The 57671-nt window shown below is 58.6% G+C and carries 46 protein-coding genes and 4 pseudogenes (2 of these 50 cut by a window edge); 24 read left to right on the top strand and 26 right to left on the bottom strand.

Annotation, left to right across the window (positions count from 1 at the left end):
- From HDC32_RS01390 to HDC32_RS01350, 9 genes are all read right to left on the bottom strand, one after another.
- Positions 1-904, bottom strand: the 5' portion of a protein-coding gene (locus HDC32_RS01390) for a helix-turn-helix domain-containing protein (RefSeq protein ID WP_065930131.1). Its footprint begins 38 nt before the window's first position; the window shows 904 of its 942 coding nt (coding positions 1-904); it begins with the start codon at positions 902-904; its stop codon lies beyond the left edge, outside the window.
- 50 nt (positions 905-954) lie between these two features.
- Positions 955-1761, bottom strand: a complete 807-nt coding sequence (locus HDC32_RS01385) for a 2-keto-4-pentenoate hydratase (protein ID WP_145338155.1) — start codon at positions 1759-1761, stop codon at positions 955-957.
- Positions 1758-3365: a bifunctional 3-(3-hydroxy-phenyl)propionate/3-hydroxycinnamic acid hydroxylase gene (locus tag HDC32_RS01380; protein ID WP_099491966.1), complete on the bottom strand. Its 1608-nt coding sequence runs from the start codon at positions 3363-3365 to the stop codon at positions 1758-1760. The genes HDC32_RS01385 and HDC32_RS01380 overlap by 4 nt, the downstream gene beginning before the upstream one ends.
- Positions 3366-3426: 61 nt before the next feature.
- On the bottom strand, positions 3427-4029 hold the full coding sequence (locus tag HDC32_RS01375) for an amino acid synthesis family protein (protein ID WP_065930134.1): 603 nt from the start codon (positions 4027-4029) through the stop codon (positions 3427-3429).
- Between the two features lie 15 nt (positions 4030-4044).
- Entirely contained in the window at positions 4045-4503 is a 459-nt protein-coding gene (locus tag HDC32_RS01370; RefSeq protein ID WP_065930135.1) for a VOC family protein, read from the bottom strand.
- An 11-nt stretch (positions 4504-4514) separates the two neighbouring features.
- A complete protein-coding gene (locus HDC32_RS01365) occupies positions 4515-5555 on the bottom strand; it encodes a VPS10 domain-containing protein (RefSeq protein ID WP_078833284.1) in 1041 nt (346 codons plus the stop codon).
- 12 nt (positions 5556-5567) lie between these two features.
- Complete coding sequence (locus HDC32_RS01360) at positions 5568-6362, bottom strand: SDR family NAD(P)-dependent oxidoreductase (RefSeq protein WP_053129953.1); 795 nt, start codon at positions 6360-6362, stop codon at positions 5568-5570.
- Positions 6363-6389: 27 nt separating this feature from the next.
- Complete coding sequence (locus HDC32_RS01355; RefSeq protein ID WP_184742163.1) at positions 6390-7880, bottom strand: aldehyde dehydrogenase; 1491 nt, start codon at positions 7878-7880, stop codon at positions 6390-6392.
- A gap of 11 nt (positions 7881-7891) precedes the next feature.
- Complete coding sequence (locus HDC32_RS01350; protein ID WP_099491964.1) at positions 7892-9433, bottom strand: acetolactate synthase large subunit; 1542 nt, start codon at positions 9431-9433, stop codon at positions 7892-7894.
- 288 nt (positions 9434-9721) lie between these two features.
- Here HDC32_RS01350 and HDC32_RS01345 point away from each other — a divergent pair, with 288 nt between their 5' ends.
- On the top strand, positions 9722-10480 hold the full coding sequence (locus tag HDC32_RS01345) for an IclR family transcriptional regulator (protein ID WP_065930139.1): 759 nt from the start codon (positions 9722-9724) through the stop codon (positions 10478-10480).
- 26 nt (positions 10481-10506) lie between these two features.
- Here the strand turns inward: HDC32_RS01345 and HDC32_RS01340 are convergent, their stop codons facing one another.
- The 3 genes from HDC32_RS01340 to HDC32_RS01330 form a co-directional block, all read right to left on the bottom strand.
- Positions 10507-11829, bottom strand: coding sequence for a hypothetical protein (locus HDC32_RS01340; RefSeq protein WP_178116791.1), 1323 nt, complete (start codon positions 11827-11829; stop codon positions 10507-10509).
- Positions 11830-11882: 53 nt separating this feature from the next.
- Positions 11883-13304, bottom strand: a complete 1422-nt coding sequence (locus HDC32_RS01335; protein WP_167655328.1) for an aldehyde dehydrogenase family protein — start codon at positions 13302-13304, stop codon at positions 11883-11885.
- An 81-nt stretch (positions 13305-13385) separates the two neighbouring features.
- A complete protein-coding gene (locus HDC32_RS01330; RefSeq protein ID WP_184742161.1) occupies positions 13386-14834 on the bottom strand; it encodes an APC family permease in 1449 nt (482 codons plus the stop codon).
- Between the two features lie 308 nt (positions 14835-15142).
- Between HDC32_RS01330 and HDC32_RS01325 the strand changes: the two genes are divergently transcribed.
- Positions 15143-16636, top strand: a complete 1494-nt coding sequence (locus HDC32_RS01325) for an MFS transporter (RefSeq protein WP_184742159.1) — start codon at positions 15143-15145, stop codon at positions 16634-16636.
- A 128-nt stretch (positions 16637-16764) separates the two neighbouring features.
- Positions 16765-18903, top strand: coding sequence for a methyl-accepting chemotaxis protein (locus HDC32_RS01320; protein WP_184742157.1), 2139 nt, complete (start codon positions 16765-16767; stop codon positions 18901-18903).
- Here the strand turns inward: HDC32_RS01320 and HDC32_RS01315 are convergent.
- Entirely contained in the window at positions 18851-19867 is a 1017-nt protein-coding gene (locus HDC32_RS01315) for a helix-turn-helix domain-containing protein (RefSeq protein ID WP_099491959.1), read from the bottom strand. The genes HDC32_RS01320 and HDC32_RS01315 overlap by 53 nt on opposite strands.
- 210 nt (positions 19868-20077) lie before the next feature.
- Between HDC32_RS01315 and HDC32_RS01310 the strand changes: the two genes are divergently transcribed.
- The 5 genes from HDC32_RS01310 (at position 20078) to HDC32_RS01290 (ending at position 26186) form a co-directional block, all read left to right on the top strand.
- On the top strand, positions 20078-21454 hold the full coding sequence (locus HDC32_RS01310) for an aspartate aminotransferase family protein (protein WP_145338163.1): 1377 nt from the start codon (positions 20078-20080) through the stop codon (positions 21452-21454).
- A gap of 27 nt (positions 21455-21481) precedes the next feature.
- Positions 21482-22936: an aldehyde dehydrogenase family protein gene (locus tag HDC32_RS01305; RefSeq protein WP_184742155.1), complete on the top strand. Its 1455-nt coding sequence runs from the start codon at positions 21482-21484 to the stop codon at positions 22934-22936.
- An 82-nt stretch (positions 22937-23018) separates the two neighbouring features.
- Positions 23019-23582 carry a cytochrome b gene (locus HDC32_RS01300; protein ID WP_126570222.1) on the top strand — a complete coding sequence of 188 codons (564 nt, stop codon included), beginning with the start codon at positions 23019-23021 and terminating at the stop codon, positions 23580-23582.
- Positions 23583-24384: 802 nt separating this feature from the next.
- On the top strand, positions 24385-25218 hold the full coding sequence (locus HDC32_RS01295) for an oxidoreductase (RefSeq protein WP_145338166.1): 834 nt from the start codon (positions 24385-24387) through the stop codon (positions 25216-25218).
- A gap of 26 nt (positions 25219-25244) precedes the next feature.
- On the top strand, positions 25245-26186 hold the full coding sequence (locus tag HDC32_RS01290) for an AraC family transcriptional regulator (RefSeq protein WP_184742153.1): 942 nt from the start codon (positions 25245-25247) through the stop codon (positions 26184-26186).
- 154 nt (positions 26187-26340) lie between these two features.
- Here HDC32_RS01290 and HDC32_RS01285 read toward each other — a convergent pair whose 3' ends face one another.
- The 4 genes from HDC32_RS01285 to HDC32_RS01270 all read right to left on the bottom strand — a co-directional run bounded on the left by HDC32_RS01285 (position 26341) and on the right by HDC32_RS01270 (position 29753).
- Entirely contained in the window at positions 26341-26733 is a 393-nt protein-coding gene (locus HDC32_RS01285) for a RidA family protein (RefSeq protein WP_184742152.1), read from the bottom strand.
- A 953-nt stretch (positions 26734-27686) separates the two neighbouring features.
- Entirely contained in the window at positions 27687-28454 is a 768-nt protein-coding gene (locus HDC32_RS01280) for a molybdopterin-dependent oxidoreductase (RefSeq protein WP_145338169.1), read from the bottom strand.
- Complete coding sequence (locus HDC32_RS01275) at positions 28447-29070, bottom strand: cytochrome b/b6 domain-containing protein (RefSeq protein WP_145338170.1); 624 nt, start codon at positions 29068-29070, stop codon at positions 28447-28449. The genes HDC32_RS01280 and HDC32_RS01275 overlap by 8 nt, the downstream gene beginning before the upstream one ends.
- 71 nt (positions 29071-29141) lie before the next feature.
- Complete coding sequence (locus HDC32_RS01270; RefSeq protein ID WP_184742150.1) at positions 29142-29753, bottom strand: hypothetical protein; 612 nt, start codon at positions 29751-29753, stop codon at positions 29142-29144.
- A 216-nt stretch (positions 29754-29969) separates the two neighbouring features.
- Between HDC32_RS01270 and HDC32_RS01265 the strand changes: the two genes are divergently transcribed.
- Positions 29970-30665, top strand: a complete 696-nt coding sequence (locus tag HDC32_RS01265; protein WP_092398187.1) for a heavy metal response regulator transcription factor — start codon at positions 29970-29972, stop codon at positions 30663-30665.
- Positions 30638-32032 (top strand): heavy metal sensor histidine kinase, encoded by a 1395-nt coding sequence (locus tag HDC32_RS01260; RefSeq protein WP_145338172.1) that lies wholly within the window; start codon positions 30638-30640, stop codon positions 32030-32032. The genes HDC32_RS01265 and HDC32_RS01260 overlap by 28 nt, the downstream gene beginning before the upstream one ends.
- A 59-nt stretch (positions 32033-32091) precedes the next feature.
- Here the strand turns inward: HDC32_RS01260 and HDC32_RS01255 are convergent, their stop codons facing one another.
- Complete coding sequence (locus tag HDC32_RS01255; protein WP_145338173.1) at positions 32092-32598, bottom strand: nuclear transport factor 2 family protein; 507 nt, start codon at positions 32596-32598, stop codon at positions 32092-32094.
- A 78-nt stretch (positions 32599-32676) separates the two neighbouring features.
- On the bottom strand, positions 32677-33534 hold the full coding sequence (locus HDC32_RS01250; protein WP_237683084.1) for an SDR family oxidoreductase: 858 nt from the start codon (positions 33532-33534) through the stop codon (positions 32677-32679).
- A 69-nt stretch (positions 33535-33603) separates the two neighbouring features.
- Between HDC32_RS01250 and HDC32_RS01245 the strand changes: the two genes are divergently transcribed.
- Positions 33604-35115, top strand: coding sequence for an MFS transporter (locus HDC32_RS01245; RefSeq protein ID WP_256663582.1), 1512 nt, complete (start codon positions 33604-33606; stop codon positions 35113-35115).
- Between the two features lies 1 nt (position 35116).
- Here HDC32_RS01245 and HDC32_RS01240 read toward each other — a convergent pair whose 3' ends face one another.
- On the bottom strand, positions 35117-35977 hold the full coding sequence (locus HDC32_RS01240) for a LysR family transcriptional regulator (RefSeq protein WP_184742147.1): 861 nt from the start codon (positions 35975-35977) through the stop codon (positions 35117-35119).
- 117 nt (positions 35978-36094) lie between these two features.
- On the opposite strand from HDC32_RS01240, the gene HDC32_RS31945 reads away from it, so the two are divergent.
- From HDC32_RS31945 to HDC32_RS01210, 5 genes and pseudogenes are all read left to right on the top strand, one after another.
- A complete protein-coding gene (locus tag HDC32_RS31945) occupies positions 36095-37957 on the top strand; it encodes an NAD(P)-binding domain-containing protein (protein ID WP_260403567.1) in 1863 nt (620 codons plus the stop codon).
- 88 nt (positions 37958-38045) lie between these two features.
- A complete protein-coding gene (locus HDC32_RS01225) occupies positions 38046-38393 on the top strand; it encodes a chorismate mutase (protein WP_145338175.1) in 348 nt (115 codons plus the stop codon).
- A 134-nt stretch (positions 38394-38527) separates the two neighbouring features.
- Entirely contained in the window at positions 38528-39181 is a 654-nt protein-coding gene (locus HDC32_RS01220; protein ID WP_184742145.1) for a hypothetical protein, read from the top strand.
- Between the two features lie 685 nt (positions 39182-39866).
- Positions 39867-40537, top strand: a pseudogene (locus HDC32_RS01215) (aldehyde dehydrogenase family protein); the annotation flags it as partial.
- A gap of 100 nt (positions 40538-40637) precedes the next feature.
- Positions 40638-40946 (top strand): annotated as a pseudogene (locus tag HDC32_RS01210) (MerR family transcriptional regulator); the annotation flags it as partial.
- Positions 40947-40959: 13 nt separating this feature from the next.
- Here HDC32_RS01210 and HDC32_RS01205 read toward each other — a convergent pair.
- Positions 40960-42003: an NAD-dependent epimerase/dehydratase family protein gene (locus HDC32_RS01205; RefSeq protein ID WP_131696394.1), complete on the bottom strand. Its 1044-nt coding sequence runs from the start codon at positions 42001-42003 to the stop codon at positions 40960-40962.
- A gap of 381 nt (positions 42004-42384) precedes the next feature.
- Here HDC32_RS01205 and HDC32_RS01200 point away from each other — a divergent pair, with 381 nt between their 5' ends.
- The 3 genes and pseudogenes from HDC32_RS01200 to HDC32_RS01190 form a co-directional block, all read left to right on the top strand.
- Positions 42385-42537, top strand: coding sequence for a hypothetical protein (locus HDC32_RS01200; protein ID WP_178116792.1), 153 nt, complete (start codon positions 42385-42387; stop codon positions 42535-42537).
- 113 nt (positions 42538-42650) lie between these two features.
- Positions 42651-45890 (top strand): ATP-binding protein, encoded by a 3240-nt coding sequence (locus HDC32_RS01195; protein WP_184742143.1) that lies wholly within the window; start codon positions 42651-42653, stop codon positions 45888-45890.
- 88 nt (positions 45891-45978) lie between these two features.
- Positions 45979-46545, top strand: a pseudogene (locus HDC32_RS01190) (transposase); the annotation flags it as partial.
- A 9-nt stretch (positions 46546-46554) separates the two neighbouring features.
- Here HDC32_RS01190 and HDC32_RS01185 read toward each other — a convergent pair.
- Complete coding sequence (locus HDC32_RS01185; protein WP_131696396.1) at positions 46555-47529, bottom strand: TerC family protein; 975 nt, start codon at positions 47527-47529, stop codon at positions 46555-46557.
- 250 nt (positions 47530-47779) lie between these two features.
- Between HDC32_RS01185 and HDC32_RS01180 the strand changes: the two are divergent.
- From HDC32_RS01180 to dctM, 4 genes and pseudogenes are all read left to right on the top strand, one after another.
- Positions 47780-48638: pseudogene (locus tag HDC32_RS01180) on the top strand (universal stress protein).
- A 434-nt stretch (positions 48639-49072) separates the two neighbouring features.
- Positions 49073-50068, top strand: coding sequence for a TRAP transporter substrate-binding protein (locus HDC32_RS01175; RefSeq protein ID WP_131696397.1), 996 nt, complete (start codon positions 49073-49075; stop codon positions 50066-50068).
- A 67-nt stretch (positions 50069-50135) separates the two neighbouring features.
- Entirely contained in the window at positions 50136-50768 is a 633-nt protein-coding gene (locus HDC32_RS01170; protein ID WP_145338180.1) for a TRAP transporter small permease, read from the top strand.
- Positions 50765-52048: a C4-dicarboxylate TRAP transporter large permease protein DctM gene (gene dctM, locus HDC32_RS01165; RefSeq protein WP_145338181.1), complete on the top strand. Its 1284-nt coding sequence runs from the start codon at positions 50765-50767 to the stop codon at positions 52046-52048. The genes HDC32_RS01170 and dctM overlap by 4 nt, the downstream gene beginning before the upstream one ends.
- Before the next feature lie 69 nt (positions 52049-52117).
- Here the strand turns inward: dctM and HDC32_RS01160 are convergent, their stop codons facing one another.
- The 4 genes from HDC32_RS01160 to nhaA form a co-directional block, all read right to left on the bottom strand.
- Positions 52118-52516 (bottom strand): DUF1850 domain-containing protein, encoded by a 399-nt coding sequence (locus HDC32_RS01160; protein ID WP_131696400.1) that lies wholly within the window; start codon positions 52514-52516, stop codon positions 52118-52120.
- Positions 52513-54540 carry a TRAP transporter permease gene (locus tag HDC32_RS01155; RefSeq protein WP_184742141.1) on the bottom strand — a complete coding sequence of 676 codons (2028 nt, stop codon included), beginning with the start codon at positions 54538-54540 and terminating at the stop codon, positions 52513-52515. The genes HDC32_RS01160 and HDC32_RS01155 overlap by 4 nt, the downstream gene beginning before the upstream one ends.
- A gap of 81 nt (positions 54541-54621) precedes the next feature.
- Positions 54622-55575 carry a TAXI family TRAP transporter solute-binding subunit gene (locus tag HDC32_RS01150; protein WP_131696402.1) on the bottom strand — a complete coding sequence of 318 codons (954 nt, stop codon included), beginning with the start codon at positions 55573-55575 and terminating at the stop codon, positions 54622-54624.
- 273 nt (positions 55576-55848) lie between these two features.
- Entirely contained in the window at positions 55849-57045 is a 1197-nt protein-coding gene (nhaA, locus tag HDC32_RS01145; protein ID WP_131696403.1) for a Na+/H+ antiporter NhaA, read from the bottom strand.
- 298 nt (positions 57046-57343) lie between these two features.
- Here nhaA and HDC32_RS01140 point away from each other — a divergent pair, with 298 nt between their 5' ends.
- Positions 57344-57671: the 5' end (the start) of an LTA synthase family protein gene (locus tag HDC32_RS01140; RefSeq protein ID WP_184742138.1), read on the top strand. It continues 1883 nt past the right edge of the window; the window shows 328 of its 2211 coding nt (coding positions 1-328); its start codon is at positions 57344-57346; its stop codon lies beyond the right edge, outside the window.

The raw sequence follows: 57671 nt of genomic DNA, 5'->3' as shown, positions 1-57671 counted from the left end.
CGAACAGCTCACGGTAATGCGTGGCGAAATGGCTCAGGTGAAAAAAACCCATGGCCACGGCGATCTCACCGATGTTTTTCTCGCTCGCAGGGGTTGCGATCAACTGTCGCCTGACGGCGTTGAGTCGCAAATTGCGCAGGTATTCGACCGGTCGCATATCGGTGACGGCCTGGAAACTATTTTGCAGGGTCCTGCGACTGACGTGCAGCTGTTCACACAGATCAAGAATGCTCAACGGCGTATCGCCGCTGGCAATGATCAATTCCTGGCTGCGCCTGACCAGGTAGGCACTGACGGCGAAATTGCCACGCCGGCAGCGCACCTCGTCGCTGGCATGGCTGAACAGATCGAGGAACGCGCCAAGCAATTCGTCTTCCAGCATCTTTTCCGAGGCCGGGCTTATAGCGCCTGCATGTTCCAAAAAGTGACGAAACAGCGGGTGGATGCGCTGGCGAATGCGCAACAGTAACGTTTCATCCACGCTGAGCGCAGACACGCTGGTCAGGCGTTTGAGCTGATCGTTGGATAGTTCGAAGGCGGCCAGTTTGGCAAAGCGCACGGCATCGACATTGAGTGCGAAAAAGTGCGTGCCTTGCGGCGCATGCAACACGAACTCTTCGCCGTCACGCAACAGCACCACGCTTTGCGCGCTCACCTGCTGGCCTTGAACCACCGGCGGGCTGCCCAGTGACATGGCCGCACACAAGCGCCCCTTGGGCGAGCGGCCATGCTGCACCACGCGCTTGTCCAGCACCTCCTGGAAGATCTGGAAACGATCGCCGGACAACTGCCACAGTTCGCTGGTCAGGCAACCACGACCGAGTTGGTCATACACCTGCTGCCAGCCCTGGATCGAGCCGGCGTGCTGTTGAGAGTCATTGAAGGTACGGACTTCGGCGAGCATATGCGTCATTCCTCGGCGGCCAGATTGTTGTTTTTGGCCTGAAGGCGGGCTCAGTCATCCATAACAGTCGCTGGCGATTGCGCAGGCACGAGGCCTGGGTGGAAATCCAAAGCCAGTTCCGTGCCAAGCATGCGCAAACGATAAGCGCCCGGTCGTATATCCAGCGGTGCCAGCAATGCACCGGACAACACGACCTGCCCGGCGTCCACGGGATAACCGTCCGCCAACAGACGCCGCACCAGCCAGCACAGGTTGAACAGAGGGTTGTCTTCGCGCGTCTGGGTATCACCGCTGCCGAGCAATGCGCCGTCATGCTCCAGGCGATACTCCACGCACGCATGCCGCACCGCATCGAACGACACGCGCGGCCCGACACAGTAAAGCCCTGCGGCGGCGTTATCGGCCAGGAACGTACCCAGCCCGAAAGCCCAGCCCTGCCAGCGGCAGTCGGCGATTTCGAAGGCCGGGGCCACCTCGGCAATTGCCGCCAGAATCTCCTCGTCAGGGTAATCGCCTGGCGCCAGGGGCCGCCCGAACACCAGCGCCAGTTCAACCTCAAGCTTGGGCTGGATCAGCCGCTCGAACGACACCGCGCTGCCCGGCTCGACCGCCATGGCCGACGTGAGCGCGCCATACACCGGTTCGTCGAGGCCAAAACGCGCCTGCGCCGCCCGGCCGGCAAAGGCCACCTTCCAACCACTCAGGCGCTCGCCACCTGCCAGACGCTGGGCCAAGCCCTGGCGCAACAGGGAGTAACCTTGCTGCTTGTCCAGTGCCTCGGGCGGCAACGGTGCGATGGCCCGGGCGCTATGCCCGGCCTCGTGCAGTTGGTCGAGCAACTCGTCAGCGCCACTCATGACAGTTGCTCCGCCAGCTTGCGCAGCACGCCGTCAAGCCGCTCAGGCGTGGTGATGGCGGCGACGAAGCGGTCCGGACGCACCACGACGATGCAGTCGCGCACCTTGGAGAACCATTCGCCCAGGCGGTTATCCACATCCTCCACACTCAAGGCATCATTGGCTTTCAACGGCTGGTTCCGCCCGACGCCGCTGCGCGAACGATTGACCTGGATGAAACGTGTATCCCAGCGCGTCCAATACTCGGCCATCGCCTCACTGAGATGCTCACGCGGGTTCACGCGATACCCCAGCACGGCATAACCATTGCCGAGCACCTCGTCCAGGCGCCGCCGCTGGCCCTGGTCGTCTTCGATGTTCGGCTGGATGAACAACTGCCCGACCAGATCGTCCTCTCGCAACTCGGCCCGCTCGTGATAAACCAAGCCCTTGGTGATGGTGGCCTTGGGTTTGAACTTGAATTCCAGCAAGTGCGAGCGCAGGTTATCCACGCTGTTCACCGCCTGGAACAGCCAGTCGCGCACGCCAGCCATCAGCGGGTTAGTCAAGCCGAGTACCGCCCCCATGTTGTCGGCCAGAGCCACGAGTTCGGTCGCGTGACCACGCCGCTCCTGGTCGTAGGTAGCGAGGATCGACGGCGCCGCGCGGCCCTGGATGATCGCTGCCAGTTTCCAGGCCACGTTGGCCACGTCGCGCAGGCCCGAGTTGAGACCCTGCCCGGCCCACGGCGGGGAGATATGCGCGGCGTCGCCCACCAGTGCCACACGCCCTTCGACAAAGCGCGCCGCGACCCGCGAGTGGTGGGTATAGGCACGAATACGGATGATGTTGAGGTTGTTCACGGCATCGCCGATATGCCCGTGGATCAGTTTGCGAATCGTCGCCTCTTCGCACATTTTCGCTTCGTCCTCGCCCTCCATCAGCATGAATTCCCAGCGTCGCTGCTGGTAAGGCAGGTAGATGCACACGAAGGGCCGCTGCGGGTCGGCATGCAGCGCTGTGTAGGGCGCATCAAGTGTGTCGTTGGCGGTGTCGACCACCACCCATTTGCGCGGATGGGTCAGCCCAAGCAGTTCGATGCCGAGCTTTTTGCGCACGGTGGAGCGTCCGCCGTCGGCACCGATCACATAGTCGGCCTGAAGCTGGTAGATCTCGCCTTCGGCATCGCGCACCTGCAGGGTCACACCCTCGGAATCCTGCTCGAGTTCCAGCAATTCGTGGCCCTGACGCAGCTCAACGCTGGCATGCTGGCCGAGGTGTTCACGCAGGGTACCTTCGAGCAACTGCTGCATGAAGATATTGCGCATCGGCCAGCCGTACTGCGCGGCACTCGGCTTGACCTCGGCGAAACACACACCGCGTGCGTTGTAATAGCGCAGCGGCACGTCACAGATCATGTCGCGCACCGCCAGCTCGGCGATGCCGATTCCCTGCAGCACACGCAACGCCTCATCGTCCATGCCCACTGCACGAGGATAAGGCAGGATGCCGTCGGCCAGCTCAAGGACGACGCAGTCGACACCGTACATTCCCATATAGTGCGCGGCCGTAATGCCGTTGGGGCCACCGCCCACAATGACAACTTGGGTCTTCTCCTGCTTCATCGCTATTCACCGCTTTTTTTGTTGTGGTTTGGGTCCAGCACCGCTTGATCCTGCGCGCTTATCAGTGCAGACCGTCAAGGCCCTTTACGTCTTCGGCTTTGAGCCCGCCCAACCGCGCATGCAGGCGTCCGCGCGTGGCGAAGGCCCAGATCACGACGATCTCATCCGGCGAAGGGCCGTCGCCGAAGGTCACCGAGAAACTGTCGTAGTGCGAGCGCACGTACAGGGCGTCCTTGTGCGCCAGCGGCACGTCGATGGTCGAGCCTGGGCCACCCCGCTTGCCGGTGGAGGGCACCCACGACTTGCCACCGCCCAGGGCGACGCGGATCGGATCGGCGGCCGGGTTGGTCAGGAACGCATTGCCGTGCTCGTACTCGCCTGCGCTGCCCACCAGGATGGCCTTGCCGTAACTTTCAATCTGACGCGAACCGGCCAGGGCCTGGATGCGCCGGCCGAACTCTTCACCCAGCAGCGGCGACGGCTCGATCAATTGCGAAAGGTCTTCACTGTAACGGCCGGCATACGGGTTGGCGATCACTGCAGCGACGGCGTATTTGAACACCGGCTCGCCATCGGCCAACTGGCCGGTTTCATTGGCCAGGGTCTCTTCAACGAAGCTGTACCATTTGCGGATGTGATAGCTGGCGAAATTTGCGGTTTTCATCGGGGCTGCCTCTGTTCAAAGGGGGTCGAGTGGGTCAAGCGTGATGTTGCGACTCGGCGCTCCGGCGGCCTTGAACCGGGCCTTACCGCACGCATCGTCATGCTCGGTTTCGAGAAAAAACTCCATGCGATTGCAATCGGGATCGTTGAAATACAGGCCGTTGCCGATTTCATGATCGGTAATTTTCACCACCTCCACTCCCTTCTTCAGCAACATGCCGTAGAGCTGGCGCAAGGTGGTCATGTCACCGGCGATTTCCAATCCGTAGTGCTGCAGCCCCAGCCCGCCCTGGTGGGCCCCGGGTTCTGCGCGAATCAACGCGATGTCGTGATGCTTGGTGCCAAACGCCATCATCACCCAGCTCTCGCCACGGGCACTTTCGTGCATGCCCAGAATGTCGGCATACCAGCGCGCCGACACATCAGGATCACTCACCCAGAGCGATAAGTGAGTTCGAAGGATTTCGACTTTCATCACTGTTTACCTCAGTTTTTCTTGACGATGGATTGATGCCCGGCCTTGATTTGCGCCACGGCAGGCGTCCATAGCACGTCGGCGATCTCGCTGAATTCGCGCCAGTGCTTCTGCCAGCCATCACCGCCGTTGTCGGATGTAAACAAGTGCCCATACTTGGTGCCCGCCACCATCTGGCGCGGGTTGGCCGGGTTGAAGGCAATGGCCCAGACGCAGGAATTGGGCTGCTGCGGTAACGGCAGCACGTTCCAGCTGAGGGCGGCATCATGGGAGACGAGGATCTTGCTGGTGGTGCCCGGCGTACCATCGGAAATGCTCAGGTACAGCTCGTCTTGAGTGCCCAGCGGCGCATTCATGGCACGCAGGTAGTACAGGCCGAAGGCTTCGCGACCGATAATGCCGGTCCAGGTCAGACCCTCGTCCAGGCTGCGGTAGACCGCATTCACGCAAACCACCACGATGACTTTCTTGCCGTGATTGGGCAGTACCACAATGTTGTGGATGTCCGAGTTGTAGTCCCACAGCAGTCGGTCATCGACGCGGGTCCAACTGTCGCCGCCATCGCGCGAATGGAACAGGCCACCCTCTTCCAGGCCAAACCACAGCTGATTGCGGTCGGTGGGGTCATAGGCGAAGGCCAGCAGGCGTGGGCGGCTGACACCGTCGCAGAACTCTGGAATCTCAACCGGGGCACGGTCCCAGCTCAGGCCGGCGTCGAGGGTGCGCCATAACACGGCGCGCGATGGCGCACCGGTGCCAACAAAAATCCGTTTGGCGTCCTGCGGGTCGACGGCGACTTTCCACACCGTCTCGCCGTTGAACGGCGAATCGACGCGCTGCCAATGGCCACCGGTGTCGCGGCTGATGCACAAGCCCACGTCCGTGCCGGCGTAGATCACTTCGGGTGCGTCGGGATGCACGCTCAGGGATCGGGTGATCGCATCGAACTCCAGGTCCTGCCCCAGGCCCAGGCGATGCCAGGTCTTGCCATCGTCGGCGCTGCGGATCACCGCTTGCCCGACGGTGGCGACCAGAAGGGTTCCATTACTCATCTGTGATACTCCTCAGATATAGATGCCACGGGTCAAACCGCCGTCGATGCCGATGGATTCACCGGTCACCGCAGCAGCTTTCGGCGACGCCAGGAAGCCAATCAGCCAGCCCATTTCAATCGGTGCGAGGGTGCGGCGAATCGGCGTCGCGTCGATGTAGGCCTGCTCGACCTGCTCGGCGGTCTTGCCCTGCTTGACTGCTTCGCGCTCGTACAACTCCTGGATATGCGGGGTATCGACGACGCCGGGGTGAATCAGGTTGACCGTGATGCCCGAAGGGCCGAGCTGGTCGGACAGGGTCTTGGTCATGTGGGCGATGGCCAGGTTGCGCATGCCCGAGAGCACTTTGCTGCTGCGCCCGGTGAGGCCGCCGATGTTGATGATGCGCCCGAAGCCGCCCGCCTTCATGTGCGGGGTCACGGCCTTGGCGCACCGGAAGTAGCCGATCACCTTGGTGTTGAGGTCCGACAGCAGTTCATCGTCGCCGGCGTGTTCGATGTCATTGCGCACCACACCCGACGGCGCTGCGGCACCGTTGACCAGGATGTCGATGCGGCCGAAATGCTTGTGCGCCGCCTCGACCATCTCCGACACGGCCTTCATGTCATTGGTGTCACAGAACAGCGGCAGTACTTCATTGCCGGTCTGTGCAGTGATCTCTTCGGCCGCCAGTTGCAGGAACGCCATGCGCCGCGCGCAGATCACCACCTTGCAGCCTTCCTCGGAGAGAAAACGTGCGACTTCCTTGCCGATGCCCATACCGCCACCGGTGACAATGGCCACGCGGCCTTTCAATTCCAGATCCATAGCAATTACCTCTTGTGATTATTCAGTTCAGGCCAGATCGACAAACACGCTTTTGGTCTCGGTGTAGGCATCGATCACGTTTTTACCCATCTCCCGGCCCCAGCCGGATTGTTTGTAGCCACCGAACGGTGAAGAGGGATCGACCACGTTCCAGCAGTTGATCCAGACCGAGCCAGCCTTGAGCTGTGCAGCCACGCGGTGCGCCGAGCGCAAGTCGCGGGTCCACAGGCCAGCAGCGAGGCCATACGGCGAATCGTTGGCGCGCAGCACCAGTTCATCGATTTCGGTCCAGCTCATGACGGTCAGTACCGGGCCGAAGATTTCTTCTCGGGCCACACAGGCGCGCTCGGCACGGTCGAGGAACACGCTCGGTTGAATGAAATGCCCATGCTCGAGGTGTTCGGGACGGCCGCCGCCGCAGATCAGTTCGGCGCCCTCCTCCTGGCCCCGCTGCAGGTAACCCTTGACGGTCTTCAACTGCCGCGCGGACACCAACGGCCCCATGCTGTTGGCCGGGTCCAGGCCATTGCCCAGGACATAGGCGGCAGCGTGGCGCTGCAGTTCTTCGAGCACCTGGTCGAGCACACTGGCGTGGACATACAGGCGCGAGCCCGCCGTGCATACCTGGCCCTGGTTGTAGAAAATCCCATCGGCGGCCCCCTTGGCGGCGCGCGCAATGTCGGCATCGGGCAGGATGATGTTCGGCGACTTGCCGCCCAGCTCCAGCGAGACCTTTTTCATGTTGCTGGTGGCCGCCTGGGCGATCAGCCGCCCGACTTGGGTCGAGCCGGTAAAGGCGATCTTGTCCACATCGGGGTGCTGTGCCAATGGTGCGCCAGTTTCGGCGCCCAGGCCTGTGATCAGGTTGACCACGCCGGCGGGGAAGCCTGCAGCCTCGATCAGTTGCACCAGGCGGATCGCGATCAGCGGCGTTTGTTCGGCGGGCTTAAGCACCGCCACGCAACCGGTGGCCAACGCGGGGCCGAGCTTCCAAACGCACATGGTCAACGGGAAGTTCCACGGCACGATCAGCGCGCAGACCCCCACCGGTTCGCGCAGCGTGTAGTTGAGCATCGGCGCGCCGCTGGCCGGCGATACGGGCAGCGTGCTGCCTTCGATCTTGGTGGGCCAGCCGGCAAAGTAGCGAATGATGTTCGCCGCGCTGGCCGCTTCACCGCGCGCGTTGGCGATAGGCTTGCCGTTCTCCAGCGTGATCAGTTGCGCGAGTTCCTCGCGGTGCTGGTCCAACAGATCGGCCAGGCGAAACAGCAACAGGCCGCGCTGCGCCGGTGACTGCAAGGCCCAGGTGCCGGTAAAGGCTGCGCGCGCGGCCGCAACGGCCGCATTCACATCACGCTCATCGCCTTGGGCGACTTCGGTCAGGGTCTGTTCGGTGGCCGGGTTTTCCACGGCAAAGCGACGACCGCTGGCGGCGTCCTGCCAGGTGCCGCCGATAAACAGGCGGCCTGGCTGGGCCAGGAACGCCTGGACGGCAGGTAATAATTCGGGCTGATACATAATCGACTCCTTCACAGCGCCATTTCGATCAGGCAAGGACCACGGTCGGCCTTGGCATTGGCCAGCGCGCGTTGCAGTTCGGCATTGGTCTGTACCGTGCAGGCCGGTACCCCGTAGCCTTTGGCCAAGGCCTTCCAGTCAATACGCGGGCTGTCGAGCACGGTCAGGCGCAGGGCTTGCGGGTCCATTTCGGTCATGCCGAAACGGCGCAGCTCGTTCTGCAAAATCGCGTAGCGATGGTTGGCGGCAATCAGGATCACCACCGGCAACTGCTCGCGGGCGATGCTCCACAGGGTTTGAATGGTGTACTGGGCGCTGCCGTCCGATTGCAGGCAGAACACGCTATTGCCGCGTTCCGCCAAGGCGGCACCGAACCCCACCGGAATCCCCTGGCCAATCGCGCCACCGGTATTGGTCAATACCCGATGCCGAGCGGCGCGGGCGGAGGCGGTAAAAAAGGGATAGCCGCAGGTGCCGCCCTCAACCGAGACGATGCTGTCTTCGGGCAGTGACGCGGCCAGCACTTGGCCGATGGATTGCGGCGTCAGCTCGGCATGGCCGGGCGGTAGTTCGATACCCTGCGGGGTCGGCACATAGGCCGGTGCATTCAGGGCATCGGCCAACGCCGCCAGCGCGCCGGCGACATCGTCACCGACTTCTGCCAGCGTCAGCAGACGTTCACGTTCTGCGAGGCGCGACGGGATGCCTTCGTAGCCAAAGTAGCTAATGGGCTCGGGCACGCCAGCACAAATGACCAGGTCGTACTGCTCAAGAATTTCAATCGCCACTTCCGGGAAATACGGCAGGCGATCCAGGTCCGGCAAGCCACCGCCACGGTAGCTCAGGCGCGGAAAGGTCTCGGCAAACAGGCGCACGCCGGGCAGTTGCGCCAGGCGCCCCGCTGCTTCCAGGCCCGCGACCGACAAGCCCTCATCGCCGACGATAAACACCAGCCGCTGACCATCACGCAGTGCCTGCGCCACGGTTTCTACCCGGTCACCGGCAAACCGGCGAACCGGCGCGCGCAACGGGGCGAATACACCGTTGTGCGTCACCGCGTGGGCTTGCAGGTCCATAGGCAGGATCAAACTGGCGATCTGGCCTTTGGCCTGCCACGCCGCACGCACGGCTTCCTGCAAGTCTTCACCGATACCCGCCGCCGTGCGCGAGGTACGCACCCAACCAGAAACGGTGCCGGCTAAGGCCTGGATGTCGCTGGCCAAGGGCGGATCGTAGTTGACATGCCAGGAGGCGTGATCGCCGATGACGTTGACGATCGGCGTATTGGCCCGACGCGCGTTATGCAGGTTGGCGATGCCATTGGCAAAGCCCGGGCCCAAGTGAGTCAGGGTCATTGCCGGCTTGCCGGCGATGCGGCCATAGCCGTCAGCGGCGCCGGTGCAGACCCCTTCGAACAGCGACAACACCGGCTTGAGAGCAGGTGCGCTGGCCATGGCCGCCACCAGCGGAATCTCGGTGGTGCCCGGGTTGGCAAAGCAGTACTCGATACCGCTTGCCGCTGCCGCATTCACTATCAGTTGCGCGCCATTCATTGTCAGCCCTCTCGCTTGAGCGTTTTATTTGTTGAGATTTATCACACAATATAGAGAGCCAGACAAGCATTTTATGAATTAAATCTCTTAATCTGAGATTTAAGTGAATTTATAATCTGAAAAGATTAGCCTGTCGACCTGCAGGGTCGGGTTTGCTCGAGAATGCGGTTTGTCAGTAACTTCCATCACTGGCCCACCGCTTTCACGAGCAAGACCGCTCCCACATTGGATCTGCGCTGTTTTCGCCTATAGTGCTTACCCGCATGCCATCCCTTCTCTAGGAACGAAATGAGCAGCCTGAGTAAATTGCTGAATGTCCTGGACCTGTTCGGTCCGGCGACGTTGAAGATCGACCCGGACACCATCGCCGAGCGCATGGGCCTGTCGCGCGCCACCGCGTATCGCTATGTCAAGGAATTGTGCGACGCCGGCCTGCTGACCCGCGTGGACGCCGGCCACTACGGCCTGGGGCCGCGCGTGATCGAGCTGGACTGGATGATGCGCCAGTACGACCCCATCCTTCTGGCGGGGCGCGAGCTGATGCACGAGCTGTCGGCGCAGACCGGCCTGGCGGTGTTCGCCAGCGTCTTCTACGACGGACGCATCATCAACACCTACATTGCCGAACCCACCGACACGTATCACTTCTCCTTCGGGCGCGGGCATCCGCTGCCCTTTTTTCGCGGCGCGCAGTCCAAGGTATTGATCGCTTTCCAGAAAGGTCGACGCCTGCAGCGTCTGTTCGAAGAGCATATGGCCAGCGACCCGGAAAGCCCGTACGACTGGGCCAGCTTTGCCAAGGCCACAAAGAAGATTCGCAAGGATGGGTACTGCATGACCCATGATGAACTCAACCTCGGCCTGACCGGCATCGCCGCGCCCATCATCCAGCCGGATATCGACGAGGTGATCGGCAGCCTGTCCGCCGTCGGCAGCACCCAGAGCTTCAAGCTGCTGCGCCAGGAAACCGTGATTGAAATGGTCATGGACACCACCCGCCGGATTGCCGAGAACCTGCGCAATCCGCCGGGCGCCGCCGCATCCTGAGGTTCAGGCGCGGCGGCTGCGGTGGGCTAGAACGGCACGGCGATGGTCAACTGGCTGTAAACGTTGGTGCCGTTGCCGGCGACCTGGTTGCCGCCCGTGGTGGCGTCCTGCTTGGGCTTGTAGAGGCCGATCAGCGGCGTGACGATCAGGTGCGGGTTGACGGCCCACTCGGCGTATACATCCAGCTCCCGAGCATTGAGGTTCAGCGCATTGCTCTTGCGCACGGTGTCGAAGTCGAAGTACAGCGCACCCAGGGTCAGGTTTTCCAGAGGCGTGGCCTTGAGGGCCACGTGCTGGATGCTGGTGTTGCTGTTGAACGGCCCGGCATAGTTGCCCGCGACTTCGCCCTGCAGCCAGGTGCCATAGCCAGTGCTCAAGCCGGTGAACAGCGAATCCCACTGCTGTGAGTAGCGGGTGTAGCGGTAGCTGACCTTTGGCGTCCAAGCGACATCGGCAAAGGTGTAGCCGGCTTCGCCGTACCAGGCTTTTTCGGGACCGGTGTCCTTGTCCTGCCAGGCATATTCGAACGCCAGGCTGACATTCGGCAGACCTGCGTCGCCTTCGCCGCGCACGCTGTAGACATTCATGCCCTTGCGCTGGCGCTGAAAATCACTGGCCCAGCGTTCGTTCACATCGATGCCGTGCACCCAGGTCAAGCCCAGTGTGCCCGGCTTGGTGGTGTAATCCAGGGTACCGGCGGCCACTTCGGTTTCAGCCTGGGCGCGGTTATCGGACTTGAGCCACAACAGGCTGCCGTGCAGACCATCCTTGCCGCCCAGCCGCAGGAACGCGGTTTGATCGAAGGCGTGCCGCGCGGCCAGGTAATACGCACCGCCACGATTCATCGTGCCATTGGCCGGCCCCTTGCCCAGGTTCGGACCGTCGTCGTTGATCAGGAAGCCACTGCCGAGCTTGACCACCTGGCGACCGCCGGAAATGTCCACGCCGTCCTTGCCCAAGGCCGGAAACAGGTCGCCGGAGCGCCAGCCCAGGTACGCATCTTCGATTTTGGTGGTGCGTTCGCTGCCCAGGGTATTGCCGGCCGGGTCGCCGTCACCCCAAGTCGCGGAACTGACCAGCGCGAAGGCGCCATAGGCGGTGCCATTGCCGGCCAGGGACTGGTCGCCGCTCAAGCCATACTTGATGAAACCTTCGCGCCAGGTCGAACCGCCCGGCGTGCCGTCATAGTTCTTGCGGCTGTTGAACATGCCGAACACGGCGGTCATGTCGGCATTCAGATGCCGGCTCTCATCGCTGTACAACTCATAGGCCTGGGCCTGGCTGATGGCGCAAAGCGTCAACGTACAGGCCAACGTACCGCTGAGAAATGACGTGGAGGGATACCGCATGATCGAAGCTCCTTGGGTGCGCCTTTTGAGAGGCTGTCTTAGTTGTTGAGGCGTTATTCGGCTGCGCGCTTGTTGACGAACAGCAACTGTTGGCCGGTAAATTCCAGCAACCCTTCCAGGCCGAACTCGACGCCGAAGCCGGACATCTTGCTGCCGCCGAACGGCGTGTTCGGCTGAATGCGCGCGTGGCAGTTGACCCAGGCCACGCCACTCTCCAGACGGCTGGCCAATGCCTGCGCCTGCTCAACGTCCGGGCCCCAGACAGAACCGCCCAGGCCCATGTCGCCGGCATTGGCGCGGCGCAGCACATCCTCGACATCCTGATAAGCGATCAGAGGCAATACCGGCCCGAACTGTTCCTCATCGACCAGACGCTGGCCATCGGTCACATCCGCCACCAGCGTGGGCGGGTAGAAGAACCCAGGGCGATCCAGGCGTGCGCCGCCACACAGCACCCGCGCACCGTGTGCCCGCGCGTCGGCAATCAGGGCGTCCACCAGTTGCAGTTGATCAAGGTTCTGCACCGGGCCGAAGTTGACGCCGGGCTCCAGGCCATCACCGACCACCTGGCGCTCGGCAATCCGCGTCAGGGCCTCGGCAAACGCCTGGTACTGGGATTCGTGAATGTACAAGCGCTTGAGTGCGGCGCAGGTCTGGCCCATGTTGAGGAAGGCGGCCTGGAAGATCTCTTCGGCCACCTCCTCCACCGACGTACCCGGCAATACAATCGCCGCGTCGTTGCCGCCCAGTTCCAGGGTAAGGCGCTTGAGGTTGGTGGCGGCCCCGCGCATCACGCTTTGGCCGGTGGCGGTGGAGCCGGTGAACACAATCTTCTGGATCCCCGGGTGCGACGTGATCGCGCTGCCGAAACCCTGCTCGCCGGTCACGCAGTTGATCACACCGTGTGGCACATGGCGCCCGATAATTTCGACCAGGCGCAACGTGCTAAGCGGCGTCAGGCTCGATGGCTTGCTGATCACGCAGTTACCCGCGCGCAGCGCCGGCATGATGTGCCACACGGCGATCATGAAAGGCCAGTTCCACGGCGTGATGGACGCCACCACCCCCAAGGGCTTGCGGTGCAGTTCGATGCGCTGGGTCGGGGTTTCTTCCACCAGTTCCACGGCGATCTCCTGCCCGGCGGCGTAGCGGGTCCAGGCGGCGGCGCCCATGACTTCGGAAAACGCCAGCTCAAGCGGTTTTCCTTGCTCCTGCACGATCAGCCGGGCCAGTGCATCAGCGTCCTTTTCGATCGCATCGGCAATCGCATTGAGGTGCTCACAGCGCTGCCCATGGGTACTGTGGCGCCAGGTCTTGAAAGCGGCCTGAGCGGCGGCCACCGCCTCGTCCAACTGGGACAGCGAGCCGGCCGGGCATTGGGCGAATGCGGCGCCGGTGGCCGGATTGATCACGTCAAACTGGCCGTTTTCACCGGCAACCGAAACGCCGTTGATGAGCATCTTGTAATGGTGCATATGCAATTTCCTTTAACGCAGACGAGCCCTGCCGCACAACGGCAGTGAACAATTCACAGGAGAGAGGTTTCGAACCAGGCCTTAGAGTTTGTGACTGCCCAGGGCCAGGAACCGCTGCGGCGACACCTTGCGCAGGCGCGCGGCGAGATACAGGCCGCCCAGCAGGGCTGCGGGAATCACCGCGCACAAGCTGTAGGACAAGAGCTGGCTGGCCCCCGTCAGCACATCGAAATGCGCCACCGCCAGTACGAGCACGCTCAGCAATGCCAGGCACGACACCACCGGCAGAATGCGCCCTCGCAGCAGGCCGACTTTGAGTTCGGGGTGCCGATGGAAATACACGCAGATTGCGATCGAGGTCATCGCCATCAGCAGGATCACGCACAGGGTTGCCAGGTTGGAGAACCAGGCGAACAGTTGCAGGATCGGGTCGGCGTCCATCGCGGCGAAGATCAATACCACCACGGCCGCGATCAGGCTCTGCAAAGCAGACCCCATGTGCGGGCTCTGGTGCACGCGGTGGGTGGTGCCCAGCACGCTGTGCAGCAAGCCGTCACGGCCGATGGCGTAGAAGTAGCGCGCTGCGGCGTTATGGAACGCCAACAGCCCGGCGTAGATGCTGACCATGAATAGCACGCGGATGACCAGGGTCAGGTGCGGGCCGACGAAGTGATCGGACATGCCGTAGATAAAGGTGGTGGGGTCTTGCATGGCTTGCAGCATCGGCACGATCTTGTCTGCGCCCACTCCCACGACCATCGACCATACCGACAGCGCATAGAACCCACCGATCAGCAACACCGAACTGTAGGTCGCGATTGGGATGGTGCGCTTCGGGTCTTTCGCTTCTTCACCGTAGATAGTGGTGGCCTCGAAGCCGATGAAGGCGGCGAAACAGAACAGCAGACCAATGGACGGAGTGCCGCTGAACACATGCTGACTGGTAAATGAGTCAAGATTGACTCCGCTGTCACCCCCGGTTTTCAGAATGGCAAAGTCGAGGATCAGGATCGCCAGGTATTCGGCGATCACCACCAACGACAATACCCGCGCCGAGAGGTCGATATTGCGATAGCCGAGAAATGCAATGCTGGCCATCGCCATCAGCGAATAGGACCACCAAGGCAATATCACGCCCGCCATGCTCTCCATGGTACCGGCGACCACACCACCGAACATGCCATACAGGGCGATCTGCAAGATGTTGTAGGCGAACATCGCCAGCACTGCCGCCGAGCCGCCGGCCAGGCCGCCCAGGCCACGGGAGGTGAAGGCGTAGAAACCGCCGGCGTTGGTGACGTGGCGGGACATGGTGGTGTAACCCACCGAGAATGCCAACAGCACCAGCAATGCCAGCAGCAGTAACGCTGGGGTGCCGGCACCGTTGCCCAGCATGATGCCGATCGGGAACCCACCGGCAATCACACTGAGCGGACTTGCCGCCGAAATCACAAAGAAGATGATGAAGCCGACACCCAGGGCGCCACGCTTGAGCTCTGTAGAGCTGTTGACCGGCATAGTTACACTCATGTTCTTGACCTTATTGTATGAGGCAGTCGCTGTGGGGTGGCCCCGATCCAGCCGCTATCGGTGCCGGGTAGCGCTTTTATTCTTGAGGTTGCACGCTGGATTCGATCCTATGCCCGCCCACGCAACCCTCGCTATCCCAAATCGGTAACATCGCGGTCAGCGCCCCAAAACAGGTCAGGGCCGACTTATTCCCCCGCCGATTTGGGATAACGGCGCGGGTGTGCGCTCGTGCATGCTAGGTTCACCCGTCCTATGCCTGGCTGACCTGAAGTTGCCGGCGTTGGCCATTCAATTATCGAGCCCACACTATGCCCTCCAAGCACCGCTGGCTGATCCTTGCCATTATTTCCAGCGCATTGCTGCTCATCGTCATTGATATGACCGTGCTGTACACCGCCTTGCCCACCCTGACCCGCGAGCTCGGCGCCACGGCCTCGCAAAAGCTCTGGATTATCAATATCTACGCGCTGATCGCCGCCGGCCTGCTGCTGGGCATGGGCACGCTCGGTGATCGCCTGGGGCACAAACGGCTGTTCCTCGGCGGGTTGAGTGTGTTCGGCCTGTTCTCGCTCATCGCTGCATTCTCGCCCTCGGCCAATGTATTGATCGGCGCCCGTGGTGGCCTGGCCGTCGGCGCGGCAATGATGATGCCCGCCACCCTGGCCCTGATCCGGCTGACGTTCAGCGACGAGCGCGAACAGGCCATGGCATTTGGTATCTGGGCGTCGGTGGCCTCCGGCGGTGCGGCGCTCGGTCCGGTCGTGGGCGGCTTGTTGCTGGAGCATTTCTGGTGGGGCTCGGTGTTTCTGATCAACGTTCCGATTGTGCTGGCGGCGCTGCTGTTCGGGGCGATGCTGATCCACGCTCATCCGGGCAATGCCCAGCGGCACTGGGATTGGCTGGGGTCGCTGCAGGTCATGATCGCGTTGATCAGCCTGGCCTATGCCGTCAAGGAACTCGGCAAACGGTCGCCCTCCTTCGCGGCCATACTGGTGGCGCTACTGCTGGGGGCGTTGTTCATGACACTGTTCATTCGACGTCAGCGCCGCGTCGCGCAGCCAATGCTGGAGTTGTCGCTGTTCGGCATGCCGCTGTTCAGAAATGCCGTGATTGCGGCGCTCGCCTCAGCCGCCGCGTTTATCGGCATGGAGCTAGTGTTCAGCCAGCGCCTGCAATTGGTGTTGGGGATGTCCCCCCTGCAGGCGGCCCTGTTTATCCTGCCGCTGCCACTGGGTTCCTTCGTTGGCGGGCCACTGGCCGGCTACTACCTGTCACGCCTGGGCAATCGACGCATGTTGTTCTGGACCCTGCTGCTCTCGGCCACCGGCATGCTGGCGTACGTGTTGCTGTGCAACGCGGCGGTACCGCTGCAGGTTGCCAGCCTTGCGCTACTGGGCATGGCCATGGGCGCGGCGCTGACGGCAGCTTCCAGCACCATCATGCTCAGCGTCCCCACCGATAAGGCCGGCATGGCCGCGTCTATCGAGGAGGTTTCCTTCGAGCTGGGCGGTGCCGCCGGGGTGACGCTGGCAGGCAGCCTGTTGTCGGCGATTTATGCCGGGTGTGTCAGCCTGACGATCCCGCCGCGGCTGGGCCTGAACCCCTTTACGTTCGAGAGCCTGGACGACGCGCTGCTGGTCTCTGCAACGTTATCGACCGATGACGCGGCGCTGCTGACGGGGCTGGCACGTTCGGCGTTCGATGCCGGCTTCGTGGCGGTGCTCGCGGTGCTGACAGCCCTGTTGTTGGTTGCGGCGCTGCTGGTCAAGTTCAGCGGGCAGACGGCCGTCATAGCGCGATAACGAGAGAATTACCGAACCGGCCTCCCTAACACCCGAGACCGGCCGATATACGACATACCCAATAAGAAGTCAGTGGCCCGGGCCAACTGATGGTCAACAAGCATGCTGTTCACCTGCGAGATACTCCGATGCTCGACGCCCTCTCCATCCGTTTGAAAATCATCCTGCTTTCCGGCCTGTGCCTTCTGGGCGTAATCGGTCTGATCGTCAGCCTGAACCTCTATCAGAGTAACCAGAACAACCGGTTGATCAGTACGTCCAGCAGCAAGATGCTCACCGAGAGCGGCGAGACCCTGCTGCTGGCCAAGGCCGCCGAGCAGACGGGTAACCTGCAGCGGATCTTCGGCAACAGCCTGCTGCTCATTACCGCCCTGTCCGACCAGGCAGCACATTTGCGTAACATGGCCGCGCAGCGCGGCTTGCCGGCCGCGACGTTGCGTGAGGAGCTGAACCAGAGTCTCAAGGCAACCTTCGAGCGCAATCCGCAGATACTCGGGCTGTGGCTGGTTTTCGAGCCGAATGCGCTGGAGGGTCAAGACAGCGCATTCGCCAACGACGCCGAGCGCGCCTCCAACGAAACCGGCCGCTTTGCCAGTGCCTGGAACCGGGGCGCTGGCGAGTCGGTGAACATACTGATTCCCGAAAGCGATTTGCAGAAGACCGAGCTCAGCATCAGCGGCACCCCCTACAACAGTTGGTACACCTGCCCGCGAGACACACGGCGCACCTGCCTGATGGCGCCCTATGCCGACACCCAGGCCGGGCAGGTACAACTGATGACCACGCTGTCGATACCGTTGATTGCCGATGGCAAGGTGATCGGCGCCCTCGGCGTGGATCTCGCACTCGGCGCCCTGCAAGCGGCCGCAAACGATGCCCAGCGCATGCTGTTCAACGGCTCGGGAAGCATGCTGATCGTGTCCGACAGCGGCGTGCTCGCGGCCTACAGTAAGGATGTCGCCCAGGTTGCCAAGCCGCTCAACGTCGCATTGGGCGAGGAAAGCAAGGCGATACTTGCGGCATTGACGCAAAAAAAACCGCTGGTACTGGCCCAGAATGATTTGATCCGCGCTGTCTACCCCGTCGCACCAATCCCCGACGCGCCAGCTTGGGGGGTGGTCATTGATTTGCCCAAACAAGTCTTGCTGGCCGACTCGGTAGCGCTTCAGACCGTGCTTGACCAGACCCAAACCCGCGACACGCTGGAGTCATTGCTGGTGGCCATCGGCTCCGGGCTGTTGGGCCTGCTGCTCATTTGGTTCACTGCCTCCGGGGTGACGCGCCCGATCAACAGTGTCGCGCAGATGCTCAAGGCAATTGCCAGTGGCGACGGCGACCTGACCCAACGCCTGCACTACCGCAAGAAAGATGAACTGGGCGAACTGGTGAACGGGTTCAACCGTTTCCTCGACAAACTGCAGCCGACTGTGGCGCAGATCAAGCAGAGCATTACCGATGCGCGCGGCACCGCCGACCAGTCTTCGGAAATTGCGCGGCTGACCAGTGAAGGGATGCAGGTGCAATTTCGCGAGATCGATCAACTGGCAACCGCCTCCAACGAAATGAGCGCCACCGCCCATGAAGTCGCCCGCAGCGCCTCGAATGCCGCCCAGGCAGCACGCGGTGCCGACCAGGCGTCCAGGGATGGCATCACCCTTATCGAGCGCAGCACCCAGGACATCAATGCGTTGGCCCGCGAGGTCAGCAAGGCCGTGACGGAAGTCGAAGCCCTGGCGGTCAACAGCGAGCAGATCGGTTCGGTGCTGGAAGTGATCCGCAGCATTGCCGAGCAAACCAACCTGCTGGCACTCAACGCTGCGATCGAAGCGGCGCGTGCCGGGGAAAGCGGCCGGGGTTTTGCGGTGGTGGCCGATGAAGTCCGCAACCTGGCCAAGCGCACCCAGGATTCCGTCGAGGAAATCCGCATGGTCATCGAACGCATCCAAACCGGCACGCGGGGCGTGGTGGCGACCATGCATTCCAGCCAGACGCTCGCCCAGGACAACGCCGGGCAGATTCATCAGGCCGTGCAGGCGCTTGGCAAGATCAGCGACGCGGTAACGGTGATCAGCGACATGAACCTGCAGATTGCAAGCGCGGCGGAGGAGCAAAGTGCGGTGGCCGAAGAGGTCAATCGCAACGTCTCGACCATCCGTGGCGTGACCGAGACCCTGACGGAACAGGCCGCCGAGTCGGCGCAGATCAGCAGTCAGCTCAACGCGCGGGCCAATCAACAGATGAAGCTGATGGATCAGTTCCGCGTGTAACACACGGCGGTATGGCGGCGCGTGATGTCTGGGACGGTAATTCGGCGAACAGCGCATGGTACTCAGCCGCAAAATGGCTGAGGTGGTAGAACCCCCACTGGGCCGCGGCATCGCCAATCGAGAGATGCGCGGCCTGGGTGGACATCAAGGTGCGGCGTACGCCATTGAGCCGCACACAGCGAAGGTAGTTCAGCGGCGTGGTCTCGGCCACGGCGCGAAAGCTGTTCTGCACCGTGCGCCGGCTGATCTGGAGGCGTTCGCACAGCTCGAACACACTGGGCACGTCGAACAGCCCGGTGGTCGCCATGCGGTGGCATTTCTCGACGATAAAACTGCGCGTGGAACTGCTCGTGCGCTGCTGCTTATCGCAGGCCGGATCGGTCATGAGCTGCATCAACTCGCTGAGCATGGCCTGCTCCAGCGCCTCGTCGTGTTGCCGCTCTTGTGCGCTGTCGTGAGCATCGCTGGCCATCGCCTGGGCGAACACCGCCAGCAAGCGCCGACGGGCATCGGCGAAACGTTGGCTGGAAACCCTGATCACCGGCTGACGCAGCAACAGGCTCACATCCTTGGCCGACGCGGTTTGCGCCAGCGCCTGCTCGAACAATTCACGCTCGAACGTGATGGACAGCAGCTGCATGCCCATCGGCATATGAAACATGAACTCCTCGCCACCGCGCAGAAAGAACAGGCTGCTGTCGTCCACCTCGCGCCCCTGCATTCGCATCGAGCCGGGCACGTTGATCGGCACCGCGAAGCACATCTTGCCCCGCGGCGCGACACCGTGCTGCACGACACGCTGGTTGATCTGCTCAAGGAAAACGTGGCAACCGCCGGTGGTCAACTGCATCAGCGAACTCTCGGTCGAACCGGCGGTTAACTGGCTGTAGTCCTGGTTCCACTGCTGCACGTTGGCCGCATGAACGTGAACATCCTTAAAATGACCGACGCTGTTATTTCTCATAATGAGCGATACCCTCGGATATTTTTTATTTTAAGGTCGATTTATTTATAGATATTCTCACATAGCGCAATTAATGCAAATTTCGTGAAAGCTTCAGTTCACGCCGCCTCACCTGCGTCGGCGCCCCACATGTGCCGATTCGGGCTACCAGCCTTACCCGCGTCGCGTAGATGATCAGGCCACATCAATCAACATCGCAGAGAATCCGTCATGAGTGAAGCCAAGCTTGCAGCCCTGCATTTCGCCGATGCACCGCACATCACCTCCAGCACGCTCCCCGGCCCCAAAACGTGCGAGGCCCTGGCGCTTTCGGCGCGTACCGAGTCGATGGCGCGCGGCGGTGGACGCATGCCGATCGCCATGGACAGAGCCTTCGGCGCAACCTTCAAGGACCCGGACGGCAACACCTACATCGACCTGTCCGCCGGCGTCGGTGTCAGCAGCGTAGGCCGCTGCCACCCCAAAGTGGTGCAGGCGATTCGCGAACAGTCCGAAGTGCTGATGCATGCCCTGGAAATCAACAGCACCCGGCGTACCGAGCTGGCCGCCAAGCTGTCCGAAATCGCGCCCGAGGGTTTGCGTGGCGACTGCATCACCTTCTTCACACAAAGCGGCAGTGATGCACTGGAAGCGGCGATCAAGTTTGCCAAGCGCATCACCGGGCGGCACCAGATCATCGCCTTTCACGGCGGATACCATGGCGTGTGGAACGCTTCGGGTTCGCTGACCACTGGCACGGCCTACCGCAAAGGTTTTGGCGCGCAAATGGGTGGCGTGATTCACGCCCCCTACCCTTACGCCTACCGTTTCCCTTTCGACACCACCCACAAAAGCGCCGAGCAGATCGCCGGCGAGTACATCGACTACCTGTTGAACACTCCCTACACCGCCGCCGATGACGTGGCAGCCGTGATCGTGGAACCGGTACAGGGCGAAGGCGGCTACGTGCCCCCATCGCCGGAATTCCTGCAATTGCTGCGCAAGGCCTGCGACCGCAGCGGCACACTGCTGATCGTCGATGAAGTGCAGTCCGGCGCGGGGCGCACCGGCAAAATGTGGGCGGTCGAACATTCCGGCGTGCAGCCCGACATGCTCACCTTCGGTAAGGGCATCGGCAGCGACCTGCCCATGGCCGGCCTGATCATGCGCTCGGACCTGGCAGCGAAAATCCCCGACGGTTCCATGCCCAACACGTTCGCCGCCAACTCGTTGTCGGCCGCCGTGGCTCTGACCAACATCAGTATCCTGCAGGATCCTGAACTCGACCTGCTCAACCGCGCCCACACGCTGGGGCTGGAGGCACAGGCGCATATTCGTGGCTTCAACAGCCCGTTGGTCGGTGAAGTGCGCGGGCGCGGCCTGATGATCGGCATCGAACTGGTCGAAGACCCGCTCACCAAGGCGCCCCTGGCGGGCGAGAAGATCGGCCAACTGATGGGCTATCTGCTCAACCACGGCGTGCTGATGATTCCCTGTGGCCGCTACAGCAACGTGATGCGTGTGATGCCGTCGCTGACGATATCCCGCGAACTGTTCTTCAAGGCACTGGACATCTTCGGCGACGCCCTGGCTTCCCTCAAAGCATGATCTTGTCCATTACTGGAGGACCGCAACATGACTGAGCACTTGAATCATTTCATCGAAGGTGCGTCGTGCGAAGCCTTCGACCGTCGTCGTATAAACCTGGTCAACCCCGTGACTGAACAGGTGTACTGCAGCTCCGCGCGTGGCACCAGTGAGGACGTGGACCGTGCCGTGTCGGCTGCGCGCCAGCAACTTGAAGACGGTGAGTGGAGCCAACTCGACGGTGCCCAACGTGGCCGACTGCTGTCGAAACTGGCCGACCTGGTGGAGCGCGACACCGAGCTGCTGGCCGATATGGATGCCGACGCCATTGGACGCTCGCCGATCGAACCGCGCCGGATGGACCTGCCCAACGCGATTGCCAACCTGCGCGCCGCCGCCGGCTGGGCCAACCAGCTTGAAGGTCGCACCATTCCCACCGGTGGCTACTTCGGCACCAAAACCCTGTCGTACACGGTACGCGAGCCCGTGGGCGTAGTCGGTGCCATCGTGCCCTGGAACTCGCCGCTGATGATCACGGTGTGGAAGCTCGCCGCATTACTGGCGGCAGGCTGTACCGTGGTGGTCAAGCCATCGGAAGAAACCCCGCAGTCGGCCCTGCACCTGGCGCTGCTGGCGCAGGAAGCGGGCTTCCCGGACGGCGTGATCAACGTGGTCACCGGCTACGGCAACGAGGTCGGTCGCGCCCTGTGCGAACACCCGGATGTCGCCAAGATCAGCTTCACCGGCAGCCCCGAGGCGGGCCGTGAGATCCAGCGCACGGCTGGCGTGCTATTCAAACGCGTGGCCTTGGAACTGGGCGGCAAGAGCCCGCAGATTGTGTTCGACGATGCCTCCTTCGAGGACGCCCTGCGCGGCTGTACGCTCGGTCTGTTCGCCAACCTGGGCCAGGTGTGTGCGGCCGGCTCGCGAATCCTGGTGCAGCGCAGCATCGCCGAACGCTTCGGCGCCGCGCTGGCCGAGGCCGCACAGGCGGTGACCGTGGGCGACCCTCGCGAGCCCGGCGTACAGATGGGCCCAGTGGCCAAGAAGGCGCAATTCGATCGCGTAAACCGCTACATACAGCTGGGTATCGACCAAGGCGCCACACTGCTCGCCGGCGGCGTCTCGGCGCCTAAGAAGGGCTGGTTCGTGCGTCCGACGATCTTCGCCAACGCTCGTAACGACATGGAAATCGCCCGGGACGAGATCTTCGGTCCCGTCGGCACCCTCATTACGTTCGACAGCGAAGACGAAGCGATCGCCCTGGCCAACGACAGCAGCTACGGCCTCGCGGCCACGGTCTGGACCAGCGACCTGGTCAAAGCGCACCGTGTCGCCGCGGCGGTGAAAGCCGGCGCCGTGGGCATCAACTGCTGGAGCCCATTGGACGCCAACCTACCCTGGGGCGGCGTCAAGACCAGCGGTATCGGGCGTGAAGGTGGGTTCAGCGGCGCACTGGCCTACACCGAGGAGAAAGTCATCACCGTGCTACTGCCGGCCTGAGTGCAGCGCCTACCCCGACCGAGCCACCCTCCAACGTTGAGGGTGGCCATTCAACCGTGCATCGCTCCGTGGAGAGCCTGATATGAACCCAATAGATCAACCGACAATCGATCGGTACCCGACCTCCCTGCGCGTGTTGCACTGGGTGCGTGCCGTGCTCGTCCTGGGCCTGCTGTGGGTCGGCTGGCACATGACCGGCATGAACGATGAAGTGGCGAGCAAATACGAGCTCTATTACCCGTGGCACAAGTCCTTTGGGGTGTTGACGTTCCTGGTGGTCCTGACTCAGCTCGCCGTGCGTTTTCGCACCCCCAAGCTGCCGCAGCCGCTGGAAACCCTGGCGGGGTATGAACGGTTCCTGTCACGCCTGACCCAGCGCGTGATGTACGTGCTGCTGGTGATCGTGCCGTTGATGGGCTACTCCATGTCGAGCACCTACACGATGAGCGATGGGGTGTTCTTTTTTGGGGTTAACCTGCCGGAGCTGTTGCCGAAGAATGACGATTGGTTCGCGGTGTTCCAATGGCTGCACAAAGTCCTCGCCTATACGTTGCTGGTCCTGATCGTGCTGCATGTGGCGGGCGCCCTCAAGCATCGCTTCTACGACCGCGACCCGCGCAACGACGTGTTGCGCCGCATGCTCTGACGGGATGAGGCGACCGGTGAGTTTGTTTACAACTTGGCGACCCGACCGCTCGCTGAACGGGTCGACTTGAGCAGCACAGAGCAAATCGGTATTGATGAGTTTGCGTTGACAGGACTGCCGCCGGTACCCAGTTTGGGCGTACACCGAAAGCCATCCAGAGCCATACTGGATTTCGTCAGGAATCGCCATTCGTGATCGCTTATGTACGGCGTCTGAGTGGGGGCAAAATTGGGGGCATATTAAGATTTTTTCAAACTGAAACTACCGAGTTAGAGCCCAGTCGAAATGTTTTTTGGCGATCCTGAGAGTCTTTAGGCGTTGTCGGGCAGGCTGTTTAGCTGAGCATTTCTGGCTTTTCATGGGCATGGAGATCCTTTATTTCCAAGTCCGCCAGTCCCGCTGCCTCACCGAAATCGCCATCAACTTATTTTGGCCCAGCAAATGCAAACGGGCCCCGTCAATAAATGGTTCCGACACCTGATGTTCGATCCGTTCAGCGATTAACTGCGCGCATAGCCTTTACTGCCAATGCGAAAACCTTGGAGCGCAGGTGCGACACCCTCGGCCAGACCGCATGCACATCAACGTTACCGAAAAACGACTTGCGACACGAAGCAGACATTAGTGCAGGTAAATAAGCCCGTCGCTTTTCTTCCTTTGGCCTCGTTTTTTTCCACTAGATTTGAGGTTGCTCGCCGAGCACTCCGATAGAATCAGGCAATACTAAAATCGAATCAGGCATAGTTCCCAACCACTCTGCGCCCTAGCATAGCCTGACCTTATATATTCAGGAGTGCGCCCCATGCGTGCAGAAAAAACCATTTTTATCACGGGCGTTAGTAGCGGCTTTGGCCAGGCCCTGGCTAAGGAAGCTCTCGCTCAGGGCCATCGAGTGATCGGCACTGTTCGCAGCGAATCCTCTCTGGCAACGTTCCAAACGCTCTTGCCTGAGAGAGCCCATGGCGTGGTGCTGGACGTTACCCACTTTAATGCCATCGACGCCGTCGTCGCCGCTGTTGAGGATCAGTATGGCCCGGTGGACGTGCTGGTTAACAACGCGGGTTATGGCCACGAAGGGGTTTTCGAGGAGTCGTCGTTGGAGGAAATGCGCCGTCAGTTCGACGTCAATGTATTCGGCGCGGTGGCGATGACCAAGGCGTTTGTGCCCTTTTTTCGCCAGCGACGGGCGGGGCATATCCTCAATATCACATCCATGGGTGGCTATATCACCATGCCAGGTATTGCTTACTACTGCGGCAGCAAATTTGCCCTGGAGGGCATCTCTGATACGTTGAACAAGGAGCTTGCACCCTTCAATATTTTTGTAACGGCCGTGGCGCCGGGGTCTTTCCGAACGGACTGGGCAGGTCGTTCGATGCAGCGTACGCCGCGCAGCATCAGTGACTACGATGCGACCTTCGACCCGGTGCGAAAAGCCCGTGAGGAAAAAAGCGGCCTTCAACTGGGCGACCCGCAGAAAGCCGCACGCGCCATGATGACTATTATCACCAGCCCTAACCCGCCGGCTCAACTGCTGCTGGGCAGCGACGCCCTGGCTCTGGTGCGTGACAAGTTGCACCGGACGGCGGAGAGTATTGAGCAATGGGAAGCGCTGAGTTGTTCCACGGACGGCTGAGCATAACAGTGGAGAACGTGCAATCGATGCCGAAGCCCAAGAACCCTAGCACTGCGCGTATGGTGCAGTTGATGGGCCAGCTTGCACCGCTGGAGGGTTACAACCTGAGTCCGCTGGATGATGTGCGTTTTCTGCGTTCCAACCGGCCGCTGACGCGCACGCCGGTTTTATATGAACCGGGCATCGTCATCCTCTGTCAGGGGCAGAAACGCGGCTATCTGGGTGATGAAGTTTACATCTATGACGCCCAGCATTATCTGGTGGTGTCAGTGCCAGTGCCTTTTACAATGGAGACCGACGCTAGCGAGGCGGAGCCAATGCTGGCGGTGTACATACGTCTGGATTTCAATCTGGCCGCCGAGCTGATTCAGCAGGTAGATGAGGTATGGAACATCGGCGTGGCTCAGCCTATGGGCATGTACGCTTCGCCCATGGACGAACCGCTGCGCCAGTCAACCCTGCGTTTTCTGGAAGTCATGGGCGACTGCACCGACGCGCAAATCCTCGGACCAGCGATGTTGCGCGAACTCTACTACCGCATCCTCACTGGCGAACAAGGCGGCACCCTACGCGCGGCTATCGCACAGCAGGGTCAGTTCGGCAAGGTGACGCGCGCCATTCACAAAATCCACCGCTGTTACCAAGAGCGTCTGGATGTAGAAATCCTCGCTCAGGAAGCGCAGATGAGCGTGCCTAACTTTCATCTACATTTTCGCAAGGTGACCGATTCCTCGCCTATGCAGTACCTCAAGTCGACGCGGTTGCATCAAGCGCGATTACTGATGCTGCGTAACGACCTGACAGCGGCCAAGTCGGCATTTCTGGTGGGTTATGAAAGTGCTTCGCAATTTAGCCGCGATTTCAAGCACCTCTTTGGACGCACGCCAATAGCGGAGGTGGCGTGGATGAAGCAGGCTTATGCGTTGCCGGCACCGACAACCCCTTCGCCCTTCGTGTCATCACACTGAGCTTCAAACAATCCTGCCTTGCCCGTCGCCAGTAGGCTTGGGAACGTGCGGATGGCGTGCCTGCCGACACAGCGGGCGAGTGAAGTTTCACATCTGCTGCCGCATAGATGAACACCCATCCAGGACTTGTATATTCAGGTGCCTATCAGAAAAGTTATCGCTCTACGGCGATGCATTTGATCTCCACGAGAAGGCCGGGGCGAGCCAGTTCACCGACACCTATGCATGTCCATGCACAAGTACTCCGAGGAAAGACTTTATCCTTCACGTGTCTAAAAATTGGCATGTGGCGGTGCATATCGACGTGATAAGTTGTCATTTCGACGACATCTTCAAATTCGCAGCCGCCGGCCTCCAAGACGAGCCGAAGATTGTCCCATGCTGCCAAAAACTGCTGCTCTGGGTCTTCGATAACTGATAATTCCGGCGTCCGGCCTACCTGGCCAGCGCAGTATAGAGTCTTTCCTACCTTTACAGCTGGTGCATAACCAGCATGTTCGCAGAGCAATCTCATGCCTTCTGGAACAATGAGCTGACGATCAGTCATGGTTGTGGAGCCCAAAATATAAACGGATACGAAAGCTAACTCACGTGCCAGAACAGCGCCCACTCGGGCCACGGGTCAACCCAGCCTCATAAAACCGCATTCGCCACTCTAGCAATCCGGGCCAGTAAGCGAACGACAGACCACTAATAAATAAAGGCGAGCATTGGCTTAGCTGCTGTATCCATAGAAATACTAGCCACGCGGCGAAAGAGCTATCGAGATCCGCCCGTTTAACGCCTTTACTCTGAAATTGACTTGTCGAGAAGGTGGCTGTCGACTGAAGAGGACTTGCGACGGCGGAAAATTCGTATGCCAGTCGACCGTAGCGGTGCTCTAACAATCTCAATCGGTAACCAGGTGAGGGTTATTGGGGAAAGAGCCACTGCGGTAGCGAACGCATTCAATCCCTCTTTGCAGATCACGTCAGAAGAGAATTCGCTTTCCTCGCCATTGAAAGTACACACGATTCGCTCATCAAAGGACTTTGAGTAGGGCCGTCTACCCTCCTCACTTCCGCAGATGTGTTTAATAACCTCACTGCTCTCCAGAACGTTTCGATCAGGGAAGTTGAAGTCCGCGATATCCAGGCCGCTGGCTCGCGTACATGGCAATGATCGGCCTGGTCTGCTGAAAGCACCGTCGGCGTTCCCGCGCCGTGCCAACGATTGAAGCAGTGCTCGTATCTCCGGCCGGCATGACAGGTTTGTGGTCGATTCCGATAACAGATGAGCCCGGGTTGTAGCCGGCTCCTGCACAGATGATCTGGACTGGGCCTGCAATTGGGATTGGAAATCTGCTCCATGGGCCGTTGCCGACTTCTTATTTCCCGAAGTCGGCAACACTGATGAAGTTGGCGGTACCGCAGATATATCGGTCATGGGGACGCCTCATATCAGGTCTGGTGTCATGAGTCTCGCCAGCATTCCTGGCGTGGCTGTTCAGTTTTTGCGCCATCAGATCCCGCTGAACCAGTTGTATCCCTGGTCTTCCCAATACCCACCGGGGTTGTCGTTGCTCACGAAAATCTCGACAACATGCTTGGGGTTTTTGAACCCCAATTTGGTGGGTACTCGAACCCGCAGCGGATAGCCGTACTCGGGCGGCAACGCGACATCGGTGTAATCCAGCGCCAGCAGTGTCTGTGGGTGCAAGGCCGTCGGCATGTCCAGACTGGAGTAGTAACGATCAGCACATTTGAAACCGACAAATTTCGCTGTGGTGTCGGCGCCGATGTGTTCCAGGAAGGTTTTCAGCGGTACACCTCCCCATTGCCCGATGGCGCTCCAGCCTTCAACACAGATCAAACGGGTGATATCGCTACGTTGCGGCAGTTTGCGTAAGCTTTCGAGTGTCCAGGGGGCCTTGTCCCTGACCCGGCCGGAGACGGCGAGCGAGTAACTGGCGAGGTCCACCTCAGGGATATCGTCCTGACCATAGAATGCGTTGAACGGAAACGGCGTAGTGATCTGGGCGCGGGTGAAGGTCGGTGCCAGTTTCTGTCCGCTGAACAGCCACGCCTGGACCCGGTCGTTCCAGCGCGACATGGCCCAAAGTACTTTGTCGACCTGATCGCCGTCCTGCAGGTTGCAACCGGTCAGCATCGACATCGCGCCCACCGTCAGGCCGGCCCGAAGAAAATGCCGGCGCTGAATGTTTTCCAGTTCAAGCTGTTGCGCAGGTTCAAGCCTGACGCGCTGAACAGTTTTTCTAAGTTCAGTCATGGCCATTTTCCCCGGCATCAAGAGACCGCACTCCACCCGTAATCATTGGCAGCAGGGTTTTCGGTACCAAAATCACCAAGATCAGATGAATCACGACGAATGCAGCAATCATCGCCATCGCCCCGAAATGTACATAACGTGCAATGTCATAGCCGCCCAGTAGCGCGACCAACTCTTGAAGTTGAATGGGTTTCCAGATCGCTACGCCCGAGATGACGACGAGTGCGCCTGCCGCCAGCACGATCCAGTACATCAGGCGCTGCACTGTGTTGTAGACACCCTGTTCATGCACCAGCCGTAAGCGCAAAGCGTCCGTAAAATCATGCTTCAAGGCGGCAAGCCCGACGGGCAGCAGCTCGCGTTTGAAATGGCGACTGACCAACCCGTACAGCACATAGATTGCGCCGTTGATCAGCAGCAGCCACATGAATGCGAAATGCCAGGCCAGCGACCCGCCCAGCCATCCGCCCACGGTCACCGCCACCGGAAACCTGAAGCTGAACAGTGGCGAGGCGTTGTAAATGGACCAACCGCTCATGAACATGCAGACCATGCAAACGGCGTTGAGCCAGTGGGTGAGGCGAACCGGCCAGGGATGAAGCTTTTTCTGTCTCACGTGGTTCCCCTTGCAAACCATCCATGGAGCGGAGCGTTGCCAGACGGCAGCGCCCCTGCCTTTTCAGGTGATTACATCGGTGGTTGGAAGCCATCCTTGCCAACCGCAATGCCACGCGCGGTGGTTCCATCCGCAGCCGGGAACACGACAATTTTCGCGCCTTTGACCAGTTCATCGGCTTTGCCTGACTCGACGTAGGCGATTGGCACATCATCCGGTACGACGATTTGTTTCTCGCCGCCCTTGTAGTTGACGGTCAATGTGCGACCGTCAGCTTTGGACAGCTTCCCCACGGTACCGTTGGTCATGGTGCCTGTGCTGCCATCCGCGTTCTGCCAGCCGTAATGACCTTCGCCACTGCCCTTGAGGCTGGCGTCGAATACCGTGACCTCCAGCGCCTTCAATGTTCCGTTGGTCTGCGGAATGGCCGCCGAGCCAATGAAGCTGTCGGATTTGATCGAGTCGATATTGGCCTTCGATACCCGGTTGATACTGGTCTTGTCAGTCAGTCCGATAGTCTGCTTAGCGCCCGAGCGGACAGTGAATGTCAGCGTATTGTTGCTGACACTTTCCACCGTGCCACGCAGTGGTTTGATTACCGGCATGTCGGCCGCGGTGGCAATGACGGCGGCACTGAGCATCAACAAACCGAACGTGGTAGACAGGGCGTGTTTGAGTTGCATGGCGACAATTCCTCATGGGTTGATGTGCCGCCATCCTCGTCCGCAGACCGGGACGTCACGATGACCGCCGAATGATATTTTTGTCATTCGCCAGCCCCTGCCCATGAATGACAGAAATGTAACCGACTGCGCCCGCTCATCCCGTTACACTGCACAACCGAGATACCGATGTCGCGGGCTGAATCCCGTCATGAAGAGACCCGAGCGCACCTCACGATGCATATCCTGCTGATTGAAGATGACACCAAAACAGGTGAGTACCTCAAAAAGGGGCTCGGCGAGTCCGGTTACAACGTCGACTGGACCCAGCACGGTGCCGACGGCCTGCACATGGCCCTGCATACAACCTACGACCTGATCGTACTGGATGTGATGTTGCCTGGGATTGACGGGTTTCAGATCATTGAGCTGTTGCGCGCCAGACAAGACGTTCCCGTACTGTTCCTCACCGCGCGCGACCAATTGCATGACCGCATTCGCGGCTTGGAACTGGGCGCCGATGATTACCTGGTCAAACCTTTTTCGTTTACCGAACTGCTGTTACGCATCCGCACCATTTTGCGTCGCGGTGTAGTTCGCGAAGCCGACCATTTTCACCTCGCCGACCTGGAGCTGGATCTGGTGCGGCGTCGCGTTACACGCCAACAGCAGGTAATCGTGTTGACCAACAAGGAGTTCGCCCTGCTGCATCTGTTTCTGCGTCGGGCAGGCGATGTGCTGTCCAGGACACAGATCGCTTCGGAAGTCTGGGACATGAATTTCGACAGCGATACTAACGTGGTGGACGTTGCGGTGAAGCGCCTGCGCAACAAGGTCGACCAGCCCTACCCGATCAAGTTGATCCATACCATTCGCGGTATCGGCTATGTCTGCGAGGTGAGGCCATGCGGACCCGACGTCAACCCTCTCTGACCCTGCGGTCGACCGTGGCGTTTTCCATGGTAGCGATGCTCGCCGTGGCCGGTGCGGGCGTTTACCTGTATCAGACGATGAAAGCCTCGGTTTTGGTGTACAGCGATCATGCGGTCATGGGCCGTCTGGAGCACTTTCGCAAGCTGCTGCACTACGAGCTCGCCATCGAGAAGCTGCGCGACAGCCCACAGATTTTCAAGAACATGCTCGACAGCGAAGACGACATCTTCATCATTGAAGAACCCGGGCAGCAACCGGTAATCCAGGTAAATCCACTCAACGTCACGCTGCCTGAACTGCCTGTGATCGGCCAGAATACAAAGCTGAGCGTCAGTGATCTGCGCAGCGGCGTGACCGACTCGGGAACAATGCTGCGCGCCGCTACCGTCGTCACGACGTCTGGTGGACGTGAAGTCCGACTGACAGCCGCACACCTCATGGGCAAGGAAATGGCTATGCTCGCGGCGTATCGCGAACGCATCTACCTGGCCGTTGCTCTTGCCTTTCTGGCGACAGCCTTGCTGGGCTACCTGGTACTGCGCCGAGGGCTGCGTCCGTTGCGCGAAATGGCCGCCCATGCGGCAGCCATCACACCCGAGCGTCTCCACAGCCGCATGGACAGCGCCGATACGCCGGTTGAACTGCAACAGCTGAGTGACGCCTATAACGCAATGCTTGATCGCCTTGCCCAGGGTTATCAGCGATTGACGCAATTTTCCGCTGACCTTGCCCATGAAATCCGCACGCCGGTGGGGTCGCTTATGGGGCATTGTCAGGTCGCCCTTCGCCAGCGGCGCAGCGAGGACGACTATCAGGCACTGATCGCTTCAAACCTTGAAGAGCTCGAACGGATCTCGCGCATCGTCGAAAGCATTCTGTTCCTTGCGCGCGCCGATGAAGCGCAAGCGGTGGTGGAGCGCCAACAACTATCGTTGCATGACGAATCTCAGCGCATTGCTGAATATTTTGAAGGCTTGGCTGAAGAGCGGCGAATGAGCTTCCAGATAACAGGCGATGGCAACGTGCTCGCGGATCCATTGCTGCTGCGCAGAGCCTTGAGCAACCTGGTGGCGAACGCGATTCGCTACGCCTACGAGGGCACCGAGATTGTGATGCGGGTGACGGACTCCCACAGCGGTGCGCGGATTGAAGTGGAGAACCAAGGTCCTGTACTGAGCGACGAAACCCTGGGCAAACTCTTCGACCGTTTTTACCGCGGCGATGCGTCTCGCCAGCAGAACTCCGACTCCTACGGCCTTGGCCTCGCCATCGTCGTGGCAATCATGCAACTGCATGGAGGTCACGTGCGTGTCGAACAGCCAAAGCCTGGGATTATCCGTTTTTCGCTGTCATTCCCTGGAGCTTGAACGATATCAACGGGCAGCACTTGTCGTTCGCTGCCCTCACTGAAAGTCATGCGAGCAGGTCAACTTTCTGAGGGCTTGCTCAGGCTCCGATGCTCGATCGGCGCATACGTTTCTTCGCCGGCTATGGGTACCCAATCATTTAACGGTGTCAGGAAGTGCAGTTCAAAACGACGTGACAGGAACGCCCATTTTCCGTCCCGACGTTCAAACCTGTCGTAGTACAGCCCGCTGACTTGAACCGGGCCTTTTTCAATGTCATGGAACAGGCAATCCGCAGCCACCGTACCCATCGCGCTGTCACCTTTGATTTCGATCAACGGGTTGGCCATCCAGTGGTGCATATGTGGCATCTGGCGCCAGCTGTTTTGCGCCATCGCGAGGATTTCATCACGACTTTGGGCATTGCCGAAACCTGGTAAATCCAGTGTCGATTCCTCGTGCCAGATACCGCTCAGGAGCGACACGTCGATGCGGTCGAAGGCATTGGCGTAGGCGCTGATCAGCGACTCGATGGCGGCGCGACTTTCCAGGGCGTCCAGTCGGGTGGTCAATTCTTCAATGTTCATGAGGAGGTTTCCTGCTGAGGCTTCGCAAAAGCGACAAAGCAACCCTCTGCGAGGGCTGCACTACGGTTGAGCAAGTGCTCAGATCTGCGACAGGCCGCCATCGACCATCAGCTCCACACCGTTGACATATTTCGCATCGGCGGATGCAAGGAACAGCGCTGAGGAGGCGATTTCTTCAGGCTGGGCCATATACCCCAGCGGAGTGATCTGCTCGACATGTTGGCGCAGCGCGACAATGTCGCTTTCGCTCATCTTCAAGCCGTTATCCATCAGAGGGGTGCGAGTGAAGCCAGGGCTCAGAACATTCGCTCGAATCTTGCGATCTTTGAGTTCGTTGGCCCAAGTCCTTGCGAAGGACCGCACTGCAGCCTTGGAAGCGTTGTAGAGACTCAGCCCTTCCATCCCATTGCTGGAGCAAATAGATGCCGTCAACACGATCGAAGCGCCATTTTTCAACAACGGCATCAACGTCTGGACGGTAAAAAAAACGCCCTTCACGTTGATGTCGAACATGTTGAAATAAGCCGCCTCGGTGGTCTCGCCCAGCGGATTTTTTTCACAAATACCCGCATTGGCGAACACAGAGTTCAACTGATCGTTGCGGGCTTCGATTATTGCCTTGAGCTTATCGAGATCAGCCTGGCGGGCGACATCGGAAATGACCGCGACCGCTCTATCGCCAAGCTTGGCCACCGCCGCCTCCAGCGTGGCTGCAGAACGCCCAGTGATGTAAACACGCTTGGCTCCCTCGGCAATCAAACCCTGCGCAATCGCAAACCCGATCCCGGTGGATGCGCCGGTGACGACTGCAACCTGATTAGCGAATTTACCTGACATATCTGACTCCTCAGCCTTGGTTGTGTGGATCGACTGGAACCACAATGCGGCCATTTTGAGAGGAGTCAGGCGCTGAGCGGCACTGCCATAAATGAACATTGGCCGTTCAATTATGTGAGGCGTAAGCGAAGGCCTGATCGCTTAGATTGGAACCAGTTGATTCAGAACATGACCCGCAATCGAGAATATTCTGGAACCGAAGGGTTTCAGGAAGGAGATCTTATGCCTCAGACAAAAATCGCCCCCCCGGAACCGCGGCGCTGGTTGATGTTCGCCATCTTGTTGGTCGGTGCGTTTTTACCACCGCTGGATTTTTTCATCGTCAACGTAGCGCTGCCCTCAATTCAGGATTCGCTGGGCACAGCCTCCTCTGCCGAACAGCTGATCATCTCTTCATATGCGGCGCTTTATGCCGTGACACTGATCACCGGTGGACGGCTTGGAGACATCTTTGGCCGCATGAGAATGTTCTTCGTTGGCCTGATTGGCTTTGCCGTCGCCTCACTGATCTGCGGTGTTTCCGAGTCATCCTGGGTGTTGATTGCCGGACGTTCGCTGCAAGGCGTGACGGCAGCGGTCATGGCGCCCCAGGCACTCGCCTCTGTGCAGGCTATATTCCCCGAGTCCGAAAAGCCCTTGGCACTGAGCCTTTATGGCGCGGTCTTTGGCCTGGCGTCCGTCATCGGCCAGGCACTTGGCGGGATATTGATATCGCTCAACCTGATGAACTTAGGGTGGCGGGCGATATTTCTGGTGAATTTACCGATTGCGTTGCTGGTCGTTCTGATTGCCATTCCCGTGGTCAAGGAAACCCGCGCGAAACAGACCAGCAAGCTGGATCTGGGCGGAACGCTATTGTCCATGGTGACGCTTGGGGCTCTGATCGTTCCACTGATCGAGGGGCGTGAAGCGGGCTGGCCTTTGTGGGCCTGGCTGTCGCTGGCGGCGGTGCCGCTGCTGGCCTGGCTGTTCTGGCACTACGAAGCCCGTTTGCATCAAGCGCAAGGCGCACCGTTGCTTAATCCTGCCGCACTGCGCGCGCCTGGGCTGGGCCGGGCGTTGCTCGTCGCCCTGACCTTTTACGCAATCGGCGTGTTTTTCCTGCTGTTTTCCATTTATTTACAGGGAGCATTGCATACGAGCCCACTCAGTGCAGGTCTGGTCTTTCTTCCTTTCGGTGCGGGATTTCTGCTGGGACCGCTCGCCACCCATCAGTTCCGGCGTTTTCTCGGGGATTACGTGAACCCCTTCGGAATGGGGCTGGAAGTGCTGGGGTTTGTGCTAATGGCCAGGCTCGTAGCAAAGACGCCAATGACCGTCAGTCCCGCGGCGCTGCCCCTTGCCGTCATTCTCTTTCTGATCGGTTTCGGACAAGGATTGGCCCTTCCGACATTGATGCGCATGATCACAGGACGTGTGGCGCCCGCGTACTCCGGCATGATTGCGGGCATTACCAGCTCCACCCTGCAAATCAGCACATCACTGAGCGTCGCAATAATAGGCGGCATTTTCTACACCCTTCTCGGCACGGATACGGACGCGGCTGCCATCACCCACGCCTTCACCGTCTCCATACTCTGCATTGCGGCGTGCCTGGCGGTAGGCGCGGGACTAAGTCTTACCCTGGCGCGCCAACCTGCTGCAGAGTTGCAAACAGCGACCATGCGCGCAGCAGAGTGAGTCAACCGGCTGCCTGATTGCCGACCATGATGGAAGCAAGGTCGGCAAGAGCACGAAGGCTGTCCATCTGGCGCATGTCCTGGTGGTAACCCATCCATATGTCGCGGCCCGGGGGCGGTTCATGCGGATCAATCAGCCGCAGCGCCGTTAACTGGTCACCCAGGGCGCGGGGCAATACGGCGACGCCCTGCCCTTGCGCGCACATTTGCGCCTGGACTGTGCGGCTGCTACTGGTGAACACGGTACGGGCCAGAGGGTAACGCTGCTGCAGCCACTGCACATCGGGATAATGAGACTGGGCAACACTCATGGTGATCAAACCAAGCCCGTCGCCCTGTGGCTCGGGGTCAGCAGATCCGACGGCGGCATACAACCCATAGCTCAGGGTAGTCAGCTTGCGGTGAACAATATCGGGTTCGGTGAAAGGAACGATTCGAAACGCGATGTCGGCGTCGCGGCGAGCCAAGTCAAACAATCGATGCCCGGCGATGACCTCGGGCACGATCAGCGGATAACGTCGTCCCAGTTCGTTCAGGACCGGGGCGAGCACATAACAGGCGAACCAGTCAGCGCAAGAAATGCGCAACACGCCTTCGGGCTGTGCGCTGTCCCCCGCAAGGCGCCTTTCGATTGCCAATGCACTTTGCTCCATTTCTTGCGCCAGGCTGAGTAGCTTTTCGCCGCTGTCGGTCAGTACCAGACCTTGGGTGGTACGAAGAAAAATGGGCTGGCCACTGGACTGCTCAAGCACCTGCAAGCGCCGCCCCACGGTCGGATGGCTTACGCCCAACAGCTTGGCGGCAGCGCCCAATGACCCGCTGCGGGCAATCGCGAGAAAGACCCGCACATCACTCCAGTCCATGCTCTACCCCGTACAAAAATGAACAGTGAGAGTGCAGCAATGGCACTGCCGTAGCAATCCCACGCCGGACATACTTGTCCGCATTCTCCTTCGTCGAATACCAACCGGGGACTGCAAATGAAGATAGGTTTTATCGGTGTGGGAAGCATGGGCAGAGCAATCATTACACTGCTCGTCCGGGCAGGCCATCACGTCTCGGCATGGAACCGTAGTCACGCGGCGATCATGGATCTTGAAGGCGTAAGTATTCTCGAATCGCCGACCTCGGCCTTTGAGCAAGAGGTCGTCATCAGCCTGCTGGCCGATGATGCCGCCGTCAGGGAAGTGCTGCTGTCCAGCGCGGCTCTGGAAAATGCAGATAAGACCTGCGTGCATGTCGTGATGTCGACTTTGTCGCCTTCGCTCATGGTCGAGTTGCAGGGCATGCATGATGCGATCGGCATGGCACTGGTCGCGGCGCCGGTTTTCGGCGTGCCCGCCGTGGCCGCGAACGGCGAGTTGAATATCCTGGCGGCCGGATCGCAGCAAGCGGTCTCGACGGTTCAACCGCTGTTTGACCTGCTCGGGAAAAACACCTGGTATCTGGGCGATCAGCCTGAACACGCGTGTATCGCGAAAATCGCCGGCAACATGATGATCACCCAAGCCATCCAGTCGCTGGGCGAAGCAACCGGACTCGTTCAACGTCACGGACTGAGCCCTTCTATTTTCGTCAACCTCATGACCCAGACCCTGTTCGCCTGCCCTAGTTATCACCGGTATGGGCAGAACATCGTCAACAGCAGCTTTGAACCGGGTTTCAAACTGTCTCTTGGCCTCAAGGATATAAATCTGGCTATTGATGCGGGCCGTCTCAAGGACCTGGAACTGCCGGCAGCCGATGCCGTGCGATCGAAAATGACATCCGCAGTAGCCCGAGGAGATGGACACAAGGACTGGTCGGTTTTCGCTACGCAGACAGTTACCCAATCAACCGATCATGCCCAGCAACCCTGGCGAAGCGCACCGATAAAACGTACGCGGCGTGGCAACTTCTGGGTGACGGGAGCCCGCGTTACCCAGAACGGTAAAAACTTTCAGAAAGGTCCGATGTACGTAGCCTGGGAATCCCCCGAGCACATCACTCAACCCTATCCCGTGGTGCTGGTGCACGGTGGCACGCTGCAAGGCACTGAATGGCTGGATACCCCCGATGGTCGTCCGGGATGGGCACAGCGGTTCCTCGAAGCGGGCTTTGTAGTCTTTCGCGTCGACCGACCGGGTCACGGACGATCGCCCTATCATCCCGACATCATGGGGCCGATGGGACCCGCGTTTTCCTATGAGCGCGCCCGCGAAGTCTACTTTCCAGAAGGAGGAGGAGAAACACAGTGGCCGTTTGAGCTGGACGATGAAGCGGCTTTTGACGCCTTCATTGCAGCTTACGGCCCCATGCCGGCCGACCTTGCGGCATCGCAGACCCTAGACGCGGATCGACTGGCCGAACTGCTCGACAGAATCGGTAAGGCCATCATCGTTACGCATTCCGCTTCCGGGCCGAGTGGCTGGTTGGTCGCCGATCGTCGACCCGACCTGATCGCAGGGATTGTGGCAGTGGAGCCTATGGGGCCGGTGTTTGGCCATACGCCGGGTATAGGCAGCCTCGAATGGGGACTGACCGCCGCCCCTTTAACCTTTGATCCGCCTCGCGCAACGGCGGAGCAAGTCCGCACAGCAGAACCTTCAACCCTGAAAATTCCCGGATTGCAGGGCGTTCCGGTAGCGCTGGTGACAGGTGAGACATCTGCATTTGCTTCTTACGCCTCCAGCATTGTCCCTTTCCTGCGAAATGCCGGTGCCAACATTCACCACCTTGATCTACCGGCACTGGGTATTCACGGCAATGGCCACGGATTGATCTATGAACGCAATTCAGACTCGGCTTTCAAGGTAGTCACGCAGTGGTTGGAGAAATCGTTGAACATGCCCGATCCCGCGTAAAGCGCCTGCTCAGGTTCTCCGTCCAATCATGAAAGGACCAAGGAAGGTTACAGACAAGCCCCTTAGAACAACTGCCACGAGGTTATCCATGGAAAATTCCGACATCACGCGTCAACTCTCGGCAATCAGACAAACCATCGACAATATCGACGCCGCACTCATCCACATGCTTGCTGAACGGTTCCGCTGTACTGATGAGGTCGGCTTGCTCAAAGCCCGACATCAATTGCCTGCGGTGGACAAGAAGAGAGAGCAGCATCAATACGAACGTCTGACAGCCCTCGCCCAGGAGGCCAACCTCGATACGGCCTTCGTCCAGAAGCTGATGCAGTTTGTCATCGGTGAAGTGGTCGACCGTCACAGACAATTTGCGGCCGGGCATGACCCAAGATTCTGCAAGGGCGCTGTCCTCAGGACTGAACACACCACCGGCTAACCCGCCGCCTCCCCCAATAGACGCCCGGGAGTTGCTGATAGATCGCAAACAATTCGATAGAGAGCGACTGAATAAGCCCCTTCCTCCGACCGATTCCTGCAAGGCAATTAGACAATCAAGACGAGCAGAACCGCATGATATGGCCAACGATCGATCAAATTCGCAGTTTCACTGTTTTACCCTCTGGCTACACATGGGATTACCTGAAACGCGAGGAGATCAATGCAGCGATAATTTTTTTCCAGACGTGGTTCCCCTCCATTAGGGTGGGGTTAGGGAGCCCTTTTCTGAACCAGCGATTTTATGAAGACAACGTGGTGCTCGAAGACGATCTGGAGCGGGGAATGTTCGCTATCGTGGTCCGCCAGAACCATGAAATCGTCGCTATAGCAACGTGGGAAAAAATTGACGACGCTGATGTCATCTTCGGGCGAGTGGGCGCGGTAGCCAAACATCATAGACAAACCAAACTGGCCGTAGCTGCCCAAGACCTCGGAGAAAAAATGGGAAGGTCCATGGGCGCGGGCTTGATCTATGGTATGGCGACAACCAGCGCTCCGTATATGCAACAAGCATTGGAGCATGCGGGTTACAAAGCCGTAGGAATAATGCCTGGCTTAGACCAAGAGGAAACAGAGCCAGGAGTCGTGCGCAGGGTGTACGAAGTTATCTACGCAAAACGACTCGCCCCCCACTCAAGTTTTCTGATTCCTTCAGTACACAACCTCACACCGACCGTCGCTCGGCTTTATGCAGAAATATTTCACGAAACAACCAAGATTGACTGAGACGCGAGCATAAATACCGGGATGCTTCTGATCAAAAAGATTCCCGCTCACGCTTATTGCGTTGCTAGGGAGCACCGCTTTAGCGTGCCTGCCAAAAGAACGCGAAGGCGCACCGAATACCCGCTACTACCATACTGGAGCCAGTCGCAGGTCGCCGTTCAAGATCACTCGCACACTCGATGCGATTGGGGGTAAAAGTAGGGAAAAATAACATCATTATCGAACGGAAAACGCCCTCCTAGAGCCCAGTCAAAATGTTCTTCGGCGACCCTGAGAGTCTTTAGGCGTTGTCGGGCAGGCTGTTTAGCTGAGCATTTCTGGCTTTTCATAGGCCACGGAGATCCATTCACTTCCAGACGATTGCTACATTGGGGGCATATCTGAGGGCATACTTTGGATGGTCTGAAAAGGATGCCCCCAGCCTAAGGCCAAGTGGGCTATTGATGAGGATAGCTCCGACCGGACACTCTGCGATTCGATAGACCGGCCTGAAGCTTTCAGCGGAACGGTGGACACTGGAATCGACGAGCGAACAACACCACCTCCGTACAGACTCGTTTTCCGGGATTGTCGTTGCTTACCCGAGGTCTTCCTCTCGATGGCGTGATGCCCAGGTCGTACATCTTTGTCAGTAACGTCACCGATTTCATTGGTGCGCCGTTGTCCGAGTGAAGCACCAGCGGCTGGGGAAAACTCGGCCGGGTTCATGCGCGATGTGGGCCTGGACAAGGCCGTCAACGGCATCATCGAAGCGGGCTTTTTGCACTCCGGGCCAATCTGCGCCGCAGCCGAACGCTTCTTCGTGCATCGTTCACAGATCGAAGCGGTCATGGACAAACTGGCCCAGCGCCTGAGCACGCTGAATATCGGCTCGCCCCTGGATGAGCGCACTAAATTTGGCCCGGTCAACTACCGCCAGCATCAACTCAAACTCGGCGAGTTTTTCGCCAAGACCCGCGCCGAAAACAACACCATCATTCACGGAGGCAACCTGATCGACCGCCCAGGCTGTAACGTCGAGCCGACGATCATCCTCGCCAACAGTGTCTGCGACACCCTGCTCAACGAGGAAACCTTCGGGCCCATCGCCACGCTCTTGCCGTACGACAGCGAAGAAAAACTGCTGGCTTTGATGAACCCTACGGCTTGAGCGCCAGCCTCTGGACAAACGACTTGAGCAAAGCCCTGTGCATGGTGCCTGCCATCGAAGCCAGCACGGTGTGGGTTAACATGCACACGATGCTGGACTCGGCGGTGCCATTTGGCGGCAACAAATCCTCAGGAATAGGCCGGGAGTTCGGCAGCGCATTCATTGATGACTACGCCGAGCTGAAGTCAGTGATGATTCGCTACTGAGCCCAATCTCGACATTTTTCGATTTTCATGTAACGGCTTTTGCAGCTCTGGCGATCAAACAACGCTAGAGTATTTGATGTCTCACATAAGGAATTGACAGATGTTCATTGGACGACTCGCCGAACTGACCGGCTGCACCCCAAAAGCCATTCGACTGTACGAGCAAATGGGCCTGATCAACGAGCCGGAGCGTGAGGGGCGCTATCGCCTCTACAATGCTCACCACTTGGAAATCGTCCACCTCATACGCAAGGCGCAGGTGGCCGGGTTCAAGCTGGCCGAGATGAACCCGCTGATTGCCGCAAAAAACAAGTTGAAGTCCTTTCCGCTAGCGTTGGCCAACCAGGCCGTCGACGACAAGCGCCGGCAAGTCCAGGACAGGATCGCCGAACTGCAGGCGCTTGATCTTCACTTGATTGAACTCAAAAGCGAGATGAACTCAATGTTTGCGCCTCGCCCTGTGGCGGGTCTTCATAAGGTTGATGCGCCTGTCTGTGCAGATAAGCAAACGCTTGCCTCAAGGCCACTTCAGGCGGCCGTGGGTTGAAACCCAATTCGTTTTTCGCCTTGGTAATGTTGTATTCCTGCGCCACGTTGTGAAACAGGCGCACCTGGCTCAAGAGCAACTGGGCGGGTATGCCCATTAATTGCGCCCAGCGTTCCTGCAGCCAGGCCACGCCCAGCAGTAGCCAGCGTGGCGCTGAGACAGGCTGGCGATACCCAGGCGCCTGGGTGTTGGCGGCCGCGATCAAATCGCTGAGCGGCGACGAACGCTCATTGGCCAGGATATAGCGCTGCCCCGGCCGGCCCTTTTCGGCGGCGAGTATCATCCCGTCGGCCACATCACGAACATCGACGAAGTTGAAACGAAACCCCGGATCAAAGGGCATCTGCCGCCGCCGAACCGATTGAAGGAAGCCCATGGTATCCGTGAGGTAGCCAGCATTGGGGCCAACCATGGCCGAAGGCAATACCGATACCATGCTCAACCCCAACGCCTCAGCGCACTGCCAGGCTGCCTGCTCGGAGAGAATCTTCGATTTGTAGTAGGCGTTTTCGCTTTCCGTATTCCAGTGCGCCTCATCCAGCGCCGTACCATCATGACCGACGGCGGCCACCGAACTGACGTAGACCACACGCTGCACACTCGCCCGTGAAGCGGCTTGCAGCACACGCCGTGTGCCCTGGATATTCGGCTCGACAATCTCGGCCTGCGGGTTGCGCGCCCAGTGCTTGAACACGGCGGCCACTTGAAACAGTACCTCCACGCCCTCCAACGCCTTGTCCAAGGCCGCACTGTCCATTAACTCGGCATACACCAACTCGCAGTCCAGCCCGGCAAAGGGTGCGTGGTTATGGATATCACGAACGCCGGCTCGAACCCGATAGCCCTGGCCGAGCAACGCTCGCACCAAGGTATTGCCCAGATGGCCGTTGGCACCCGTCACCAGACATAAACCTTTCACAGGAACTCCTTGTTGGCAGCGCGCCAGAGTGTGCGCTTGAAAAAAGCATACGAGGTGTCCCATGGGGCAGAGTCAAGTAATCGTCGGTACGTTAGTTCAGTTTTCTGATTTCAGCGCCTCGGACATATCTAGACACATCTATAATGAGAACTTAGCAAAATATCATTGTTTGGCAGTTATGACACGAACGTACCAAGTTTAAAAAAATCATATAAAACAATGTCTTAATCATCTGCCCCTTAGGACAGATGTTCTTCGGGGACCCCGATAGCTTGTAATAGAACTTCATGGCCAGAGTACGACATTACTGCCCACGGCTTTCTCGCGACTGTCATTGAGACGCGGCCACAGCTGCTGGCCTGGCGCCACAAATGGCAAGGCATGGCCTACGTGGTCCAAGAGCTAGCAGAGCGCGAATTGAGCCCAGCTTTGGGCCGAGAACCGGATGTATTATCCGGCATCCGCGAAGAAGTCATCGATCTGGAAGAGGATTACACCCACAACTACGCCACCTGGTATCCCTCAGGTAAGTGACCCGGCCCACGATCAGCATCGCTTCCGCACCCCGGCGCCAGGAAACGATGCAGCATGCCTGATATCCTTCCCTGTCAGGAATCCAAGCCCCAGCGCTTTCAAGGACGTAGTAAATGAATTCGCAAAATATCGTTCGCTACTGGCACTCCGTCGAGCTGCTGCAACCTCAGGCAGTCCCAAAGCTGAAAAAGCGCGACAGCGACTACCAGCCGTTTTTCCAAGACATCCCCACCTCGGCCCAAATTCTCCCTTGGATGCCAGCCAACCTACTGAGCCGGCAGCGCCTGCCCAACAAGCGCGTATGGAGCCACACGCTCTACGCGCACCTCTACAGCAACGTAGACGTTTCTCGCCAGTTGGAAGCGCTTTACGGAGCCGACAAAGGCTACAAGGAGCCACAGCATAGGCTCTCCGCCTTGTACGCGCTCAAGTTCAACGATCAGGGAATGATGCTGGTCGACAGCCTGGTGTTATCCAGCGAGGCATGGTTCGTCGGCTGCGCCATCAACCAGAAAGATTGGACACGCGGCTTCGAGGAGACCCAGGACTTTCTTCGCGAACAGACTAAAAGTCTACTCGGTGGCGTAGTCTTGGCGACCGACCTTTCGCGCCTGACAAACTATATTCGTCAGGCCCTGGGGCTCGATGATTTTTTCGCAGACGAGTCGCGCGTACACCGTTTCCGTTCAGCACCGATTAACCCCAACAAGCCCGAACAGGAAGACGACCCGCTCAACAGCTTCCTACTGAGCGATCTGGCCGACATGGCCGATGCCCTGGCACGTGGCGAAACAAGCGAGCCTTTAGCCCGTTACCTGAGCCACCACGACTCAACCCAGCGCCTGCATCTCGACAAACCCGAAGCAGATCTGGCGCTGATCGACCGCCTTGCGCCCTCGCGTTATGCAGCAGGCTGCTGGCCTGCCGAACGGCATTTGGGGTTGGTGCACTCCCAACAACTGGCAGTCAACAGCCTGCTCCAGACCCTCAGCAACGGCACCGGCATCATGGGCGTCAACGGTCCGCCGGGTACCGGGAAGACCACCCTGCTCCGGGACCTGATTGCGGCGGTGGTGACCCAACGAGCCGACGTATTGGCCTCGCTGGGCAGGGCCTCGGATGCCTTCATCCAGGACGGTCGCGAATCCGCCAACGATGGCGGACGTGAGCGCTTTGCCTATCAACTCAATCCACGCCTGTTTGGCTTCGAGATGGTGGTAGCCTCCTCCAATAATGGCGCCGTGGAGAACGTAACGCTCGAGTTGCCCCAACTGGATAAAGTTGACCCGTCCTGGCTGCCAGATGCCGAGTACTTCAGTGAACTGGGCGAGCTCACCAGCGGCAAGCCAGCATGGGCAATGATCTCTTCGGCACTGGGTAGCAAAGCCAAGCGCACTCAGTTCGTCGACCGCTTTTTTTATGGCAAGCGTCCGCCCAACGCGACGAAGACTAGAGACGAATCCGCGCCCTCCCAACCAACATCTCTCGACAACAGCGACTTGGGCGAGGATCTGTACGACGGCGATCCAACGCCCGAGGCGTCCGTAGCGAACAGCACGGACGATCAGCCAGCCCCCAAAGGCATGCGCGAATGGCTGGCCGAGCAAGCCGCATACATGAAGTCGCTCTCGTCCACCGATAAAAACATGCTCTGGCGCGCCGCCGTCAAGCAATACCAGGACGCCAAGAGCGCCGAACAAGCGATACGCGCTCAAGCCAGCGACATTCTCGAACGGATTCAGGCAGTGATCAGCGCCAAGGCCCGAGTACATCAGAAGGAACAGGAGCGCCAAATCCGTCTGACCCTACGCAGCAGTCTTAATGACGAACAAGCCAAGCTGGAAACACGGCAGCTCACGTCCGCCCGCGAGCAACTGCAACGCGAGCTTCAGGTCCTTGAAGCACACCTGGCAAAAAAACCGGGGTTTCTCGCCAACCTATTCAGCCTCTGGGGGGCTCATCGCACGTGGGCAGCCCGGCAACGCCTGCTCGATAGCGCCCACGCCTTGGCCAAGGACGCCTTCGACAGTGTTCAACGTCAAGTGCAACGACTCGTCGGCCAGCTCACTGAACTCAATCGACAATTGGCTAAGGATGAACAGGAGATCAACGAAGCCGTACTCCACGCCTCCCTGCAGATCGAAAAGGCTCGCAACATTGCGCAGGCTGGCGGGGCCAAGCACCTGCAGGTCTGGCTCGAACAAGGCCGGATCGGTAGAGGCAGCGATATAGAGCTGCTCGAACCTTGGATAATCGAAGGCTCGCGCCAGGCCCGGGCAAAGGTATTCATCGAGGCACTCAAGTTGCACCGCGTGTTCTTCCAGATCGAAGCCTCGCGCTTGCGCGCAAACTTGGACTTCATCACTAGTACGCTCACCGGCAGTCGATACCGCGGAGTGTCCCCAGCCGTGGTGCGTTCGGCATGGGCATCACTGTTCATGGTAGTGCCAGTGCTTAGCAGTACCTTCGCCTCGTTCGCCCGCTCTTTCGGCAGCCTTGGCTGCGGGGAAATTGGCTGGTTGTTGGTGGATGAAGCCGGTCAAGCTACCCCACAGGCTGCGGTGGGTGCCCTGTGGCGTGCTCGCAGGGCTGTGCTGGTTGGTGATCCGCTACAATTGGAGCCGATCGTTACCGTATCCGATGCCGTACTCGAACACATGCGCAACCGCTATCAAGTCGACGCTCACTGGTTGCCCAATCGCCAGTCTGCTCAGACCTTGGCCGACCAAGCCACTCCTTGGGGTCGTATGGCGGGCCCTAAAGACAAGAAATGCTGGGTCGGCCTGCCATTGGTGGTGCACCGTCGCTGTGACAAACCGATGTTCGACCTTGCTAATCGCATCGCCTACGACGGAGCCATGGTCTATGGCACCCTCGCGCCTTCGCCCGTCAAGGAAACGCCGGCCCGCCTACCCACCGGCTGGGTGCACGCGAGTGGCCGTTCTTCTGGCAATTGGGTCGACAGTGAAGGCAAGGTGCTAGAACGGCTGTTGGCCATGCTTGATGGCGACGGTGTGCCGCTGGATAGCATCGCCGTTATCACACCCTTTCAGGACGTGCGTAACCAACTCAAGGATCGATTACACGCCAAGATCGTACGCGGCACGATTCACACCATGCAAGGAAAGGAAGCAGCAGTGATCATCCTCGTCCTGGGCGGAAGCAGTGAAAACGGTGGCGCTCGCGAATGGGCCGTTTCCAAGCCTAATCTGCTCAACGTCGCTGTCACCCGTGCCAAGCGCCGCTTGTACGTGATTGGAGATCGCAATGACTGGGCGCAACGCAAGCTTTTCTGTGAGGTTATGGAGTTGCTACCGGCTCACCCCCGGATGACGGCCGACAGCCCTGCATGAGCAAGTGGCTGTCGTGGGTCAGACTGTAGTGGTCTAATGAAACCGGACACCCATTTAGGCGAGAATGCTCGCCAGATTGAGGTGTCAGATGACCAAACAGCGCCGTTCCTTTTCTGCTGAATTCAAACGCGCGGCTGCCGGCCTCGTGCTTAAGCAAAACTACAGCTACATCGAAGCCAGTCGTTCACTCGGCGTCGGCGAGTCAGCGCTACGCCGCTGGGTTGAGCAGGTTCAGAAGGAACGCCAAGGCGTCACCCCGCAAAGCAAAGCGCTGACCCCGGAACAGCAAAAAATTCAGGAGTCGGAAGCTCGGATCGCTCGCCTTGAGCGAGAGAAATCCATATTAAAAAAGGCTACCGCGCTCTTGATGTCGGAAGATCACGAGCGTACGCGCTGATCAATCAGCTGAGCGTCCATGAGCCGATTGCCTGATGTCGAGCGGCTTCGGTTGTGCAGTCGGGTGAGCGAGTTGTTTTCACAAAGTCGCAGTGCTGCCGGCAGCCGTAGCATTATCTCGTTGATGCGTGACGATGGTGAGCAACTCGGTCGGTTCAAAGTGCGCAGCTTGATGCGTGAGCTTGACCTCGTGAGCAAACAGCCAGGTTCTCATGCCTATAAACGTGCGACGGTCGAACGGTTGGATATCCCGAACATCTCTGATTCATCACTGTTCTCCCGTAACCCGTGTTTTGCTCTTCGTCAAAGTCAGGCTCAACAGGACCGAAATCAAGATGATGCCGCCGACTGTGGTCAGCGACCATTGGATCGGCACGTGCCACCAAGGCGCGATCAGCATCTTGCCGCCGATGAACATCAGCACGATGGCCAGGCCATACTTGAGCAAGTGGAAGCGGTCGGCCATGTCCGCAAGCAGGAAATACAGTGCCCGCAGGCCCATGATGGCGAAGATGTTGGAAGTGAACACGATGAAGGGGTCGGTGGTAACGGCGAAGATAGCCGGGATGCTGTCAACAGCGAATACCAGGTCGCTGGCCTCAATCAGTACCAGCACCAGGAACATCGGCGTCGCCCAGCGCAGGCCGTTCTGGCGCACAAAGAAACGCTCGCCGTGAAAGCCGTCGGTGATGCGAAGATGCCTGCGCAGCCAGCGCAGCAAAGGGTTCTTTTCGAGGTCTGGCTGCTGGTTGGCGAAAATCAGCATCTTGATGCCGGTGATTACGAGGAAACCACCAAAGACATAGAGTAGCCAGGCAAACTCCTGCACCAGCCAGACACCGGCGAAAATCATACCGGCGCGCATGATGATCGCACCGAGCACGCCGTAAAGCAGGACGCGGCGCTGCAACTCTGGCGGCACGGCGAAGTAGCCGAAGATCATCACGAAAACGAACATGTTGTCGATCGACAGCGACTGCTCGATCAGGTAGCCCGTCAGGAATTCGAGCGTGGTGCGCTGGGCCACTTCGGCGCCGAACGTGCTGCGCAAATACCACCACAGCAGGAGGGCGAAGACCAGCGCCAAACTCATCCAGGCGGTGACCCAGGCCAGCGCTTCGCGCGCCGAAACACGATGCGCCTTGCGCCCGCCGAAGACGAACAGATCGAGCGCCAGCATGGCAAGGACGAACACGATGAAGGCGGCCCACATCCAGGGTTCGCCAACGCTGATTGCGGTCATCTAAGGTCTCCTCGTGATGCAGCAATAGACTTGAGGAATCATGCTAATGAGTCGATCACATCAATAAAAATCGTTTATTCGATGCGAATAGTTCGTTTTTTACGAAGTAACGAAGACAACGCAAGAGGCGATGCGCACGGCTCCAGCAGCCTCGTTTAATGCTCGATCGAGATGGAAAGACCTGCAGACCATTCGAACGCTTGCCAACTGCCAAACCTATCAACGACTCTTTCTGGTCGCAGGCCCAACCATGCGTCACTCGCCGGCGATGGAGCGGGCAATCGCACTGGCCGACGCTACAGGCGCAGCGCTGCATATCGCGGTGTTCATCGAAGACTTCGACCTTATGCGGTTAATGAGCAACAGTGAACAGCTTCGTGAGAGTTGCCGGCAGGAGAACCTGCAGTGGTTGAAGGATGAGGCCGAACTCATTCGCAGGAAGGGCATCAATGTGACCACCGAAGTTGCATTGACCCGTGACCCGCTGCAAGAGATCCTTGGGCATGTGGCTGAAATGCAGCCGGACCTGATTATCAAGGACGTACATCATGAATCAGCGCTCAAACGCGTATTCGTCACGCCTTTGGATTGGCAGTTGTTGCGCGAATGTCCGCCCCCCGTACATCTGGTCAGCGAAGTCAGGTGTCCGCTTCCTCGGGTGATTGTGGCAGCGGTTGACCCATCGCATCCAGAGGGTCAGATCAGCGGAATCAACGACAGCGTCATTCAGGCGGCGAACGAATTGGCGACGCAATGTGATGCTGAATTGCACATGCTGTATGCCTATGAACTGACACACACATTTCTCTGATGCAGGTGCTGGTGCCGTGACGATGCCAGGCTTCAGCAACGACGTGCGCCGGTCACTTGAAAAGTGCTTCATTGCCTTGGCTGGACGCCACGGCGTGCCACCTGAGCGGCAACACTTCATAGCAGGGCCGCCAACCAAAGCGATGGCCGAGTTTGCCACTCACACTCGAGCGGATGTCTTCGTAATGGGAAACACTCATCATAAAGGGGTAGACAAGCTGATCGGCAGTACCACGGAGCATGTTTTGTATAAGGTGCCCTGCAGCGTTTTGGCCATCAAGGGAGAAGTGGATCAATGAGCGGAAAAAAACACCATTATTCCAACCGGCTGCGGGGCTGATGTCATTTTTACCCAGGCTGCTGACTTCAGATGAACTTGGGCGGTCTGTAGGACACGCATAAGACCATCGATTACCAGGTATTCAGGTAGGTCAACTGCTTCCGGTAGGCTGAATCAAAACGGCATCAGCACCGGCAACTCTGGTTCACCAGGGAAAAATATGTCGATAACTCTTAAGTCACTCTCCGTTAATCCTTGGCGCAATCGTCCCAAGCATTAAATTGTAAGAGTGTGTTTCCGCAGAAGCTCACCCATTACATACAAGATTTTAAACTACATTCGGTCATCACCCTCCAAACGGCAGTTTTCTGCCTAGACTTGCTCTTGTCCGCTGTGCACATGCTTTCCAGAGCATGGAATTGCACGGAAAACTAAAACAAGAGGAAACCCCCAATGTTCAAACCTATGTGGAAAGCAGTCGCATGCACCCTTGCACTTGGCACCATGAGCATGGCCATGGCTGCAGATCCGGTGATTATAAAATTCTCCCACGTCGTTGCAGAGCAGACTCCCAAAGGTCAGGGCGCCCTGATGTTCAAGAAACTGGTGGAAGAACGCTTGCCCGGCAAGGTCAAGGTCGAGGTCTATCCCAACTCTTCATTGTTTGGCGATGGCAAAGAGATGGAGGCCTTACTGCTCGGGGATGTACAGATGATTGCACCGTCGCTGGCCAAGTTCGAGCACTACACCAAGACCGTTCAACTGTTCGACCTGCCTTTCCTGTTTGATGACATCACCGCTGTTGACCGCTTCCAACTGAGCCCGCAGGGCCAGGCACTGCTCAAGTCCATGGAAGACAAAAACATCACAGGACTGGCCTATTGGCACAACGGGATGAAACAACTGTCCGCGAACAAAGCGCTACGAGTGCCGGGTGATGCCCGTGGCCAGAAGTTCCGGGTGCAGGCCTCTGCCGTGCTCGAGGAGCAGTTCAAGGTCATACGCGCCAATCCGCGCAAGATGAGCTTCGCCGAGGTTTATCAGGGCTTGCAGACCGGTGTCGTCAACGGCGCGGAGAATCCTTACTCGAACATCTACAGCCAGAAAATGCATGAAGTACAGAAGTACATCACCGAATCCAACCACGGTGTACTGGACTACATGCTGATCACCAACACCAAATTCTGGAGCGGTTTATCGCCGGAGCTTCGTGGCGAACTGGACAAGATCCTCGTCGAAGTCACCGCGCATGTGAACAAAGAGGCCGAGCAACTGAATCAGAACGCCAAGCAGAGCATCATCGCGGCCAAAACCACCGAGATCATCATCCTGACGCCTGAGCAGCGCGACCAATGGCGTGTAGCGATGAAACCGGTGTGGAAGAAGTTCGAAGGCGATATCGGCGCCGAGCTGATCACTGCCGCTGAAGCTGCCAACCAGGCCCAATGATCGGTGGACGACAGGTGTTGCCCTCCTGGCAGCACCTGCCTGTCATTCGCTACAGGAGATGCCATCCATGAATGCCCTTCGGCGCATCTGGGAACACTTCGAGGAAGGTTTCATCGTCTTCCTTTTGGCCGCAATGACGTTGGTCACATTCGTCTACGTTGTCCTCAACAACCTCTACACCCTGTTCTACCGCCTCGCCGAGAGCTGGGAAAGCGCCAGGGAATCGCTGTTCGCCATCGGCGACGGCGTCATGGGTATGGCACAAGCCATGACCTGGAGCACCTCACTGACCAAGGCTTTGTTTGGCTGGCTGATTTTTTTCGGGTTGTCGTACGGCGTCCGAACCGCTGGTCATATCGGCGTTGACGCTCTGGTCAAGCTGGCGAGCAAACCGGTGCAACGGGTCATTGGCATCATTGCCTGTCTTTGCTGCCTGACGTATGCCGGACTGCTCAGCATCGCCAGTTTCGGCTGGATCCAGACCCTGATGATTGCCCAGATAGGTGCCGAAGACTTGGGCCAGTACGGGATCATGCAATGGCACATCGGCTTGATCGTCCCCGTAGGTTTTGCCTTGGTCTTCATCCGATTCGCTGAAATTCTCGTGCGTATCCTGCAAAACAGGCAGACCGGCCTGGGCCTGGCGGATGAAACCGCAGACGCGTTGAAACTGACCGAACACGAGGATGACAAGTCATGACCATTGCCTTCCTGTTTGTGATGCTGTTCGTGCTGATGTTCATCGGCGTTCCCATTGCCATATCCCTGGGGTTGGCGGGCTCGTTGACCATCGTTTTCTTCAGTCCCGACTCTGTGCGCTCTCTGGCGATTAAACTGTTCGAGACGTCGGAGCACTACACGCTGCTGGCCATCCCGTTCTTTCTGCTCGCGGGTGCCTTCATGACCACCGGTGGCGTCGCTCGGCGGCTGATTGACTTTGCCAATGCCTGTGTCGGCCATATACGTGGAGGTCTGGCTATCGCTGCCGTATTGGCGTGCATGTTGTTCGCTGCCCTTTCCGGATCGAGCCCAGCCACTGTGGCGGCGGTGGGTTCAATTGCCATTGCCGGCATGGTCCGCTCCGGTTATCCGCAAGCCTTCGGTGCGGGGATCGTCTGTAACGCCGGGACCTTGGGTATCCTGATTCCACCCTCGATCGTGATGGTGGTCTACGCAGCCGCGACCGAAACGTCAGTCGGCAAACTGTTTATGGCTGGCGTGTTACCAGGCCTGCTTCTGGGGCTGGCGTTGATGGTGGCGATCTACATCGTCGCCGTGAAGAAAAAGCTGCCCGCCATGCCGCGCGCGACGTTCCGTGAATGGCTTAGCACGGCACGCAAGGCGATCTGGGGTCTACTGCTGATGTTCATCATCCTGGGAGGTATCTACTCCGGGATGTTTACCCCGACCGAAGCGGCGGCGGTGGCGGCCGTATACTCGGCCTTCATTGCCTTGTTCGTCTACAAAGACTTAACGTTCCGCGAAACGCCAAAGGTCCTGCTGGACTCGGCCAAGCTGAGCATCATGCTGATGTTCATTATTGCCAACGCCATGCTCTTCGCGCACGTTTTGACCACTGAGCAGCTACCGCAACAGATCACCGCGTGGGTGATTGAAGCGGGGCTGACACCGGTGATGTTCCTGCTTGTGGTGAACATTGTGCTGTTGATTGCAGGGGCCTTTATGGAGCCCTCGGCAATCATCCTGATCCTGGCACCGATACTGTTTCCCATCGCCATGAAGCTGGGTATCGATCCCATTCACCTTGGCATCATTATGGTGGTGAATCTGGAAATCGGCTTGATCACTCCACCCGTGGGTCTGAACCTGTTCGTGACCTCTGCTGTGACAGGTATGACGCTGCCTGCAACCATCAGAGCAGCCATGCCCTGGCTGATGATACTGCTCCTGTTCCTGATTCTGATTACCTACGTGCCTTGGATCTCCCTGGCTTTGCCAAGCTGGCTGGGCATGAGCTGATACCTGCCTGTCCGGGTACTGGACGTTCGTATCCGGACAGGACTTTCACGTTTGCGCTACCCCGGCCACTTAGTGTTGTTCTGAGTCCGTCACGCAACTCCATAGCTCCACCGAGGACGGATTGCTGACAGGTGGCCCCAGCCACTCACTCATCTCGTGACAATGCTGATCAAAGCACAACTGGTAGTCACCTGCTTCCGGAGTACGTCCCAGGTTCAGCGGCTGCATGGGTGGTAGGTGGCGCTGATAGTGCCAGCTGCCTTTTTCCAATCTCGCCTCTGCGGGAATTTCCATACCCGCGCCATTTCCTTTGACCCTTGCCTCCATAAGAACGAGCCCTTGCTCCGAGACACGGTAGTCTTCTTCCCAACGAATTTTTTCGATTGTGTGATTCCAAGCCAGTGTAAAGCTTGAGATTGGGAGTTGGGCCCAGGCGACCCCCGCCAAACCCAGGCACAAGCCGATCATGCTCTGGCCAGTCCGCCACGGCGAGACCGCCAGACATGCTGAAGGATCAGCAACACACCCAGCACAAAACCGATTTCGTCGGTCAACGGCAGCGCAACGACCAACAAAGCACCTGCCGCGAAACACAATAAACGCTCCCAAACCGGCATCTTCTGTTGCAGATAACCTGTGGACGCCATTCCCCAAAGGCCAACGGCCAACATCGTCTTGACTAACATATAGGCAGTCATCCACAAATTGTCGCCTTGCAACATTAGCGCAGGGTTGTAGACCGCCATGAACGGAATGACGAATCCTGCCAGTGCAATACGAACCGCCCACAAACTGATCTTGAATCCTGTTTCCTTGGCAATGGGCGCTGCGGCAAAGCATGCCAAGGCAACCGGAGGGGTAAGGTCTGCAAGAATTCCGAAATAGAAAACGAACATGTGCGACACGATCAGCGGCACACCCAACTCAAGCAAAGCGGGTGCTGCAATCGAACTGGTGATGATGTAGTTGGGAATCGTCGGGATACCCATACCCAAGACCAGGCAGGTAACCATCGTCAGTATGAGTGACAACAACAAGTTATCCCTGCCGATGGCCAGTATGTAACCGGCGAAGGTCGAGGCTATGCCCGTCAATGACACTACACCGATGATGATTCCCACTAGCGCGCAAGCAATCCCGACCGGCACAGCATGACGAGCACCTTCGACCAACGCATGCAGGCAAATACTCAGGGTTTCTCGGCCTCCCTGAATAAACCAACAGATGACCACTAACGTGGCGATCACCGCAAAGATCACGCTGATACCCAACTGGAAAAAACCGACGCAGAGGACACCCAGAGCGATCCAAAAAGCACATCGCAACGCGAAACTGGACACCTGAAAAATGATTGCCGAACCGAGAATAACGATGGCTGTCAGCGCCAGACCCACCATCCCGGAGAACAGTGGGGTACGTCCGGAAAACAGCAGGTAGACCAGGACAAAAAGCGGAATCAGCAAATACCAGCTTTCCTTTACCGCAACCCATGCGCTGGGACATTGGTCTTTGGGTAGCCCTTTAAGGTCGGAGCGTTTTGCCTCAAGGTGAACCATCCAGAACACCGAACCGAAATACAGGATGGCTGGAATTAACGCAGCTTTGGCGATCTCTACAAACGGGACATTAATTGTTTCCGCCATAATGAAAGCGACAGCCCCCATCACAGGCGGCATCAGTTGGCTGCCCATGCTCGAAGTTGCCTCTACGCCGCCAGCAAATGCTGCCTTGTAGCCGAAGCGCTTCATCAATGGAATCGTGAACTGTCCGGTCGTGACAACGTTTGCAATGCCTGAGCCTGTGATCGTCCCCATCAAAGCCGATGACGCGACCGATACTTTTGCCGGTCCTCCGAGTTTGTGGCCAAACAATCCCATTGCGAAGTCAGTAAACAATTTGATCATTCCCGCCTGTTCGAGAAAGGAACCGAACAAAATGAACAGGAAAATATAGGTAGCGGAAACGTAGGTTGGTGTGCCGTAGAGCCCCTCGGTGCCGAATGACAGCTGGTTGACGATTTGATCCAATCCGTAGCCTCGATGTGCCAGGTCGCCTGGCAGGTATTCACCCAATAAACCGTATGCCAAAAACAGTCCACAGATGACGGGCAATGCGATACCCATCACCCGACGAGCCGCCTCAAACACCAATGCGATCAATACCAGCCCAACGACCATGTCTGCAGATGTCAGGTCACCCGAACGCTGGATCAAATCCGCCTCGAAGAACCATTGATACAAGGCAGTGGTAATCCCGGCGAGACTCAATATCCAGGCCAACGGCTGCCAAGGTCGCGTTCTGCCATACGCCGGGTAACTCAGAAACACCACCCACAGCAGGAAACCAACGTGCACCGCGCGCAGCACCTGGCTGGAAACAGGCGCAAACGCAGCGGTGATAATCTGGAAAACTGAAAACAACAACGCCACGTAGAACAGCGTCTTAGGCCAGTCGCGTGGGTTGGCGGCTATGCCATGATGATCTTCGCTCATTGGGTACCTGCATCAAAACTACATAGAAGGGTACGAACCGCTCTATCGCTCTAGCGACCATCCCCGTGGCGCATTTTTGGATTACAGCGCTCCAGCTTCCTTGTAGTAGCGCTCGGCGCCGGGGTGAAGTGGAATGGGCAGATTCTTGGTAGCATTTTGCAACTTGATGTCCTTGGCGGCTGAGTGAGAATTACCTAAACGAGTGAGGTTTTCGAACATCAGCTTGGTCATCTGGTAGGCAACGTCATCCGAGACATTCTCGCGCGTCACCAAAATATTGGTGATCGCCACCGTAGGCACTGACTCAGGCTGTCCGTCATAGGTATTGGCTGGAATTTGTGCAGGCTGATACGCGGCATTGCCGATTTTCGAAACCACATCAGGAGGGATGGAGACGTAGTTCAATGACATGGTTGAGGAAAGGTCGCGGATGGCCGCCATTCCTAACCCCGAGGACTGAAGCGTGGCATCTAACTGACGGTTTTTGATCAGCTCGACCGACTCCGCAAAGGGTAGGTATTGGACTTTGCTCATGTCTTCGTACGTCAATCCCGCCGCTTTGAAGATCGCACGCGCGTTCAGCTCGGTACCGGACTTGGGGGCGCCGACGGAGATGGTTTTCCCTTTCAGATCCGCCAAGGTTTTGATGCCGGACTCTTTGTTCGCAACAATTTGAATGTAGTTCGGATAGGCTCCTGCAATTGCTCGCAACTTTGTCAGCGGGGCCTTGAACCCTGCATCTTCCACACCGTTTTTTGCATCCGCCACAGAGTCCCCAAGCGCCAGAGCGAGCTCCCCACGATCAGCTTGTAAAAGGTTGAGATTTTCCACCGAGGCTTTTGTCGCTTGGACAGAAGTCTTCGCCCCCGGTATCCCATCGCTGTATATCTGTGACAGCCCAACCCCAATGGGGTAATAAACCCCGCTAGTACCACCTGTAAGGATATTTATGAACACAGGTGCGGCGTTAGCTGCGCACGAGACTGTCAACGCAGCGGTGGCCGCAAAGAGGCTAAAGCGTTTGTTTACTCGCATGGAAAACTCTCCGTCTTGTTATGGCTTAATGCAGAGTCTTTCTACTGTAGTCGAAACCAACGCCTTGAGTGGGAAGCTGAGTTAGCCTAATAATTTTGGGGTTATCGTTCAGTCGCTGCAATGGCCCCTAATCGGGATGTACTCTCCGAGCAATGCACGGAGCTTGCTTTCAACGTCCATTTCTCGCTGTAGGCCTGAATCGCTTTTCGACGCAGGCTTCTAAACCACAGTATTTCTAGGCTTCGAGAAATACTGTGGTCATATCAAGAGAGATTATTTGGCTACGGCAGCACTCGTTAGGACGCTGCTGCGGCGAAGGACTATAACGCCGCCGAACGCTGCCAGAATCGATCCGATCAATACACCGACTTTGACTTCATCAATCAAAAGAGCTGATCCGGCGAACGCCAGATTGCCAATGAATAGGCTCATAGTGAAACCAATGCCGCACAACAGTGCTACGCCATAGAGTTGAACCCAGGTACTCCCTTCCGGGAGCTTGGCCAGGCCCATACGAATGGCCAGAGCAGCCAATAGGAAAATACCGACCTGCTTGCCCACCAAAAGCCCCAGAGCTACACCCAACGGAACCGGATCGACCAGGTTCTCCATCGAAATACCGGCCAATGAAACACCCGCGTTGGCAAAACCAAAAATCGGCACCACTGCGAACGCTACCCACATGTGCAGCTTCTCTTCCAGGAAAAGCAGCGGAGATCGGGCTTCCTCTTCTGGCTTGCCCATGGGGATGCACAGCGCCACAGCGACACCCGCCAGCGTGGCATGTACACCCGATTGCAGCACGAAGAACCACAGCACACCACCGACCAGGAGATACGGGAACAATCGCCTTACGCCCAATCGATTCATTGCGATCAGAATGACCAGGGTAGCAAGCGAGGCCAGCAACATCGGCATGGAAAGGCCCGAGGTGTAGAAAAAGGCGATGATCACCACCGCGCCCAGATCGTCAATGATCGCTAAGGCAGCCAGAAACACTTTCAGCGAAGTCGGGACTCGCTTACCCAGCAACGACAAAACACCTAAGGCGAATGCGATGTCAGTAGCGGCCGGGATCGCCCACCCCCCCAGGGTCTCAGGATTACCCCAGTTGATTGCGATGTAGATCAGCGCAGGAACCACCATGCCGCCCAAAGCCCCAAATCCAGGTAAGGCGCGTTGCCCCCAAGTGGAAAGCCCACCAGCCAGCACTTCTCGTTTGATTTCGAGCCCGACCATCAGGAAGAAGATCGCCATCAGGCCATCATTCACCCAATGCTCTACAGACATGCCCATCCAAACACTGTGCAAGGCTGCAAAGTAATTCTGGGATAGGGGCGAGTTAGCAACAATCAGAGCGGCCAGAGCAGCCCCCATCAACACGAGACCGCCAGCGGATTCCGATGACAGAAAGCGAGCCAGAATCGCGGCCGCTCGAGGGGTTTCGGCTTTAGCTTGATGCTTGGTCATCAACGTCCTTGGGATCACTTAAAAGGTAATAGATTAACATCTGGCCTACACGAAAACGGCGGCGTTAAACAGCCTGAAACAGTTAATGTACAAGACCATAACCTGGCATCAATGTTTTTTGTTCAGTGCTCTGGAATGGGGTTTTAGACCAGAACCTATTGGCATGCGAAACAATATACATGCCGCCCATCGGCTCCATACCCCGTGCCCTGCCCTTTTCGAATAACCCGCTCAGCCTTCCCATCGCTTGATACCATCCAGCACACTTGTATGAAGATTTAATGTCTGGAAGGACTCTGTGAACATTATCCGTCGCTGGTTACGACAACCCTATGCACGCCTTATCACTTTGATCGGATTGGTTCTGATCGTGCCTGTGTCCATGCGTGCGGCACTGGGCTGGTCGAATCCACTCGGCTACCTTTCGGATGTGGGAATTGCGAGCCTGCTCATCGTACTCCTGCATCGCCGTCCTTGGTGGTTAGCACTTCCAGTGCTGCTGGCATGGGGACTTATGACACTGGCGACTGCTGAGCTGGTCAGCGCGGTCGGTAGGCTTCCAAACTCCTCAGACCTGCACTACCTGATCGACCCTCAGTTTTTGGAAAACTCTACCGGTGGTGGTT

This window comes from Pseudomonas sp. JAI120, assembly GCF_014207255.1.
Classification (GTDB): domain Bacteria; phylum Pseudomonadota; class Gammaproteobacteria; order Pseudomonadales; family Pseudomonadaceae; genus Aquipseudomonas.
The sequence above is the reverse complement of the archived record's forward strand: the minus strand, read 5'-3'. Positions and strand labels throughout refer to the sequence as shown.

Excerpts from the sequence above, each read along its gene's own strand:
- HDC32_RS01350 (WP_099491964.1), bottom strand. The coding sequence starts at position 9,433 with ATGAATGGCGCGCAACTGATAGTGAATGCGGCAGCGGCAAGCGGTATC.
- HDC32_RS01245 (WP_256663582.1), top strand. The coding sequence starts at position 33,604 with ATGACCCGCAATCGAGAATATTCTGGAACCGAAGGGTTTCAGGAAGGA.
- HDC32_RS01285 (WP_184742152.1), bottom strand. The coding sequence starts at position 26,733 with ATGACTGATCGTCAGCTCATTGTTCCAGAAGGCATGAGATTGCTCTGC.
- HDC32_RS01155 (WP_184742141.1), bottom strand. The coding sequence starts at position 54,540 with ATGAGCGAAGATCATCATGGCATAGCCGCCAACCCACGCGACTGGCCT.
- HDC32_RS01300 (WP_126570222.1), top strand. The coding sequence starts at position 23,019 with ATGAACCCAATAGATCAACCGACAATCGATCGGTACCCGACCTCCCTG.
- HDC32_RS01225 (WP_145338175.1), top strand. The coding sequence starts at position 38,046 with ATGGAAAATTCCGACATCACGCGTCAACTCTCGGCAATCAGACAAACC.
- HDC32_RS01220 (WP_184742145.1), top strand. The coding sequence starts at position 38,528 with ATGATATGGCCAACGATCGATCAAATTCGCAGTTTCACTGTTTTACCC.
- dctM (WP_145338181.1), top strand. The coding sequence starts at position 50,765 with ATGACCATTGCCTTCCTGTTTGTGATGCTGTTCGTGCTGATGTTCATC.
- HDC32_RS01360 (WP_053129953.1), bottom strand. The coding sequence starts at position 6,362 with ATGGATCTGGAATTGAAAGGCCGCGTGGCCATTGTCACCGGTGGCGGT.
- HDC32_RS01150 (WP_131696402.1), bottom strand. The coding sequence starts at position 55,575 with ATGCGAGTAAACAAACGCTTTAGCCTCTTTGCGGCCACCGCTGCGTTG.
- HDC32_RS01280 (WP_145338169.1), bottom strand. The coding sequence starts at position 28,454 with ATGACTGAACTTAGAAAAACTGTTCAGCGCGTCAGGCTTGAACCTGCG.
- HDC32_RS01185 (WP_131696396.1), bottom strand. The coding sequence starts at position 47,529 with ATGACCGCAATCAGCGTTGGCGAACCCTGGATGTGGGCCGCCTTCATC.
- HDC32_RS01295 (WP_145338166.1), top strand. The coding sequence starts at position 24,385 with ATGCGTGCAGAAAAAACCATTTTTATCACGGGCGTTAGTAGCGGCTTT.
- HDC32_RS01345 (WP_065930139.1), top strand. The coding sequence starts at position 9,722 with ATGAGCAGCCTGAGTAAATTGCTGAATGTCCTGGACCTGTTCGGTCCG.
- HDC32_RS01365 (WP_078833284.1), bottom strand. The coding sequence starts at position 5,555 with ATGAGTAATGGAACCCTTCTGGTCGCCACCGTCGGGCAAGCGGTGATC.
- HDC32_RS01270 (WP_184742150.1), bottom strand. The coding sequence starts at position 29,753 with ATGCAACTCAAACACGCCCTGTCTACCACGTTCGGTTTGTTGATGCTC.
- HDC32_RS01375 (WP_065930134.1), bottom strand. The coding sequence starts at position 4,029 with ATGAAAACCGCAAATTTCGCCAGCTATCACATCCGCAAATGGTACAGC.
- HDC32_RS01240 (WP_184742147.1), bottom strand. The coding sequence starts at position 35,977 with ATGGACTGGAGTGATGTGCGGGTCTTTCTCGCGATTGCCCGCAGCGGG.
- HDC32_RS01200 (WP_178116792.1), top strand. The coding sequence starts at position 42,385 with ATGGCCTACGTGGTCCAAGAGCTAGCAGAGCGCGAATTGAGCCCAGCT.
- HDC32_RS01195 (WP_184742143.1), top strand. The coding sequence starts at position 42,651 with ATGAATTCGCAAAATATCGTTCGCTACTGGCACTCCGTCGAGCTGCTG.
- HDC32_RS01255 (WP_145338173.1), bottom strand. The coding sequence starts at position 32,598 with ATGAACATTGAAGAATTGACCACCCGACTGGACGCCCTGGAAAGTCGC.
- HDC32_RS31945 (WP_260403567.1), top strand. The coding sequence starts at position 36,095 with ATGAAGATAGGTTTTATCGGTGTGGGAAGCATGGGCAGAGCAATCATT.
- HDC32_RS01325 (WP_184742159.1), top strand. The coding sequence starts at position 15,143 with ATGCCCTCCAAGCACCGCTGGCTGATCCTTGCCATTATTTCCAGCGCA.
- HDC32_RS01315 (WP_099491959.1), bottom strand. The coding sequence starts at position 19,867 with ATGAGAAATAACAGCGTCGGTCATTTTAAGGATGTTCACGTTCATGCG.
- HDC32_RS01290 (WP_184742153.1), top strand. The coding sequence starts at position 25,245 with ATGCCGAAGCCCAAGAACCCTAGCACTGCGCGTATGGTGCAGTTGATG.
- HDC32_RS01355 (WP_184742163.1), bottom strand. The coding sequence starts at position 7,880 with ATGTATCAGCCCGAATTATTACCTGCCGTCCAGGCGTTCCTGGCCCAG.
- HDC32_RS01265 (WP_092398187.1), top strand. The coding sequence starts at position 29,970 with ATGCATATCCTGCTGATTGAAGATGACACCAAAACAGGTGAGTACCTC.
- HDC32_RS01370 (WP_065930135.1), bottom strand. The coding sequence starts at position 4,503 with ATGAAAGTCGAAATCCTTCGAACTCACTTATCGCTCTGGGTGAGTGAT.
- nhaA (WP_131696403.1), bottom strand. The coding sequence starts at position 57,045 with ATGACCAAGCATCAAGCTAAAGCCGAAACCCCTCGAGCGGCCGCGATT.
- HDC32_RS01320 (WP_184742157.1), top strand. The coding sequence starts at position 16,765 with ATGCTCGACGCCCTCTCCATCCGTTTGAAAATCATCCTGCTTTCCGGC.
- HDC32_RS01175 (WP_131696397.1), top strand. The coding sequence starts at position 49,073 with ATGTTCAAACCTATGTGGAAAGCAGTCGCATGCACCCTTGCACTTGGC.
- HDC32_RS01160 (WP_131696400.1), bottom strand. The coding sequence starts at position 52,516 with ATGATCGGCTTGTGCCTGGGTTTGGCGGGGGTCGCCTGGGCCCAACTC.
- HDC32_RS01170 (WP_145338180.1), top strand. The coding sequence starts at position 50,136 with ATGAATGCCCTTCGGCGCATCTGGGAACACTTCGAGGAAGGTTTCATC.
- HDC32_RS01305 (WP_184742155.1), top strand. The coding sequence starts at position 21,482 with ATGACTGAGCACTTGAATCATTTCATCGAAGGTGCGTCGTGCGAAGCC.
- HDC32_RS01330 (WP_184742161.1), bottom strand. The coding sequence starts at position 14,834 with ATGAGTGTAACTATGCCGGTCAACAGCTCTACAGAGCTCAAGCGTGGC.
- HDC32_RS01385 (WP_145338155.1), bottom strand. The coding sequence starts at position 1,761 with ATGAGTGGCGCTGACGAGTTGCTCGACCAACTGCACGAGGCCGGGCAT.
- HDC32_RS01310 (WP_145338163.1), top strand. The coding sequence starts at position 20,078 with ATGAGTGAAGCCAAGCTTGCAGCCCTGCATTTCGCCGATGCACCGCAC.
- HDC32_RS01335 (WP_167655328.1), bottom strand. The coding sequence starts at position 13,304 with ATGCACCATTACAAGATGCTCATCAACGGCGTTTCGGTTGCCGGTGAA.
- HDC32_RS01380 (WP_099491966.1), bottom strand. The coding sequence starts at position 3,365 with ATGAAGCAGGAGAAGACCCAAGTTGTCATTGTGGGCGGTGGCCCCAAC.
- HDC32_RS01340 (WP_178116791.1), bottom strand. The coding sequence starts at position 11,829 with ATGCGGTATCCCTCCACGTCATTTCTCAGCGGTACGTTGGCCTGTACG.
- HDC32_RS01250 (WP_237683084.1), bottom strand. The coding sequence starts at position 33,534 with ATGTTCATTTATGGCAGTGCCGCTCAGCGCCTGACTCCTCTCAAAATG.
- HDC32_RS01260 (WP_145338172.1), top strand. The coding sequence starts at position 30,638 with ATGCGGACCCGACGTCAACCCTCTCTGACCCTGCGGTCGACCGTGGCG.